Consider the following 57,530-nt stretch of genomic DNA (forward strand, 5'->3'; position numbering starts at 1 on the left):
CATGGACTTGATGATCGCGGCGGTGCGGTCGACCTCGCGCTCGTCGACGTTCTGGATCTGGTCCCTGACCTGGGCCATGCCGGGAAGCATGCCGAGCAGCTTGCTGATGCTGCCCATCTTCCTGACCTGCTCCATCTGGGCCAGGAAGTCGTCGAGCGTGAAGTCCTTCCCCTTGGCGCTGGCCAGCTTGGCGGCCATCTTCTCGGCCTCTTGCCGGCTGAACGTCTGCTCCGCCTTCTCGATCAGGGTGAGCACGTCACCCATGCCGAGGATGCGGGACGCCATGCGGTCCGGGTGGAAGGCGTCGAAGTCGTCCAGTTGCTCGCCGTTCGAGGCGAACATGATCTGACGGCCGGTGACGTGCGCCACCGACAGGGCCGCGCCGCCCCGGGCGTCACCGTCGAGCTTGGAGAGGACGACGCCGTCGAAGCCGACGCCGTCACGGAAGGCCTCGGCTGTGTTGACCGCGTCCTGGCCGATCATGGCGTCCACGACGAAGAGGATCTCGTCCGGGCTGACGGCGTCGCGGATGTCCGCGGCCTGCTGCATCAGCTCCTGGTCGATGCCGAGCCGGCCGGCGGTGTCGACGATGACGATGTCGTACTGCTTGGCGCGCGCGTGCTCGACAGAGTCCTTGGCGACCTTCACCGGGTCGCCCACGCCGTTGCCCGGCTCGGGGGCGTAGACGCCGACCTCGGCACGCTCGGCGACGACCGTGAGCTGGTTCACCGCGTTCGGGCGCTGGAGGTCGCAGGCCACCAGCAGCGGGGTGTGGCCCTGGCTCTTCAGCCAGCGGCCGAGCTTGCCCGCCAGGGTGGTCTTGCCGGAGCCCTGCAGACCCGCCAGCATGATCACGGTCGGCGGCTGCTTGGCGAACCGCAGGCGGCGGGTCTCGCCGCCGAGGATGCCGATCAGCTCCTCGTTGACGATCTTGATGACCTGCTGGGCGGGGTTGAGCGCCTGGGAGACCTCCGCCCCGCCGGCCCGCTCCTTGACCTGCTTGATGAAGGCCCGTACGACGGGCAGCGCCACGTCCGCCTCGAGCAGCGCTATACGGATCTCGCGCGCCGTGGCATCGATGTCCGCCTCGGAGAGCCGACCTTTGCCGCGGAGGGATTTGAAGGTCGCACTGAGGCGGTCGGAGAGGGTGTCGAACACGGCGGCGTCGGTCCTCGCAGTCGGGAGCAGTCTGGGTCGCCCTCCAGGGTATCCGGCCCACAAGCCGATCGTCCCCGCCGACGGTGCCGCGGGCGGCGGGGAACCCCGCACGAACGCGGGACGGTGTGCCGTCGGCGTCCGCCCCGCCCGTCCGCCCCGCCGGTCCGGCCAGGACCGCCTCCGTGCCGGGCGGGGCCGCCGCCCCGCGCCACCCGGCGCAGCGCGACACCGCCGGCACCGCGCGACACGGCGCGTGCCGCGTCCGCGGCTGCTTCACGGTCGACCGCGGCTCGACCGCCCCGTGCCGGTCACGCGCGCAGCGCCGCCTCCAGCGAGCGGGCCACCCCGTCGGCGCGCTCCACGGTGAGTGGTGCCCCTTCGGCGTCCGTCACGTAGAAGGCGTCGACCGCGTTGGAGCCGAGCGTGGACACGTGCGCGCTGCGCACCCTGACACCGGCGGCGTCCAGCGCCCGCCCGACGCGGTGCAGCAGGCCCGGTGCGTCCTGGGCGCGTACCTCGATGACGGTGGCACGCCGCGAGCCGGCCGGGGCGGGCGCCACGCGGGGCGGTGGCGGGGCGGTGCCGCGCCGGCGCGGATATGCCGCGTCACGCTCGGCGAGGCGGCCCGCGATGTCCAGGGAGCCGTCCAGCGCCCGCACCAGGTCGGCCCGGAGCCGGGTGGCCTGCGGCAGCGACCCGTACTCCGCCGCGACGCGCCAGTCGAGCAGCAGCACGGCGGCGGGCGACGGGCCCGCGGCACGGCCGCCGGCACGGGCCGCGCCGTCCGCTCCGTCCGTGCCGTCCGCGCCGTCCGCGCCGTGCCCACCTCTCGCACGCAGGTCCGGCCCGGCCGTACCCGTCTGCGCCGCTAGGCCGTCCGGCAGTTCCTTCACCCGCAGCTCCGCCGTGCGCACCGTCATCCGGTGCAGCGCGAGGACTCCGGCGACCGCGGGCAGCACCCCGGGCTGTTCCGGGACGGCGACCAGCAGTTCCACGCCGAGGGGCTCCGGCCCGCCGGGTGCGCCGGCCCCTGCCGCGAGTGCCGGGGGCCCGTTGCCGGACCCGGCCCCGGTGTCCGGGGGCGGTTCCGGTTCGGCGCGCAGCCGCAGCACGGGTCCGCCGGTGCGGAACGCCTCCATGGCGAGCCGTTCCTGCTCGGCGGTCGGCTCCGACGGCTCGGCCTGCCGGGGCGCGCGGCCGGTGAGGACCGCGGCGGCCCTGCGCACCAGGTCGGCGACGAGGTGGCCGCGCCAGGCCGACCAGGCGGCGGGCCCGGTGGCCAGCGCGTCCGCCTCGGTGAGGGCGTGCAGCAGTTCCAGGGTGCCGGCGGAGCCCACCGCGTCGGTGACTGCGGCGACCGTCGCCGGGTCGTCCAGATCACGCCTCGTCGCGGTCTCGACGAGCAGCAGGTGGTGGCGGACGAGCGTGGTGAGGACGGCGGTGTCGGCGGCGTCGAAGCCCAGGTCGGCGGCGATCCCGGCGGCACGGGCCGCGCCCGCCTCCGAGTGGTCGCCGGGCCGGCCCTTGCCGATGTCGTGCAGCAGGGCGGCGACGAGCAGCAGGTCGGGACGGCCCACCCGGCGGGTCAGCGCGGAGGCGCGCACGGCGGTCTCCACCAGGTGCCGGTCGACAGTCCAGGTGTGCACCGCGTTGCGCTGCGGGCGGCAGCGCACCCACTCCCAGTCCGGCAGCAGCCGGCTGATCATTCCCTCCGCGTCCAGCGCGTCCCACACGTCGACGGTGGGCCGCCCGGCGCCGAGCAGGGTCACCAGCCGGTCACGGGCCTCCGCGGGCCAGGGGGTGGGCAGGGGGCGGGTGGCGGCGGCGAGCCTGCGGACCGCGTGCGGGGACAGCGGGAGCCCCGCCTGGGCGGCGGCCGCGGCGGCCCGCAGCGGCAGGACCGGGTCCTGTTCGGGGCGCGCGGTGCGGGCGAGCACGGCCTCGCCCTCCTGCTCGACGACGCCTTCCGCCAGCGGGGTGCGCTCCGGCTGAGCGGCGCCGCCCCGGCCGAAGCCGCCGCGGCCCAGCACGCCGCGCAGTCTGGGCCGCCGGGAGCGGGCCCGCAGCACCCGGCCGACCTCGCGCCAGGTGACGTCGCCGGCGTAGGCGATGGTGCGTGCTGCCTCGTAGACCGTGCGCAGCAGGACGTCCGCGTCCCGGAGGCCGAGACGGGCGGCGACCTGGTCCTGTTCCTGGAGGCTGAGCCTGTCGGTGGCGCGTCCGGTGGCAAGGTGCAGTGCGTCGCGGGTGTCGAGCAGTACCCGGCGGGCCTCGGCGAGCCCTTCGCGCGGGGCGTCGGCGAGCCAGGAGGCGGCGACGGCGCGCAGCACGGTGGCGTCGCGCAGCCCGCCGCGGGCCTCCTTCAGGTCGGGTTCCAGGAGGTAGCGCAGCTCGCCCTGGCGGGCAGCGCGCTCGGCGCACAGCTCGCGCAGTTCGGGCAGCCGGCCCGGGGCCTGGTTGCGCCAGTCGGCGAGGACGGTGGTGCGCAGTTCCGCGCTGAGCGCGGGGTCGCCCGCGAGGTGGCGGGCGTCCAGCAGGCTGAGGTGCGCCTTGAGGTCGCCGCCCGCGGTTCTGCGGGCCTCCGCGGGGGTGCGCACGGAGTGGTCGAGTGCGAGGCCGAGGTCCCAGACGGGGTACCAGATGCGGTCGGCGAGGGCCGCCACGCCGCCGGGGTCGGCGCGGGCGTCGTAGAGCAGCAGCAGGTCGAGGTCGCTGCGCGGGGAGAGTTCGCCGCGTCCGTAGCCGCCGACGGCGACCAGGCTGACGCCGGGCAGGCGGGCCGCCGCGCCGGTGAAGAGGCTGCTGAGCCAGGCGTCGGTGAGCCCGGCGAGCGCGGCACGGCGGGCGGGACCGGACTGCCCGTCCTCCTGGAGGAGGCGCAGCCGGGCCGCCGGGTAGCCGTCGGACGCCGCGGCATCGGCGGTCCCGTGCCGGTGGGAGCCCTCGTCGGACTTCCCGCCCGGCTCCGCGTCGGGCTTCGCGTCCGGCTTCACACCGGGCCTTCCGCCGGACCTCTCATCCGGCTTCCGGTGTTCTTCGTGTTCTTCGTGGTCTTCGTGTTCTTCGTGTTCTTGATGCTGGTCGTGTTCTTGATGCTGGTCGTGTTCTTGATGCTGGTCGGGTTCATCGCGTTCATCGCGTTCGCCGGGTTCTTCCACACTCGTCACGCAGCGGCTCCTGCCGGTCAAAAGCCCCCGTCGTACGTGGCGCGCCCCTCGCGCGCGTGGTGCTGCGGACGCGCCGGGCCGGTGGCCGGCGGCGGGGGTGGTACTGCGACCGGCCGCCGGGCCACCGCAGCCGGCGGCCGGTCTCTTTCACAGGGCGTCGGGCCCGCGTTCACCCGTCCTGACCCGCACGGCCGCGTCGACGGGCACGGACCATACCTTGCCGTCCCCGATCTTGCCGGTCCTGGCGGCCTTGACGATGACGTCGGTGACGTGTTCGGCGTCGTCGTCCTCGACCAGCACCTCGATACGGATCTTGGGGACGAGGTCGACGGTGTACTCGGCGCCGCGGTAGACCTCGGTGTGGCCGCGCTGACGGCCGTAGCCGCTGGCCTCGGTGACGGTCAGGCCGTGCACCCCGGACGCCTGCAGGGCCTCCTTGATCTCGTCGAGCCGGTGCGGCTTCACGACGGCGGTGATCAGCTTCATGCGTCGACCTTCCTGGCCTGTGCGTGCTCCTCGACCGGCGCGACGAGCGCGACGTTGCGGGGGGTCGCGCCGCCGCCCGCGCCGCTGAAGTCGTACGCGGTCTCCGCGTGCTCGGTCCGGTCGATGCCGGAGACCTCGTCGTCCTCGGTGACCCGCATACCGATGGCCTTGTCGACGAGGAAGGCCAGGATCGCGGAGGCCACCAGGGAGTAGGCGAGGACGGCGAAGACTCCGGCGGCCTGCTTGCCGAGCTGGCCGAGGCCGCCGCCGTAGAAGAGGCCCTTGGCGTCGGACTGCACGCCGCCGGTGGCGAAGAAGCCGATGAGCAGGGAGCCCACCACACCGCCGACGAGGTGGACGCCGACCACGTCGAGGGAGTCGTCGTAGCCGAACCTGAACTTGAGGCCGACGGCCATGGCGCACAGCAGGCCGGCGATGGCGCCGACGGCTATCGCGCCGAGCGGGCTGACGCAGCCGCCGGACGGGGTGATGGCGACGAGGCCGGCGACCGCGCCGGAGGCGGCGCCGAGGGTGGTGAAGGTGCCGTGCCTGAGCTTTTCGTAGACGAGCCAGGCGAGCATGGCGGCGGCGGTGGCGACCTGGGTGTTGACGAACATCACGGCACCCACGCCGTCGTCGTTGCCGAGCCAGGAACCCGCGTTGAAACCGAACCAGCCGAACCACAGCAGGCCGGCGCCGAGCATGACCAGGGGCAGGCTGTGCGGGCGCATCGGGTCCTTCTTGAAGCCGACACGCCTGCCGATGACGAGGATGACCCCGAGCGCCGCCGCGCCGGCGTTGATGTGCACCGCGGTTCCGCCCGCGAAGTCGATCACGCCGAGGTCGAAGGCCCAGCCGCCGGTCCCCCAGACCCAGTGCGCCACCGGGAAGTAGACGACCGTCGCCCACAGGGTGATGAACAGCGCCCAGGCCGTGAACTTCACCCGGTCCGCGAGGGCGCCGCTGATCAGCGCGGGCGTGATGATGGCGAACATGAGCTGGAAGACGGCGAAGACGTAGATCGGGATGGTGTACCCGGGCCAGAGCTGGGTCAGCCCTATGCCGCTGAGCCCGAGGAAGTGGCCGTTCCACCCGACGAAGCCGCCGTGGTCGGTGCCGAAGGCGGCGGAAAAGCCGTACAGCACCCAGAGGATGGTGATGATTCCCAGGCTGATGAAACTCATCATCAGCATGTTGAGGGTGCTCTTGACGCGGACCATGCCTCCGTAGAAGAAGGCGAGTCCCGGTGTCATGAGCATCACCAGGGCAGAGCAGATAAGCATGAACCCGGTATTGGCGGCGGACAACTGCGGGGTGTCCGCGGCCAGCGTGATGCCTGGGGGCATCGGCGTCTCCTCGTCGTCGGTGCGGCCCTTGGTGCGGGCGAGGCCAGTGCGGTGGTGAGGGGTGGGCCGGTCGTTCGGCTGAGCGTGGCGCAGTGCCGTTTCGGTCGATGCCGCACCATGTTTCGCGAGGGTGACGAAGAGCCCCTGCGTGTTACGCACCGATGAACTGCGCGTGATGTGCGCCGCGCTTCGACATGGTGGCGAACCATGACGAAGCGGCGCCCGCGGGGAGGAGGCGGGCGCCGCTTGGCGCGTGGTCGTTCCGGTGGGGTCAGACGGTGGCGGCCGCTTCCGGGAGGTGGGCGGTCAGCTCCTCGGCGAGGTCGGCGACCTCGGGGAGGCCGGCGTAGTCGCGGGTCACGGTGTCGACGGTCTGGCGGATGCGGGTGTTGACCCGCTCGGAGCGGACCTTCCTCGCGACGCCGAAGGCCTCCCGGGTGAGGGCGGCGCTCTTCTCGGGCTCCTCCTTCAGCAGGTGCACGCTGGCGAGGCCGATCAGGTTGAGGGCGTAGGAGCGCTGGTGCTCGCGGTCGGGTGCGAACAGCTCGACTGAGCGGGCCATCACGGGCTCCGCCAGGGTGGCGTAGGTGGGACTGCGGCCTGCGACGCGGGCCAGGTCGCGGTAGGAGTGGCCGTTCTCGCCGTGCAGCTCCGCCTCGGTGAAGAAGCGGATCCAGTCGGGCTCGGGCTCGGTGCCGTCGAGGGCGTCGGCGAAGGTGTCCTCGGCCATCCGGACGGCTCGCTTGCACTTGCCGGGCTGGCCCATGTTGGCGTAGGCGCGGGCCTCCATCGCATACAGCATGGCCTGGGTGCGCGCCCCGGCGCAGTCGCGGCTGCCGTACTGGGCGAGGTGGATGAGTTCCAGGGCGTCGTCGGGCCGGCCGAGGTGGATCATCTGGCGGCTCATGCTGGAGAGGACGTACGACCCGAGGGACTTGTCGCCGGCTTCCTTCGCCGCGTGCAGGGCGAGCACGAAGTACTTCTGGGCGGTGGGCTGGAGGCCGATGTCGTAGCTCATCCAGCCGGCCAGCTCGGCGAGTTCGGCGGCGACCTTGAAGAGGCGCTTCCTGGTGGGCTCCGGGTGGGGCTCCTGGAGGAGGTCGGTGACCTCGTGCAACTGCCCCACGACAGCCTTGCGGCGTAACCCTCCGCCGCACTGTGCGTCCCAGGTGCGGAACATCACCGTGGTGGTCTCCAGCAGGTCGAGTTCCGGCTGGGAGAGGCGGCCGGGGCGGCGCGGGGTGGCGCCGGCGGCGGGCTCGGCCGCCGGGGTGGCGGGCGCGGGCACCAGCCAGCGCTGCAGGGGCTCGACGAGGGCGGGCCCGGCGGCGAGTGACAGGGAGCTGCCCAGGAAGCCGCGCCGGGCCAGCATGAGGTCGCTGCGGGAGAACTCGCTGATCATCGCGACGGTCTGCGGGCCCGTCCAGGGCAGGTCGACGCCGGATGCGGAGGGCGGCTTGTGGGGTGCGCGCAGACCGAGGTCCTCGACGGCGACCACACAGCCGAACCGCTCGGAGAACAGGTCGGAGAGGATCCGCGGGATGGGTTCGCGGGGGTTCTCGCCGTCGAGCCAGCGGCGGACTCTGGAGGTGTCGGTGGAGATGTGGTTGGCGCCGAGCTGGCGGGCTCTGCGGTTGACCTGGCGCGCCAGCTCGCCCTTGGACCAGCCGCTGCGTACGAACCAGGAGCCGAGCAGCTCATTGGGCCGCTTCTCGGCGTGCGCGCCACCATCGCCCCTGCCGACCACTGAACGCCCCCATTCTGAAGCCCACTTGTGTGTGCGGTGCGTGCCCAGCCGTACCAGAACGCCGCGCCCCACGGCGGGCCGTCCGGCATATGGAATCCGCGATACCGGTTACATCGCCTGGGAGACCGCGACCCTGTGCGCATACCGCCGGCATCCGCCCGGACCAGGGCCGGGGTGCCATGGACATACGCAGCAACGCATCGCATCCAGGATTGTGTACTGAAAGTAACCCCTCGGTCACCTTCTCGGCGAGGGGGATTGTCGAAGCGCCACCATTCGCCACCCCTTCGAATGAACTCCTCTGGCACTCCGCACGATTCACTTGACACCGCACGGCCGGCTGGTCGATCAGCCGGCAGTGGACGGAACGAAGCACGCCGGGGCGCGCGGATCCCCTGCGTACTACCCGTAGCGCCACAAGACGCCGCTATGGAGGGCCGGCTTCCGGGACAGAGGACCTTTGGTGGAAACAGAGCGTCACAAGCTGATTCCAGTACGTAACCACCGGCGTGCTGGACCCGTTGGAGGGGGCATGGGCTTCACTATCGGCGGCATCCGCGAGATGCGGTCCGGTGCACGCCGTCGCGGCCGCACCTCGGAGTGCACCCTGGTGGCCGAGTTCACCGGCCTGTGGGGGTGGGACGTGGTCCCCGGGGCCCGGGCCGCCGCGGGTGCCTGCTCCTGCGGTCGTGCCGACTGCCCGGCGCCCGGCGCCCACCCCTTCGACTTCGCTCCCGTCGTACCCGCCGGTGCCACGCTCGACGAGGCGAGCCGGACGTGGGCCCGCTTTCCGGGCGCCGCCGCGATGCTCCGGGTGGGCGGCGCCTTCGACGTGATCGAGGTCGGGGAGGCGGCCGGGCGGCACGCGCTGGTGCGCCTGGAGCGGATGGCCCTGCCGCTCGGCCCGGTGGCACTGACGCCCGAGGGCCGGGCGCAGTTCTTCGTCGCGCCGGGCGCCGCCGCGGCGCTGCCGCTGCTGCTCTACCGGATGGGCTGGGACGGCGCGGACCTCGACCTGTGCGGCCGCGGGCCCGGTGAGCACATCACCGCACCGCCGTTCGACCGGGGTGGCCTGGGGGCGGTGCGGTGGCTGCGCGCGCCGGATGTCGGCATGGCGGCCGCGGCCACAGATCCGCCGGAGGCGCGGTTGTTGCTGGGCACGCTCGCGTACATGGCGCACCGGGTACCGCTCTGCGGTTGAGGGCCGCCCGGCGGCGGGCCGGCCCCCTGCCGTCGCGGCCCGGCCGCCGGGCGGTGGCGGTTGCTCACGCAGTCCCCCGCTCGTCCCTTACCCGGCTTCCAGCCCAGACCTCCTGAACCGGCCGCTCGTGGCCAGTCCCCAGCCCAGACGAACCGGCCATCCCATGCCCACTGTCCGGACCTCGTGAACCGGCCCGCCGCTCGTCCCGGGCCTGCGTGAATCGGCCACCCGCCGGTCGGGCCCCCGGAGGGGACCCCCGGGGGCGCCTCGCGCGGTGCCCCGCGTTCCCTGTCAGGGCGCCGCGTTCCGTCTCAGGGCGTCCGGACCCTGGAAGTGGCGGGAGCCGGCCGGTAGGGGGTGACGCGCGGTTTCCCGGCGCCTCTGTCTCCCCTGTCCCCTCTCCCGTCTCCCCTGTCCCCCGTCGCGGCAGCGGTCACGGGCCGGCGTCAGGTGCCGATCAGGGCGTCCACGAAGGCTCCGGGTTCGAAGGGGGCCAGGTCGTCGGGGCCCTCGCCCAGGCCGACCAGCTTCACCGGGACGCCCAGCTCGCGCTGTACGGAGATGACGATGCCGCCCTTGGCGGTGCCGTCCAGCTTGGTGAGGACGATCCCGCTGACGTCCACGACCTCCGCGAAGACACGGGCCTGCACCAGGCCGTTCTGCCCGGTCGTGGCGTCCAGGACGAGCAGTACCTCGTCCACCGGGGCGTGCTTCTCGACGACACGCTTGACCTTGCCCAGCTCGTCCATCAGGCCGGTCTTGGTGTGCAGCCTTCCCGCGGTGTCGATCAGGACGACATCGGCGCCCGCCTCGGTGCCCTGCTTCACGGCGTCGAAGGCGACCGACGCCGGGTCGCCGGCCTCGGGGCCGCGCACCGTACGGGCGCCCACCCGCTCGCCCCAGGTCTGCAACTGGTCGGCGGCGGCGGCGCGGAAGGTGTCGGCGGCGCCCAGGATCACGGACTGCCCGTCGGCGACGAGGACGCGGGCCAGTTTGCCGGTGGTGGTGGTCTTGCCGGTGCCGTTGACGCCGACGACCAGCACGATGCCCGGGGTGTCGAGCCCGGACTCGGTGTGCACGGTGCGGTCGAGGTCGGTGCCGACCAGCGCGAGCAGCTCCTCGCGCAGCAGGGCGCGCAGCTCCTCGGGGGTGCGGGTGCCGAGCACCCTTACCCGCTCGCGCAGCCGGCCGACCAGTTCCTGGGTGGGCGCCACGCCGACGTCGGCGGTCAGCAGGATGTCCTCGACCTCCTCCCAGGTGTCGTCGTCCAGGTGCTCGCGCGAGAGCAGGGTGAGCAGGCCCTTGCCCAGCGCGTTCTGCGAACGGGACAGCCTGGCGCGCAGCCGCACCAGGCGGCCCGCGGCGGGTTCGGGTACCTCGATGGCCGGCGGCGCCTCGGGCTCGATGACCACGGGCGCGGGCGGTTCGGCCTCGGCCGTCGCGGGACCGGTGTCCTGCGGGGCCCGGCCGGGCTCACCGCCTGCCTCCGGGGCCTGCGGCTGCCCCGGAGGTGCGGTGATCTCGGGAGTTTCGGTGGGCGCCTCGGCCTGCGGGGGTGGCTGCCGCTTCTTCCTGCGGCTGCCGATCACGAGCCCGCCGAGCGCGCCGATCACGACCACGGCGATGACTACAGCAAGGATGACGATTTCCATAACGCCCCCAGTATCAGGTATCGCGGCGGGGCGGGGCCCGGCGCGCCACCGCGACACCCCGCACGGCCACCGCCGCACCCCCCGGGCACCACCGCACCGGCACGGCGCCCCGCGAACCGGTCACGGCACCGGCGGCCCCGCCCGGAGCAGGCCCGCCCCGGCCACGGCCACGGCCGTCACCGCGGCCGTGGCTACCTGCACCGGCACTGCCACCACCACATCGCACCGCACCGCACCTGACCTCGGTTTGCGACTTTCCTCACATATCGCCCGCACGACCTGCGTGATCGCCGGAGAAGTCTCACAGGGCGATGCAATGGAACGATGGAGAGCACGGACACCGGTGCCCGCAGCAGAGACCGCAGCGAGTGAAGAGCGAGTGAAGGAGATACGAGGAGTGAGGTTCCTTCTCGAAGTCGACGTCGACGATTCGCCGACCGGCACGGACCCGGCGCGGGAGCTGGGCCGCATCCTGCGCTACTGGGGCGGCAACCTCCACCACTTCGAGCTGCGCCCCGGCTCGGGCGCGGCCGTCCACGACTCGGCGTACCGGGAGGTGGGCCGCTGGAGCGTCACCGGCACACCGGAAACGACGGAGACCGCCGCACCCGGGGAAGCCGGGGCACCGGCACCAGGAGCACCCGCACCCGGAGCACCCGCGCAGGGCGCCTCCTAGGAGAGGGGTCCCGCCGTCCTCGGGGAGACGGGCCGCCCCGGACGCACCGCCGCCCCGGCCCGGACTCTGGCCGGGCAGGGGCGGCGGGTGGTTCGAGGAGACGGGCGGCGGGGACGGTCAGCCCATCTCCTCCAACGCCTTGCCCTTGGTCTCCTTCACGAACCTGACGACGAAGGGGATCGAAAGCACGGCGAAGGCCGTGTAGATGACGTACGTGGCGGAGAGGTTCCACTCGGACAGCGAGGGGAAGCTCGCGGTGATCGCCCAGTTCGCGATCCACTGGGCGGAGGCGGCCACACCGAGCGCGGCCGCGCGGATCCTGTTCGGGAAGATCTCGCCGAGCAGGACCCAGACGACCACGCCCCAGGAGAGCGCGAAGAACAGCACGAAGACATGGGCCGCGATGAGGGCCACCCAGCCCTGGGTGGCCGGCAGCTTCCCGTCGACCAGGTGGTACGAGAAGGCCCAGGCCAGCACGGCCAGGCCGATGGCCATGCCGGTGGAGCCGATCAGCGCCAGCGGCCTGCGGCCGATCCGGTCGACGAAGATCATCGCAATCACCGTGCCGATGATGTTGATGATCGACGTGGTGAAGGAGTAGAGGAACGACTCCGTCGGGTCCACGCCCACCGACTGCCAGAGCGTGGCCGAGTAGTAGAACGCCACGTTGATGCCGACGAGCTGCTGGAAGGCGGAGAGCCCGATGCCGATCCAGACGATCGGCTTGAAGTACATCCGGCCGCCGAGCAGGTCGCGGAAGGTGGACCTGTGCTCGCGGCGCATGGCGTGCTCGATCTCGGTGAGCCGTGCGTCGAGGTCGACGTGGCGCCCCTCGACCTCGGCCAGCACCTCGCGGGCCCTGGCCTCCTTGCCCGCACTGATCAGGTAGCGGGGCGACTCGGGGATGGCGAAGGACAGCAGCCCGTAGAGGACGGAGGGGACGACCATCACGCCCAGCATGACCTGCCATGCCTCGACACCGAGCAGGGTGCCGCGCTGGTTGCCGTGCGCCGCGTTCAGCAGGCCCCAGTTGACGAGCTGGGAGAGGGCGATGCCGACGACGATCGCGGCCTGCTGGAAGGCGGCCAGGCGGCCCCGGTAGGCGGGTGGGGCGACCTCGGCGATGTAGGCGGGGCCGATGACGGAGGCCATGCCGATGGCGAAGCCTCCGATGATCCGCCAGAAGGCGAGGTCCCAGAGCGCGAAGGGCAGCGCGGATCCGACGGCGCTGACGGTGAACAGCACCGCGGCGATCTGCATGCACCGGATGCGGCCGATGCGGTCGGCGATCCGGCCCGCGGTCGCGGCACCGATCGCGCAGCCGATCAGCGCGATGGCGATGACCTGGGCCAGGGCGGCCGAGCCGATGTCGTAGCGGGAGCGGATGGCCTCGACGGCGCCGTTGATGACGGAGCTGTCGTACCCGAAGAGGAAGCCGCCCATCGCGGCCGCCGCCGCGATGAAGATGACGTGTCCGAGGTGCTCGGGGTGCGCTTCCCTGGCGGATGGGCTTGCCGCTGTGCTGGTCACTGCGTACTCCTCGGGCCGTCGGCAACACTGCCGGGGCGGGGGCGAGCCCTGTTCAGTGGTGCACACCGGCACACCACCCACCACCTGAACGTACAAACAACGTTGCCGAGACTATTCATTCAAGGTTCTAAGTCAATAGGGGCAGAGTGTGAGTTTCCCCGCCACCAACGGTTCGTTGGGTTCAAGACATGAACACATGGCTGAGCTGATGTCGCACGGGGAGTCAGCTCAGCGCAGCCGCTGGCTGATCACCTTGGAGACGCCGTCCCCCTGCATCGAGACGCCGTAGAGGGCGTCGGCGACCTCCATCGTGCGCTTCTGGTGGGTGATCACGATGAGCTGCGAGGCCTCCTGGAGCTCCTGCATGATCCGGATCAGACGCTGGAGGTTGGTGTCGTCCAGCGCGGCCTCGACCTCGTCCATCACGTAGAACGGGCTGGGGCGTGCCTTGAAGATGGACACCAGCAGCGCGACGGCGGTCAGTGACCGCTCGCCACCGGACAGCAGGGACAGCCGCTTGACCTTCTTGCCGGGAGGTCTCGCCTCGACCTCCACACCGGTGGTCAGCATGTTGTCGGGGTCCGTGAGGATCAGCCGGCCCTCGCCACCGGGGAACAGGCGCGAGAAGACGCCCTCGAACTGGCGGGCGGTGTCCCGGTACGCCTCGGTGAAGACCTGCTCGACGCGCTCGTCGACCTCCTTGACCACCTGGAGCAGGTCGGCCCGGGTCTTCTTCAGGTCCTCCAGTTGCTCCGAGAGGAACTTGTGCCTCTCCTCCAACGCGGCGAACTCCTCCAGCGCCAGCGGGTTGACCTTGCCCAACTGCTGGTAGGCGCGCTCGGCGGCCTTCAGCCGCTTCTCCTGCCGAGCCCGCACGAACGGCTCGGGTCTGTTGCGCGGGTGCTCGGGGTCCTCGGGCAGCTCCTCGCCCTCCGCGGGCGGCGACGGCGGCACAAGCTGGTCCGGTCCGTACTCGGCGATCAGACCTGCGGGTTCCACGCCCAGTTCCTCCAGTGCCCTCGTCTCGAGCTGCTCGATCCGCAGCCGCTTCTCGGCACCGAGTACCTCACCGCGGTGAACTGAATCCGTCAGCTTGTCGAGTTCGGCCTTGAGGTCGCGGCCGCGCGCACGGGCCGCCGCCAGTTCCTGCTCACGGGCCGCCTTGGCCTGCTCGGCGACGGTGCGCTCCGCGTCCGCGCGCACCACCGAGACCTCGACGTGGGCCAGCAGTTGCCGGGTGCCTCGGGCCACCGCGTCGGCGACCAGGGCCTCGTGGCGCAACCGGGCCCGCCGCTGCTCGGCACGCGCACGTGCCTCGCGTTCGGCGCGGGCCGCGCGGTCGAGCGAGTCGGCGCGCCCGGCCAGTCCCTTGACGCGCTCCTCGTGGGTACGGACCTGGAGCCGGGCCTCCATCTCGGTCTGGCGGGCGTTGGCCCCGTCGGCGGAGAGCCGGTCGCGCAGCGAGGTGTCGGGCTCCTCGTCGCTCCCGGCGCCCTCCTCGGCGACGGCGAGCCGTTCGGCCAGTTCCTCCGCCTCCAGGGCGGCCCGGTCCAGGGCGTCCTGGGCCCGGGCGGCCGCCGCCGCGGCACGCTCCGCCTCGCCGGCGGCGCCCCTGGCCTGGCCGGCGAGGCGGCCAAGCTGCTGGGCCACGGACGACTTCTCCCGGTCCACGGTGCGCCGGCGCTCGGCCAGCTCCTCCACGCGGGCGGCACACTGCCTGCGCCGGTCGGTGGCCGCCTGCTGTGCCTCCGTCAGCTCCTCGCACCGCTCCCCCAGCTCCTCCAGCTCCGCCGCGGCCTCGTCCACGGCCGCCTGCACCTCCAGGAGGCTGGGGGCACCCGCGGAGCCGCCGAGCGCGAAGTGAGCGCCGAGCAGATCCCCTTCGGCGGTGACGGCGGTCAGCTCGGGGCGGGCGTAGACGAGGTCCTCGGCGTCCTCCAGGGTGCTCACGACCACGATCCCGTGCAGCAGGCGCCGCACGGCGGGCATCAGCTCCGCGGGGCCGCGCACCAGGTCGGCGGCCCGCGGCGGATCGCCCGCGGTCACGGGCGGGTGGTCGCGGGGGGCTTGCGGGGCGGGGGAGCCGGCGGCTCCCGGCTCCGGCGGCCGGGCGGACTGCTCACCGGCGAGCAGCAGGGCGGCGCGGCCCGCGTCCTGTTTGCGCAGCAGGCGGATGGCCTCCGCGGCGGACGCCGGTGTGGTGACCGCGATGGCGTCCGCGGCCGCGCCGAAGGCGGCGGCGATCTGGACCTCGTGGCCCGGGGTCACCGAGAGCAGTTGCGCTGCCGGCCCGAGCAGGCCGGTCAGCCGGTCCTGGGCGGCCAGCAGCGCGCCGCTGCCGTCCTTGCGGCGCAGTCCGAGGGCGAGGGCCTCACGGCGGGCGGCCACGGCGGCGCGTTTGCGCTCGGCGGAGGTGGCGGCCTCCCGGGCGGCGCTCACGGCGCTCTCCGCCTCGGCGAGCGCCCTCTTGGCCGCCTCGTGCCCCGAGGCCAGTTCCTCGTCTCCCGCGTCGAGGCCGTCGACCTCCGTCTTCAACTGCTCGTACTCCTCCTGGGCGCCGACGGCACGCTCGTGCGCCTCGTCGCGGGCCGCCGCGAGCCGGTCGATCTCGGCCTGGGCGGCGGCGGCGCGGGACCGGGCGGCACTCGCCTGTGCGGTGAGCCGCGCCAGTCCTTCTCTGCGGTCGGCGATGGCACGGGCCGCGTCCTTGAGGCGGCGGTCCTCCATGGCCAGTTCGCGCTCCAGGTCGGCGCGGTGTGTGACCGTGTCCTCCAGGGCGCGCTCGGCCGCCTCCAGCGCGGCCTCCAGCTCGGCCTCCTGCTCCCGGATCCGGGCGGCCTCGCGCTCCAGGTCCTCGGGGTCCCGGCCGCGCCGCTCCTCGGGCTGCTGGGAGGTGGCGCTCTTCACCCGGGCGTCGGCCAGCGAGATGGTGCCGCGCACCCGCTCGGCGAGCTGCGACAGCTCGTACCAGGTCTGCTGGGCGCGCTGGAGACGGGGGGTGAGGCGGCGCACCTCGTCCTCCAGGGCGGCCTCCGCGCCGAGCGCCGCCCTCAGCTCGGCCTCGGTGGCCTCCTTGCGCTGCTTGAGCGCGGCCTCGTCGGCGATCTCCGTCTGCAGCGCGGTCCGCAACTGCACGAGGTCGTCGGCGAGCAGGCGCAGCCGGGCGTCGCGCAGGTCGGCCTGGATGACGGCGGCGCGGCGGGCCACGGCGGCCTGGCGGCCCAGCGGCTTGAGCTGGCGGCGCAGTTCGTCGGTGAGGTCCTGGACGCGGGCCAGGTTGGCCTGCATCGCGTCCAGCTTCCTGAGCGCCTTCTCCTTGCGCTTGCGGTGCTTGAGCACGCCCGCGGCCTCTTCGATGAACGCCCGGCGTCCCATCGGGTCGGCGTGCAGCACCGAGTCGAGCTGGCCCTGTCCGACGATGACGTGCATCTCCCGGCCGATGCCGGAGTCGGAGAGCAGGTCCTGGATGTCGAGCAGACGGCAGGTGTCGCCGTTGATCTGGTACTCGCTGCCGCCGTTGCGGAACATGATCCGCGTGATGGTGACCTCGGCGTACTCGATGGGCAGCGCACCGTCCGTGTTGTCGATGGTCAGGGAGACCTCGGCGCGGCCGAGCGGTGGGCGCCCGGTGGTGCCGGCGAAGATGACGTCCTCCATCTTGCCGCCGCGCAGTGATTTGGCGCCCTGCTCGCCCATCACCCAGGACAGCGCGTCCACGACGTTGGACTTGCCGGACCCGTTGGGTCCGACGACGCAGGTGATGCCCGGTTCGAACCGCAGCGTCGTCGCCGACGCGAACGATTTGAAGCCACGCAGGGTCAGAGCCTTGAGGTGCACGCCGCCGCACTCTACCTTCCGACATCGGGCACACCGGGTGAACTCGCGGTTTCACCCAGGAACGTGCAGGGCACATCAGACGGTGAAGGATGGGGAACAGACGGACTCGGGCACCGGCGGGCGGCACGGAGCCCCCGGGCGGTGCGGACCACCGTGGGCGACCGCGCACGGGCCGATCAGGGCAGCGGGCGGGCGGAACACCCGAAGGCCCCGAGGGACTCGAAAGGCCCGGAAGACTCGAAAGAGGAGACAAGAAAGAAGGGACGCCGAGGCGTCCCTTGCAGTTCGGACCGCGGCTCACATGCAGCCCGACCAGGAGTGAGCGAAGCAGAGCGTGGTTCAGGTGAGCGCGGGCTCCGCCTGGGATACGTCGATGCTCTCCAGGAGCGAGTCGCCGTCGTGCGAAGCGGCAGCCGCAAGTGCGTCGTTCTCCGCCTGGATGCGTACGAGCTCGGATTCCAGGTCCTGGACGCGCTGCTGGAGCCGTCGCATCTCGGCGAGGAGTCGAGGGTCGGAGCCGCCGACGTAACCGAGAAGCGCCTTTGCCATGATGGATGGTCCTCCACAATGAGTGACCGACCGTAGCGGTATGGGTCATGATTGAGGGATTTTCGCACCCGCATTGTCCGGCTTCTTCTGATTGGTACTGCCGATCTCGACGCCAAACAGCTAAGGTGCGCGGGGCTTCCAGAGTCTCACCAAAAAGTTTGACGGTCAACACGATCAAGCCCCGGTGGACGGGCCGCCCGGCGCTGCGCGGCGGTCGTGAACACGGCGCGTCTCCTGCTTCGGGGCCCGGGGGCGTGGAGATCATCCTGGCCTGCCCGGCCGCCGCCCGCAAGCCCTTTCTCGGCACCGACCAGGCCCTTTTTGTTCTCTGCGATCTCCATGGCGCGCTCCTGCGGTGGCCGGTTCCATGGCGCGCCGGCGTGCGTCAGCGGACCTCGAACCCTGCGTAGCCGCCGCGCGGCGTGTCCCAGATCTCAGTGACTCCGTCGGCCCTGCCGGGCGTGTCGCCGCCGCTCAGCCACTCCAGCAGCCGTTCGCACCGCTCCCTGGGGCCCTCGGCGACGACCTGGACCCGTCCGTCGGCCAGATTGAGAGCAAAACCACTCAGCCCGCCGATCTCCTTCGCCTTGGCCCGCGTGTACCAGCGGAAACCCACTCCCTGTACATGACCGCGCACCCAGGCGGTGAGCCGTGCCTCGTCGTCCATGACTGCACGCTAACCGCCCGATCCGTCCGCGGGCACATCGGGCCCGGTTGGCATGGGGTAGCGTCCCGATCCACGGCGCCTCACTCGTTCGGGTGAAATTTCGCCACTGGGATCTTGGAGGCCGAGGACATGGGACGTCATCGACGCGCCACTGCCGGACGCGCCGCCACGGACCGGGCGGCAGCCGACCCGGTCGCCGAGCGTTCATCCGGCGGCACGCACCGCTACCGCAAGGGTGGCTCCGCCGCCGTGCGGACGGGACTGCTGGGCGTGTCGGCGGCCGTCGCCATGGGAGCCGTGGCGGTGGCGACCGGGGTCCTGCCGGGCGGCGGTTCGTACTCCGTCGGCGGCGACGACGGCTCCGACCAGGTGCGCTCCGCGGGCATCCCGAGCAGTCCGCGGACGCAGGGCGGCATCAGCGGCAGCCCCGACGGGACCGGCACGGCCCGTCCGGGGCGGAGCACGGGCCACAGCACGGCGCCCGCGGCCAGACCCTCGCCCTCCGCGTCGAAGGCCGCGCCCGGGTCCGCGCACGGGACCCGGCCCGGCACCCCGGCCGACAGGGCCACGCGGCCCCCCGCCACACACACTCCGGGCACCCCCGCGTCCACGGACACGCCCCACACCGATCCCGCGCCCGCCACCACCACGGCCAGGGCGTCGACCGAGTCAGCGGCCGAGGCCCAGGTGCTCGGCCTCGTCAACCAGGAACGCGCCAAGGCGGGCTGCCAGCCGCTGAAGGCGGACGCGTCGCTGGCCGGCCTCGCGGGCGACTTCAGCGCCAGGATGGCGGCAGAGGGCTTCTTCGACCACACCGACCCGCAGGGCCGCAGCCCCTGGGACCGGGCCGCCGCGGCCGGCATCACCAATCTGGGCGGCGAGAACATAGCCCGCGGCCAGACGGACGCGGCGGCGGTGATGGACGCCTGGATGCACAGCGCCGGCCACCGCGCCAACATCCTCAACTGCGACTACCGGACCATCGGCGTCGGCGTCCACTTCGGGTCCGGCGGACCGTGGTGGACCCAGGACTTCGGCTTCTGAACTTCGGCTTCTGAACTTCGGCCTCTGAACCCCGGCTTCCGCGCACGTACCGGTGAGCCGGCCCGGCATGAGCCGGCCCGGGGCCCGGAGGCCGCGGGCCGCTGCCGGGCGGCCGCAGGACGCCGGTGCGGCCCCGGGCGGCGCGGGGCGCGTGGCCGTCAGGGCAGCGCCGGGCGGGAAACCTCAGGGCGGGGCGCAGCGGTGCGCGGCGGGCGCTGGCAGCGCGGGCAGAAGTAGCTGGAGCGGTTCATCCAGGGCCGGCGGCGCAGCGGGGTGGCGCAGCGGCGGCACGGCTCGGACTCACGTCCGTAGGCGTCGAGCGAGCGGTCGAAGTAACCGGACTCGCCGTTCACATGGACGTAGAGGCTGTCGAAGCTGGTGCCGCCCACGGCGAGCGCGGCGTTCATGACCTCGCGCACATGCGTGAGCAGGTCGGCGGTGCGGGGCCGGGTGAAGGTCGCGGTCGGCCGGTCGTAGTGGACTCTGGCGCGCCACAGGGCCTCGTCCGCGTAGATGTTGCCGACCCCGCTGATCAGCGACTGGTCGAGCAGCGCTCGTTTGATGGTGCTCCGGCGCCTGCGCAGCGCGGCGTGGAACGCGTCGTCGTCGAACAGCGGGTCCAGCGGGTCACGGGCGATGTGCGCGATGACGTCGGGCAGGCCGTCCGGGGTCGTCTCGTGCAGCGAGAGTCCGCCGAAGGTGCGCTGGTCGACGAAGCGGAGCTCGGTACCGGCCGCCTCCGGGAAGCCGGGCGCGTCGACCGGGGTCATGGTGTCCGTGAAGCGGATCCGGATGCGCAGGTGCTTCTCGTCCGGGGCCTCGTGCGGCTTGACGAGGAGCTGGCCGCTCATGCCGAGGTGGGCGAGGACCGCGAAGGGGGTGTCCGCGAGCGGCAGCCAGAGGTACTTGCCGCGGCGGCTGGGGGTGCCGATGCGGTGGCCCACCAGGCGGTGCGCGAAGTCCTCGGCGCCCGGGGTGTGGCGGCGGACGGCCCGGGGGTGCAGGACCTCCGCGGCGGCGATGGTGCGGTGCGCCGTCCACCGGGCCAGACCACGGCGGACCACTTCCACCTCGGGGAGTTCGGGCATCTTCTCCTCCTCCGCCCGTAGCGGGCCGGGTTCTCCTCCGCCCGGTGCGGAGCGGGGACCGCCTGCCCGTACGGACCAGCGATGTGCCGCAGCACGGCGGGGAGCGCGGGGAACTTACGCGCGCCCCGCCCGGCCGGTGCCTTCACCGGCCGGTGGCCCGGCCGCTCCCCCGCAGTCCCTCGGGACCGGGGGCGGCCAGGCCGTGCCGTCGCGGTTGTCGCGACCCGCCCTGCGGTGCCCGCGTCGCTGCCGGGTGCCGAGCGGGTCGGCCGGCGAGTGGATCAGGCCGGCGTCGGGTCCGCGGGGGGTGCGTCGGAGGTCGCGTCGGGCACCGGGGCCCCCGACGCCACGCCGGCGTCCGCCGCCTCGCGGATGGCGCGCCAGGCGGTCTCGGCCGCCTGCTGCTCCGCTTCCTTCTTGCTGCGGCCGGTGCCGGTGCCGTACGAGACGCCTCCGACGCGGGCGGCAGCAGTGAAGGTCTTCTCGTGGTCCGGGCCGGTCTCCGTGACCAGGTACTCGGGCACGCCGAGTCCCTCGGTCGCGGTCAGCTCCTGGAGGCTGGTCTTCCAGTCCAGGCCCGCGCCCAGGTTCGAGGACTTCTCGATCAACGGGTCGAACAGCCGGTGCACCAGCTCCCCGGCGGCATCGAGTCCCTGGTCGAGGTAGACCGCGCCGATCACCGCTTCGAGGGTGTCGGCGAGGATCGACGCCTTGTCCCGCCCGCCTGTCCCCTCCTCGCCCCGGCCGAGCCGGATGAAGGCGCCCAGGTCGAGCCCCCGGCCCACCTGCGCCAGCGCACGCGAGTTCACCACCGCGGCCCGCAGCTTGGCGAGCTGGCCCTCGGGCAGGTCGGGGTGGATGCGGTACAGCGTGTCCGTGACCACGAGGCCGAGCACCGAGTCCCCCAGGAACTCCAGCCGCTCGTTGGTCGGCAGACCGCCGTTCTCGTATGCGTAGGAGCGGTGGGTCAGCGCACGCACCAGAAGGGCGGACTCCAGTTGGTACCCGAGCCGCCCTTCCAGGAGCGTGTGGGACGAGGCCGTCGGACCATCCCCGGCGGTGCGGGGCCTGTTCTTCCTGGCGTCTGGCATCGTGCCCCTCACCAGCCGCTCAGACCTCTAGGACCTGGCGCTTGTTGTAGGTGCCGCAAGCGGGGCAGGCGTTGTGCTGCAGCTTGGGCTCGTGGCAGCGCTCGCACGCCACCAGGGTGGGGACCGCAGCCTTCCACTGCGACCGGCGGTGGCGCGTGTTGCTGCGCGACATCTTCCGCTTCGGAACGGCCACGGCTACTTCTCCTGTGAGTCATCCCCGCCGCGGCGGGGCACGTCCTTCTCGCCGTCCTGAACGGTCTCGGCGAGTCCCTGCAGTGCCGCCCAACGGATGTCGACGGCGTCGTGGTGGTGGTCCGGGTCGTCCGCCAGGCGCACTCCGCACTCGGAGCACAGACCCGGGCAGTCCTCCCGGCACACCGGCTGCATCGGCAGTGCGAGCACCACCGCATCACGCAGCACTGGTTCGAGGTCGAACAGACCGTCCTCGACAAAGAGCCTGTCCTCTTCGCCCTCTTCGTCGGCGGTGTCGTCCTGGCGCGCGCTCGGGCGCCCCCGGTCGTCGACGTCGGGATACGAGAACATCTCCTGGAAGTCCGCGTCGAGCGTGAGATCGAGCGGCTCCAGACACCTTACGCACTCCCCCTCGGCCGTGGCGTGGGCGGTGCCCGTCACGAGCACGCCCTCCATGACCGATTCGAGTCGGAGGTCCAGCCGCACCTCGGCGCCCTCGGGCACGCCGATGACTCCGGCGATGCCGAAGATCCCGTCGCCGCCGGGTGCCTCGACGGTGCGCGACAGGCGCTGCATGGCACCGGGCCGCCGCCCCAGCTCGTGTGTGTCGAACACAAGAGGGTTGCGGTGGTCGAGGCGGGCGTTCAGGGTTCTTCCTGCTTTCGTTCTTCGGTGCTTCACGACCGCTGTGCACGGTCGCCGCTGGTCAGTCAGGTGAGGAGGTGGCCGCGCCGCCGTGGGATCAGGGCAGCGGACCCGGTGAGTGCGACTCAGCGAGCGGGCAGCCCGGACCGCGAGCGTAGGCGCGACCGAAGAGCCAGGATACTGGACCCCTCGCACTGGGCCCAAACCGGTTGCGGGCGGCCCCATCCGGACGCCGCCCGGGGGCCGCACCGCACGCCGCACGGCGGCACACCACGGCACGCGCGGCGGCGCGCAGCCGGCGAAGGCCCCGCCCCGACCAACCACCCGCCGCACGGGCCCGGCCCCCCGTACCGGCCGCACAGCACCCGCCGCACGGGCCCGGCCGCACAGCGCTCCCCGGCGCCCGGGCCGGGGCCCGCCGCGGTCCGGTGGCCGCTACTGCTCGTACCCGCGCGACTGCTCGTACTGCCTAAGCTGCTCCGTGCTGATCATGCTGGTGTCGAAGAGGCTGGTCTCGTCCAGCGCGGCGGCATCGCCCTGGTGCGGGTCGTAGGTGCCGGTGCCGGGCTGCTGGGCGTACGTCTCCGGCTGCTGGTACCCGTACGCGTCCTGGCCGTAGCCGTAGGGGTCCTGCTGGGTGTAGCCCTGCTGCTGGTAGGCGTAGGCGTCCTGCTGCTGGTAGGCGCCCTGCTGGGGGTAGCCGTCCTGCTGGGGGTAGGCGTACGGATCCTGGGCGTACGCCGCCTGGTCGGCGTCCTGGGCCTGGTACGGGGCGGCGGTCCGGGGGTCCGCCGGCTGCGCGGCCTGCTGGCCGGCGAGCGGGGCGGCCGTGGCCTGGTGGGGGATGCGGGGCTGCTCCGGAGGACGGGGGGCGGCCTGCTGGTCGGGCTCCGCGGCCGCGGGCCGGCCGGCGAGGTCCGCCAGGTAGTCCGCGTCGCTGGTGTGACGGTTGCTGTGGCCGTCGGTGTCCAGGTCGGCCAGGTCGTCGGTGGCGACCCTGCCGTGCAGCTTCTGGCGGCCGCGGCCGACCGCCTCCAGGGTCTTGGCGAGCACCGCCTCGAAGGCGCCGAGCTTGACGTCCACGTAGGTGTCGGCCCGTTCGCGCAGGGTGGCCGGGTCCTGGCTGCGTTCGGGGGCCTCGGCGTAGTCGGGGTCCTCGTAGCCGTCCTCGTCGAGCCCCGGGCCGGTGCCGAGCAGCTTCTCGCGGCCGCGGCCGACGGAGCCGAGGGTCTTGGTGAGCACGACCTCGAAGTTGGCGAGTTTCGAGTCGACGTAGTCGTCGGCCTCGGCCCTGATCTCCTCGGCCTCCTGGCGCGCCTCGGCGAGGATACGGTCCGCCTCGGCCTGCGAACGGCGGGCGACCTCGGTGTCGGAGAGCAGGGAACCGCGCTCGGCGTGCGCCGTCTCGATGATCCGCTCCGCCTCCTGGCGGGCCTGCTGGACCATCTGCTCGCGGTCGCCGATCAGCTCCTGTGCCTGCGCGAGGGATCCCGGCAGGGCCTGCCTGACCTCTTCGAGCAGGGACAGCAGCTCGGCGCGGTTGATCACGCACGAGGCCGACATGGGCATGGACCGGGCGCTGCCGACCGCCGCGACGATGTCATCGAGCTTCTTCTGCACGTCCACCGTGTGCTCGCCATCCTCTGTGCTGTGAAGGGGGCCCCTTCGCCTGGAAGGGTGCGTGGCCGGTGCCCGTGGACCCCGGGGCCGTTCCCGTACCTCCGGGTCCACGGTCACGGGCTGCGGACAGCCTACGAAACGACTGCACCGACTGTACGGCCGGTCGGTCCCCGTGCGGCAGCGGATGACGCGGTGTCAGGCGCCGGGCGGGATCACTTCTCCCGCAGCCGCTGCAACAGGGCCTCGGTGACCACGTCGGGCAGCAGGTGGGAGACGTCGCCGCCCCAGGTGGCCACCTCCTTCACCAGCGAGGAGGACAGGAAGCTGTACGTGGGGTTCGTGGGCACGAAGAGGGTCTCGACGCCCGAGAGGCCGTTGTTCATCTGGGCCATCTGCAACTCGTAGTCGAAGTCGCTGACCGCTCGCAGGCCCTTGACGATGGCGGGGATGTCGCGCTGCTTGCAGAAGTCGACGAGCAGGCCGTGGAATGCCTCCACCCGGACGTTGCCGAACTCGGCGGTGACCTGGCGGATCAGGTCGATCCGCTCGTCGATGGCGAAGAGGCCCTTCTTCGACTTGTTGATCATCACCGCGACGTACACCTCGTCGTACAGCTTGGAGGCGCGGGCGATGATGTCGAGATGGCCATTGGTGATGGGGTCGAACGACCCCGGACAGACGGCGCGGCGCAACTGAAGTCCCTCGCTCTCCGGTCCGGTCATGGTGCGTGGTTCCTCGTAGAGGCGGCGCGACCGTACCAAAACGTGCCTTCGCCGTATCGCCGGGACCTGAGGGGCTCGAAACCACCGGGCCACCCGAACTCCCCGCCTCTGGTGCTGCGCTCCACGGTGACGAGCGCTTCGGCGGCGAGCCAGCCCCGGGCGCCGAGTGTGATCAGGATCTCGCCAAGATCGCTGTCCGGGAGCGCGTAGGGCGGGTCCAGGAAGACGATGTCGTAAGGCTGGCCGGGCGGTTCTCCCGCGAGGGTCTGCCCGGCCTTCCCGGCTCGGACCTCGGCGCCCGGCAGGCCCAGGGCGCGGACGTTCTCCCGCAGGGTGCGCACGGCCCTGGGGTCGGCCTCCACGAGCAGCGCGTGGGCGGCGCCCCTGGACAGCGCCTCCAGGCCCACGGCGCCGGAGCCCGCGTACAGGTCGGCGACCCGGGCGCCGTCGAGGGTGCCGCGCAGGGACTGCCAGGTCGAGAACAGGCCCTCGCGCGCCCGGTCCGAGGTGGGCCGGGTGCCCTGGCCCGGCGGCACGGCCAGGCGGCGTCCGCCGGCCGCACCGGCGATCACGCGGGTCATGTCAATCCTTGTCGGTCCGGGTACCGGGAGCGCCTGGTGGCGGCCCCCTGTGGTGCTCTGCCGCCAGTGTCTCAGCTTCCCGCCGAGGGCCTCTGCCGTTCCCTTCCCGGCTCCCTCCCGGAGGGTGCCGCCGTGCCCGGCCGCGGCGCGGTCGCCCCGGCCCCGCGCGGGGAGCGGGCGACCGGGCCGCGGCCAGCCCGGGCCGCCGCCCCGGGATGCGGGGCGGCGGGCTTGGGCGTGCCGAGGGTGGGGCGGGCAGGTTCAGCCCTTGACGAGGTGGACCGCCACGGTCTGGCTGTCCGTCGCGCTCTGGCCGGCGTAGTCCGGGTCGCTCGCGCGCGCCTGGGCCGAGACCTCCACGTCGCCCCTGCGGAACGGAGTGGTGCCGCTCGGGTCGGCCTGGGCCGTCCAGGCGACCGGGTCACCGGGCGCGCAGTCCACCGAGGTGCTGTAGCTGCCCCGGACGATGACGCCCTTCTTCACCTGTGTGACGTTGCCCGTGACATCGATCCTGACCGGCTTGTTGCAACTGACCGTGCCGTGCACGGTGGCCTTGCCGTTCAGGGTGCTCGCCGTGCCGTCGGGCGCGACGGCTATGCCGAGGTCGAGCGTGGCGGGCGGGGCGGGGTTGGCGATGTGCACCTCGCCGCGCAGCGCCGCGGTGCCCCCCTCGCAGTGCTGCTCGTAGGTGGCGTCCAGGGCCTCGACGTAGCCGTTCGGGCCGAAGTCCGCCTTGGAGACCGTGAAGGAGCCCGTGAGGGTGTTGCAGCCGCGGCCGTTGCCGTCCAGGGAGAGCCCGGGCTCCGCGGGGCCGTTGAACGGGTAGCGGGTGGCACCCTCGTAGGTGCCCGGCTCCAGCGCCTGGCCCTGCGGGGCGGCGAGGTCCAGGTACCACCAGTCGCCGTGCGCGCCGGTGACCGCGACGCTGACGTGCTGGTGGTCGGAGTCGGCCGTGACGTCGAGCCTGTCCTGCGCGTCGGTCGAGTAGGAGTACGACTGGCCGCCGCTGATGTAGTCCCCCGCGTCGCCGCTGAACTCGAGCGTGCCGGAGGTGGCCTCCTGTGCCTGTGCGGCGGCCCCGCCGAGCAGCCCGGTGGCGCCGGCGGCGAACGCCAGGGCGAGGGCCAGGGCCCCTGCCGCCCGGGCGGATCTGTACCTGGTGAGTTTCATGAAGTACCCCCCAAAAGTGTGGTGTGTCGCCCGGCGGGGAGAAATCCCCGGCCGGGTCGGGACAAGTCTGCCGATCACTCCGGATTGCCACAACTGTTTGAGCCGGGGGGAGTTACCGGATCCGGATCGCCCCCGCCCGGCCCCGGGGCCGGGGCGCTCAGCCCTTCTCCAGGTACTGCTCCCGCTCGGTGTCGAGCAGGGCGTCGAGGGCGGTCCGCAGCCCGGGCAGACGGATGAGGTCCGGGTCGGCGGCGACGACGGCGGCCGCCTCCGTACGCGCCTCGGCGATGATCTCCTCGTCCTCGATGACGGCGAGCACCCGCAGCGAGGAGCGCACCCCGGACTGCGCCTGGCCGAGCACGTCGCCCTCCCGGCGCTGCTCCAGGTCGATGCGGGAGAGCTCGAAGCCGTCCAGCGTGGCGGCGACGGCGTTCAGCCGGGCACGGGCGTCGCTGGCCTCGGGCATCTCGGTGACCAGCAGGCAGAGGCCGGGCGCGGTGCCGCGGCCGACGCGGCCGCGCAACTGGTGCAGTTGGGAGATGCCGAAGCGGTCGGCGTCCATGATGACCATCGCAGTGGCGTTGGGGACGTTGACGCCGACCTCGATGACGGTGGTGGCGACCAGGACGTCGGTCTCGCCCGCGGCGAAGCGGCGCATCACGGCGTCCTTCTCGTCGGGCGGCATGCGGCCGTGCAGGGACTCGACGGTGAGCGCGCTCAGCGGGCCCTTGGCGAGTTGCTCCGCCACGTCCAGGACGGCGAGCGGGGGGCGCTTGTCCGGGTCGGCTCCGGAGTCCGGGGGCTCGTCCTGCGCGGGGGCGGCGGTCTTCGCTGAGCCGGGCTCGGCGGCAGTGGTCCTCGCGGAGGCGGTGGCACGGCCGCCCGCGCCCCCCTTGCCGGCCCCGCCGCGCTCCTTGCCGCCCGGGCCCGGCTGGTCCTCCTCGTCACCGATCCGCGGGCAGACCACGTACGCCTGGTGGCCGGCCTCGACCTCCTCGCGGACCCGCTCCCAGGCCCGCTGGAGGAAGTGCGGCTTGTCCTGGGCGGGGACGACATGGCTGGCGATGGGCGATCGGCCGGCCGGGAGCTGGTCGAGGACCGACGTCTCCAGATCGCCGAAGACGGTCATGGCGACGGTGCGCGGGATGGGGGTGGCCGTCATGACCAGCAGGTGCGGGGGCTGCCTGCCCTTGCCGCGCAGGGCGTCGCGCTGCTCCACGCCGAAGCGGTGCTGCTCGTCGACGACGACCAGGCCCAGGTCGTGGAACTGGACCTTGTCCTCGATGAGCGCATGGGTGCCGATGACGATGCCGGCCTCGCCGGTGACCAGGTCGAGCAGGGCCTGGCGGCGCGCGGCGGCCCCCATGGAGCCGGTCAGCAGCACCACCTTGGTGCCCTGCTCGGCGCCACCGAGCATTCCCGCCTCGGCCAGCTCGCCCATCATCTCCGTGACGGAGCGGTGGTGCTGCTGGGCGAGCACCTCGGTGGGCGCGAGCATCGCGGCCTGGCCTCCGGCGTCGACCACGGCGAGCATGGCCCGCAGCGCCACCATGGTCTTGCCGGAGCCCACCTCGCCCTGGAGCAGGCGGTGCATCGGGTGCTCCGTCGCGAGGTCGTCGAAGATCTCCCGGGAGACCTGCCGCTGGCCCTCGGTGAGCGTGAACGGCAGCCGGGCGTCGAAGGCGGCGAGCAGGCCGTCGGGCAGCGGCCTGCGGGGCACGGCCGGCAACTGGCCGTCCGCGTGCCGCCGGCGGGCCAGGGCCACCTGGAGGACGAAGGCCTCGTCCCACTTGAGGCGGGCGCGGGCGTCGGCGACGTCCGCCTTGGTGGCCGGTCGGTGGATCTTGAGCAGCGCCTCCGGGAGCGGGACAAGGCCGCGGCCCTCCATGAGACCGGGCGGCAGCGGGTCGACGGCGTCCGGGGCGGAGGGCAGCACCGCGTCGACCGCCTTGGCGATCTTCCAGGACTCCAGCTTCGCGGTGGCCGGGTAGATCGGGATCAGGGCGCCCGCCCAGGAGTCCACGGCCTCGGCGGCCTCCGCGGTGTCGCCGGCGTCCGCGCGCAGCAGTTGGTAGGCGGGGTGGGCGAGCTGGAGCCTGCGGTTGAAGACGGAGACCTTGCCGGCGAACATCGCACGGGTGCCGGGCAGCAGGTCCTTGTGCGGCTTGTGCACGCCGCGGCCGAAGAAGACGAGCTGGAGCTGGCCGCTGCCGTCGGTGATGGTGACCTCGAGCCGCTGGCCGCTGCCCGACCGGAAGGACAGCAGCCGGGCGCTGGCCACCTGCGCGACGACCGTGACGTGCTCGTCGAGCGGGAGGTCGGCGAGGCGGGTGAGCTCACCGCGCTCCGCGTAGCGGCGGGGGTAGTGGTGCAGCAGGTCTCCGACGGTGTGCAGGCCGAGGTGCTCGGCCATCACCTTCGCGGTGGCGGGGCCGATCACTTTCCTCAGGGGTTCTTCGAGCGCGGGCACGAGTCCATTGGACACCACGGCACCGACAATCCGCGGACCCGGCGGCGGGAGCCGCGCACGGGACCGCGCGCGTCCTACTCCACGCCGATGAGGAGCAGCGGGCTCAGGTGGCCGCCCTGGTAGAGGACCGTGTCCACGGCCAGGTGGGAGTCGCGCACGTGCGCTTCGAGGCGCCGTGCGACGGCGTCGGGGAACCCCTCGGACAGCACGAGCGTGACCATCTCGCCGCCCGAGGACAGCATCCGGTCGAGGACCGCGGTGCCGGCGCCCGTGGCGTCGGACCCGATCACGGCCACGTCCCCGTCGATCAGGCCCAGCACGTCGCCGGCCTGGCAGACCCCGGCGCTGGTCCACGACTGCCGTTCGGCGACGGTCAGCTCGGCGAAGCGCGTGGAGCCGGCGGCCGACGTCATGGCGACCACGTCCTCGTCGAAGCGCCGCTCGGGCTCGTGCACGGCGAGGGCGGCGACACCCTGGACCGCGGCGCGGGTGGGGATGACGGCGACGCGTATGCCCGCGGTCCTGGCCTGTTCCGCCGCGGCGGCCGCCGTGTGCCGCAGCGCGCCGTCGTTGGGCAGCAGGACCACCTCGTGGGCGTGCGCCCGCCGGATCGCGGCCACCAGCTCCCCGCTGGCGGGCGGCTCCCCGGGGCGGGCGAGCACCGTGGTGGCGCCGGCGGCCGCGCACAGCGCGCCGAGGCCCTCGCCCGGCACCACGGCCACCACCGCGCGCCGGGCCCGCTCGCGCCGCGGCGGCTCGGCGGGGGCGGTGCCGGCGTGCGCGTCGCCGGCACCGAAGTGGGTGATGCGGATCCGGTACGGCCGCCCGGCCTCCACACCGGCCTCGACGGCGGCGCCCGCGTCGTCCACGTGCACGTGGACGTTCCACAGGCCGTCGCCGCCGACCACCACCAGTGAGTCACCGAGCGCGTCGAGCCTGGCGCGCAGCCGGTGCACGGCCGCGTCCGCGGCCTCCAGGAGGTAGATCACCTCATAGGCCGGGCCGGCGCAGCCGCCCGAGGAGTCCGCGGTGTCCTCGCACGCGGTGCCGGTGTCCTCGCACGTGGTGCCGGTGTCCTCGGCCGCCGCGGTGTACTCGTCCGCGGGACCCTTCAGCGGGCCGCGGGCCCGGGGGCCCGCGGGTTTCGGTGCCGTGCCGGTGCAGACCTCGGCGAGTGCCGCCAGGACGACCACGAGCCCCTGCCCGCCCGCGTCCACGACGCCGGCGCGGCCGAGCGCCGCCAACTGCTCCGGAGTGGCGTCCAGTGCGGCGCACGCGCCGTCATGGGCCGCGCGCGCCACCGCGCCGCAACCGCCCCGGGCCCGCTCCGCCGCCTCGGCCGCGGCGGTGGCCACGGTCAGCACCGTGCCCTCCACGGGATGGGCGACGGCCGCGTAGGCGGACTGGACCGCTCGCCGCAGGGCACGCCGCAACGCATCGGCACCGTCCGTACGCCGCAACGCGTCGGCACCGGCTGTGCCGCGCGGCCCTTCGGCCGCGTACTCGCCGCGCGCCTCCTCGTCCGGGCCGCGCGCCCCGCCGGCGCCGTCCGTGCCTCCGTCGCGCTCGCGGCCGCCCACCTGACCCACCTGACCCACCTGGCCCGTCGGACCCGCATGGCCCGTCGGACCCGCATGGTCCCCGTGCTCCGCGGAGAGCACCTGGGCCATGCCGCGCAGCAACTGCGCGAGGATGGTGCCCGAATTGCCCCGGGCGCCGATCAGTGCGCCGTGCGCCATGGCGCGCACCGCCTCGGCCAGGGTCGGGCGCTGCGGGTCGAGCCCCGCGAAGGCGGCCTCCACGGCCCGCACCGCGCTTTCCACCGTCAGATAGAGGTTGGTCCCGGTGTCCCCGTCGGCCACCGGGTAGACGTTGATGGCGTCGATCTCCTCGCGGGAGCGGCCCAGCCCGTCCAGCGCGAGCGTGCACCACGCGCGTACCGCGTCGGCGTCGAGGGCTCGTCCCGCGTCGTTCGGGGGGTGCCCGGCCTTCGGAAGGTGCCCGGACTGCTCGGACCGCCCGGCGGGGCGGGTCGGCCCGGCCGGCTCTCCACGGGGCGGCTGCTGCGGCGCCTGCGTCTCACTCGCCTCCTCGCTCTGCTGGGCTGGCACGCAGCGTAGACCCCGTGGGGGGCGTGCAGGAGCAGGGACGTCGCGGGGGCCTGGCCGGCGGCGGGACCCGTGGGGGATCACCCGTGGTAGTTTCGTTGTACGGAACCAGCCGTTGTATGCTGCTCCGGTTGCCCGATACCCATCGGGCCTCTTCCCTGGCAGCGCCACCCGATCACTGATCCCGGCATGCCGGGATCCACCGTACGTGCATCTGAAGTCTTTGGAGTGTCCCGTGGCTGCCAACTGCGACGTCTGCGGCAAGGGGCCGGGCTTCGGCAACAGCATCTCCCACTCGCACCGCCGCACGCCCCGTCGCTGGAACCCGAACATCCAGCGCGTGCGTGCCGTGGTCGGTGGGACGCCGAAGCGGCTCAACGTCTGCACCTCGTGCATCAAGGCCGGCAAGGTCTCGCGCTGACGTAACTCTCCCCGCCCCCCTCGAAGGGGCCGGGGGAGGCTCATGGCGCGGCCACCTCACCGGTTGCTGCTGAGCCGGTCCGCCCTCGGGTGGACCGGCTTTCGTGTGCCCCGCGGACACCGCGCTCGCGATGCCCGGCCGCACTCGTGCGGGAGGCATCGCCGTCCGCACCGGACGTGGCCCCTCGTGACGCGCGGCCGCACCCACGGCGCGTGGCCGCATCCGTGGCACCCCGCCACCGCACCCGCGCCGTCCTGCGCCCCTCCCGAGCCCGCGCGCCGTCGTCCCTCCGCGGCACCGGGCCCCCGGGCCCTGGTCCCGTACCGCACGCACCCCCGTGCCCCGCGCCGGAGCACGGGCACGGGCCGTCTCCCGGCCGGTCCGCGCCCGAGCACGAGGGCGTCTGCTACGGTCGAACTCGCGCCGCTGGGCGACGGGTCCCGCATCCCCCACGCGATCCTCGGTGCGCTGGGTGCCAGGGAGGGGACCAGGGCCCAGGGCGGGGACGGCACGGAACGGCTTGCTCGCGGCGCTCGACGGGCGGTCCCTGCTGCTGGTGCTCGACAACTTCGAGCACCTGGTGGACGAGGCGGCCCGCGTCACCGCGCTGCTGCTGGCGGCCTGCCCCGGGCTGCGGGTGCTGGCCACCAGCCGGGAGGCCCTGGGCATCACCGGGGAGGCGCTGTGCCGTGCCACCGCTGAGCACCCCGCTCGCGGTCCGGCTGTTCCTCGACCGCGCCTGCGCCGTCCGCCCCGGCGGCGGCGAAAACGGCGGCGAAAACGGAGACGGAGACGGCGACCGACACGGCCAAGGGGACGGACACGCGCGCGTGGCCCCGATCTGCGAGGCGCTTGACGGGCTGCCGCTGGCCATCGAACTCGCCGCGGCCCGGCTGCGCACCCTCACCCTGGATGAACTCGCCACCCGCCTCTGCCAGGGCCTCCACGCCTCCCCGGACGAGCCGGACGCCCTTGAGGGCGATCGGGACCTCCCCCGGGGCGGACGGTCGGCGGCGCCCGCGCAAGGACCGCCTCCTGCGGGCACGCCCCGCGCCGGCGGCGACGACCGGTTCCGCCTGCTGCCCCGCGGCGACCGCACCAAGGCTCCCCGGCACCGCACCCTGCGTGCCGTCGTCGAATGGATGGCAGCTCCTCGACGAGGAGGAGCGGGAGCTGGCGCGGCGGCTGACGGCGTTCTCGGCGGCGCGGCCCTGGACGCCGTCGAGGCCGTCTGCGGCCCCCGCCACCCGGAGGACCTGCTGGCCTCGCTCGCCGAGAAGTCCTTCCTGGAGGCGGCCGGCGGCCGGTACCGGATGCTCCGGACGATCCGGGCCTCCTGCGCGGAGCAGTTGGACGGGCACGGTGAGGGCGACCGGCTGCGGGAGGCGCACGCCGCCTGCTTCCTGGCCGTCGCCGAGCGGGCGGAGCCCGGGTTGCGCGGCCGGGACCGGTTGCCGTGGCTGGCGGCGCTCACGGCGGAGCAGGGCAACCTCGACGCCGCCCTGCGGCATCTGCTGCGCACGGACGCGCGGCGCGCGCTGCGCATGATGGCGGCGCTGTCCTGGTTCTGGCGGCTGCGCGGACTGCACGGCGGGCAGGTCGGCACGGCCCGTGAGCTGCTCACGGCGGTGCTCGGGCAGCCGCCGGAGGGGCTGGCGGAGGAGTACGCGGTGTGCGTGTTCAACTTCCTCGCCGGAGACGGCCGCGACCCGCGGAACCGGCACGGGCCGCCCAGGCGGAGGCGGTGGTGGGCGCGCTCGGCCGGCGGCTGCGGCTGCCGTCCACCCTCGTGCTCTGGTCGGATACGACGGGACCGCTGCCACCGCCGCTCGACACGGACGTGAACACGCTGGTCGGCGGCGATCCCTGGGGCGCGCGCTGCTCGGCGTCGGGGTGGGGTTCCGGGAGCTGTTCGCGGGCCGGATCGCCGCGTCCGAGGCGGCGTTCACCCGCGGGCTGGCCGGGTTCCGGTCCACCGGGGCCGCTGGGGCATGGCCAACTGCCTCGATCCGCTCGGTATGTTCGCCGACTGGCGCGGCGAGCGGTGGCGCGCCCTGCGGCTCCTGGACGAGGGCCTCGGGTACGTGCGCGCGCTTCAGGCGCCGGAGGAGACGGCGGACCTGCTCCAGCGGCGGGCGGCGGTGCTGCTGCGGATGGGCGGGTACGGCCAGGCCAGGGAGCACTTCCTGGCGGCGGCCGAACCTCGCCGTGCCTACCGGCTGCTCGGCTCACCGCTGCTCGGCGGGTTCTTCAGGCGGCTCACGGAGAGGGCGGCGGCCGGCATCACGCTGAAGGACTACTCCCAGGACCTGTTCCGGACGGCGCCCTGAACCGCCAGCCGTGGTCGACGGGGCCGATGCCGCCGCCGAGCGGGAACCCGGCCGCGATCGCGCCGGTGACGTACTCCTTCGCCGCGGCCGCCGCTTCCGGCACCGAGCGGCCCTTGGCCAGCTCGGTGGCGAGCGCGGAGGCGAGGGTGCAGCCGGTGCCGTGCGTGTGCCGGTTGGGGTGGCGCGGTGCGCGCAGCCAGTACTCCTCGCGGCCGTCGGTGAGCAGGTCCACGGCCTCCGCGGCGCCGGGTCCCCCGTCCGCCGCGAGGTGGCCGCCCTTGACCAGGACCCAGCGCGGGCCGAACGCGAGCACGGCGGCGGCGCCGCGGCGCATGGCCTTGGGGCAGTCCACGTGCACGCCGGTGAGTTGGGCGACCTCGTCGAGGTTCGGGGTGGCGACCGTGGCGGTGGGCAGCAGCCTGCCGCGCACCGCGTCGAGCGCGGAAGCGGCCAGCAGCGGGTCGCCGTGCTTGGAGACGCCGACGGGGTCGACGACGACCGGTACGCCGGTTTCGGCGAGGAGTTCCGCGACCGCCTCCACCAGCGGCGCCGAGGCCAGCATGCCCGTCTTGACCGCCTGGACGCCGATGTCGTCGACCACGCTGCGGTACTGGGCGCGCACCGCCTCCACGGGCAGCTCCCAGGCGCCCTGGACGCCCAGCGAGTTCTGCGCGGTCACGGCGGCGACGACGCTCATGCCGTGGACGCCGAGCGCCAGCATCGTCTTCAGATCGGCCTGGATGCCCGCGCCGCCTCCGGAGTCGGAGCCGGCGACGGTCAGCACCCGTACGGGAGGGGCCATGGCGTTTCTCCGTCCTCGGTGCGGATGGGGCGGCCGGGTGCGGCGCCGGGCGGCGGGCCCGGGGCCTGCGCGGCTCAACCCTCGATGTCCGCGAAGTGGTCCCAGCCGCTCCTGCTCGTCCAGGGTGCACCGTCGACGGTCACCTGCGGCAGGGCCGAGGGGCTCAGGACCTCGCCGATCACCTTCCAGCGCGCGGGCAGCTTCACGTCCGCGGGGAAGGTGGCCACGATCGCGTGGTCCTCCCCTCCGGTGAGCACCCAGTGCAGCGGGTCCACGCCGACGGCCTGGCCGATGTCGTTCATCTGGGAGGGCACGTCCATGGCACCGGAGCGGATGTCGATCCTGACCTTGCTGGCCTCCGCGATGTGCCCGAGGTCGGCCACCAGGCCGTCGCTGACGTCGGTCATCGCGGTGGCGCCCAGCCCGGCCGCGGCGGGGCCCGCGTGGTACGGGGGCTCCGGCCTGCGGTGCGCCTCGACGAAGGCGCGGGGTGAACGGAAGCCGCGGGAGAGCACCGCGTACCCGGCCGCGGACCAGCCGAGCCAGCCGGTCACCGCGACGAGGTCGCCGGGCTGCGCCCCGGCCCTGGTGACCGGTTCGTGGTTGCGCAGGTCGCCGAGGGCGGTGATCGCGACGGTGATCGTGTCACCGCGCGCCACGTCGCCCCCGACCACGGCGGCACCGGCCACCTGGCACTCGTCGCGCAGGCCGTCCATCAGCTCGCTCGCCCAGGTGGCGGGGAGCTCCGCGGGCACGACGAGGCCGAGCAGCAGCGCGGTCGGCACGGCGCCCATCGCTGCGATGTCGGCGAGGTTCTGCGCCGCGGCCTTCCGTCCGACGTCGTAGGCCGTGGACCAGTCGCGCCGGAAGTGCCGGCCCTCCACGAGGACGTCGGTGCTCGCCACGACCCTGCGGTCGGGCGCGGCCACCACCGCGGCGTCGTCCCCCGGCCCGAGCCGGACCGCCGGGGTGGTGGTGAGCCGGGAGGTGAGCTCCCTGATGAGCCCGAACTCCCCCAGCTCGCCCACGCTTCCCTTCATCTGGAACTGCCCCTTCCGCGCCGGTGTCCTAGCGATTCTGCCTGCGGTTGCCGGGGGCGGGTGCGGCGGGTGGCCGGGCCCGGTGTCCGGTGCCCGCCGTGCCGCCGTCCGCGCTCCCGGTGATGTCTCACCCTGCCCGTCCGGAGTGGGCCCGATGTCCGCCACGGCACCCCCGGGTCTCCCCCCGGCGCGCGGCGACGCGATACCGTGGCGTCCCTTTCTTCCCCATGATCCCCGTGGCCGCCCTGGAGGTTCCGTGGTACAGGCGTACATCCTGATCCAGACGGAGGTCGGCAAGGCCTCGGCCGTTGCCGAGATAGTCGGCAAGGTCCCCGGCGTCGTCCAGGCCGAGGACGTGACGGGTCCCTATGACGTGATCGCCCGTGCGCAGGCCGACACCGTCGACGACCTGGGCCGTATCGTGGTCGCCAAGATCCAGCAGGTGGACGGCATCACCCGCACGCTGACCTGCCCGGTCGTCCATCTGTAGTCCCCGTCTACTCTTGGCCGGTGCGCTTCTTCCGTCACCGGCACGGCAACGCCGTCCGACCGCCCGTCCTCGTCCTGCTGCTCACCGCGTCGGCCGCCGCAGGATGCACCTCAACGGACGAGGCGGCGACGGTGGCGGTTCCCACCCCGGCGGCGAGCACGGCCTCGTACTGCGACCGGCTGCACCGGCAGCTCCCCCGGCACCTCGACGGCCTCGGCCGCAACGATCCGAAGCCGCGGTCCGCGCTGACCGCGGGGTGGGGCGACCCGGCGATCATACTGCGCTGCGGTGTCCCCCGGCCTGCGGCGATGGACGCGGCGCCGGGGGCCGGCGACGCGCCGGACGACGACGGTCCCGACGGCGTCGAGGTGAACGGCGTCGGCTGGCTCTCCCAGCCGCAGGACGACGGCTCGTACCGCTTCACCACCACCCTGCGGAAGGCGTACGTCGAGGTGATCCTGCCGAAGCAGCGCACCGGGGAGGGCCTCGCGCCGCTCACCGACCTCGCGGGGCCCGTGAAGCGGTCGATCCCGCAGGGCATCGCGGACTGACGGCACGGGTTCGGGCGCACCCGGGCCCGTGACACACCCACCCTCGGAACGCACCCGGTCCTGGGCGCGCACGGGTCCTGGGGCGCGCACGTGGTCGGCGTACGGGCGCGACGTCCTGGCCGGCCCGTACCCCGGCCCGCACCGCGGCGCACGGTGGTGCGGGCCGGCGGCCGACGGCTAGCGCAGGCCGGTCGAGCGCCGCAGCGCCGCCTGCACCAGGCAGTCCACCAGCTCGGGGTAGGACACACCGCTCTCCTGCCACATCCGCGGATACATGGAGATCGGGGTGAAACCGGGCATCGTATTGATCTCGTTGATCACGAACTCCCCGTCCTCGGTGAGGAAGAGGTCCGTACGCACCAGCCCCTCGCAGGAGGCGGCCTCGAAGGCGGCGACGGCGAGCCGCTGCGCCTCGGCGGTCTGCTCGGGGGTCAGCGGTGCGGGCACCAGGCCGGTCGCGGAGTCGATGTACTTCGCCTGGAAGTCGTAGAACTCATGGGTCTGCACCGGCGGGATCTCCGCGGGCACGCTGGCCCGCGGCCCGTCCTCGAACTCCAGTACCCCGCACTCGATTTCGCGGCCGCGCAGCAGCGACTCGACGAGGATCTTCGGGTCGTGCCGCCGCGCCTCGGCGATCGCCTCGTCGAGGCCCTCGAACGAGGCGACCTTGGTGATGCCCATGGAGGAGCCCGCCCGCGCGGGCTTCACGAACAGCGGCCAGCCGTGCTCGCCCGCGAAGTCCGCGATCCGCTTGCGGGCCGCGCTCTCGTCGTGCTCCCACTCCCGCGGGCGGATCACCAGGTAGGGGCCGACGGGCAGCCCGAAGGAGGTGAACACCCGCTTCATGTACTCCTTGTCCTGGCCCACCGCCGAGGCCAGCACGCCCGAGCCGACGTACGGCGTCCCGGAGAGCTCCAGCAGGCCCTGCAGCGTGCCGTCCTCGCCGTAGGGCCCGTGCAGCACGGGGAAGACGACGTCGACCTCACCGAGCGCCTTGGGCACGGCGCCCGGCTCGGTGTAGACGACCTCGCGGCTGCCCGGGTCCACGGGCAGCACCACACCGCCCTCGGTGGACTCGGCGAGCTCCTCGACGCTGGGCACACGGCGGCCGGTGATGGCCATCCGCTCGGGTTCGTCGGCGGTCAGCGCCCAGCGGCCGTCGGCCGTGATGCCGATGGGCAGGACGTCGTACTTCGTACGGTCGATGGCCCGCAGCACGGCACCCGCGGTGACGACCGAGATGCCGTGCTCCGAACTGCGGCCGCCGAACACGACGGCGACGCGCGGCTTGCGGCTCTCGTGGCTCTGGGGGGAGTTCTCGCTGCTCATATCGCGACGAGAGTACCTGCTGGTAGCTCCCCCGTCAGCGCACCACGAACCGATCGGGCGAAAAGCCAGGCCGGCGCGGGTGCCCGCGACCCGGGAACGCCCGCACGGGCAGACCCGTCCGCCCCCTGGGGCCGCGCCCCGCGGACAGGCCCGCCCGGCGCCGGCGGACGCGGGCGCGCAGAGCGACAGGGGGCAGGCGGTGCCCCGGGGCTCAGCGCCGCTCGGGCTTCGCGCTGCGCGACATCAGCTCCTTGAGCGCCACCACCGGAGGCTTCCCCTCGTGCACGATGCCGACGACCGTCTCCGTGATCGGCATCTCGACGCCGTACCTGCGGGACAGGTCGAGCACCGACTCGCAGGACTTGACCCCTTCCGCCGTCTGCCTGGTGACCGCGATGGTCTCCTGGAGCGTCATGCCCTTGCCCAGGTTGGTGCCGAAGGTGTGGTTGCGGGACAGCGGGGAGGAGCAGGTGGCGACCAGGTCGCCGAGCCCGGCCAGGCCCGAGAACGTCATCGGGTCGGCGCCCATGGCCAGGCCGAGCCGGGTGGTCTCGGCGAGGCCGCGGGTGATCAGCGAGCCCTTGGCGTTGTCGCCGAGGCCCATGCCGTCCGCGATGCCGACGGCGAGCCCGATCACGTTCTTGACCGCGCCGCCCAGCTCGCAGCCGGTGACGTCGGTGTTGGTGTACGGGCGGAAGTACGGCGTGTGGCAGGCGGCCTGGATACGCCTGGCCACCGCCTCGTCACGGCAGGCGACCACCGCGGCGGCGGGCATCCTGGCGGCCACCTCACGCGCCAGGTTGGGGCCGGTGACCACGGCGACGCGCTCCTCGCCGACCTTCGCCACGTCCTCGATGACCTCACTCATCCGCATTGCCGAGCCCAGCTCGACACCCTTCATCAGGGAGACGAGCACGGTGTCGGAGTCGAGCAGGGGCGCCCAGGAGGCGAGGTTCTCGCGGAGCGTCTGGGCGGGTACGCACAGCACCGCGAGATCGGCTCCGGCGAGCGCCTCGGCCGGGTCCCCGGTGGCTCGGACGGCGGCCGGGAGTTCGACGCCGGGCAGGTAGTCCGGGTTGGTGCGGGTGGAGTTGACGGCGGCCACGACGTCCGCGCGGCGGGCCCACAGGACGACCTCGCACCCGGCGTCGGCGAGCACGACGGCGAAGGCCGTGCCCCAGGAGCCGGTGCCGAGGACGGCCGCCCTGACCGGCCGCGCGGGACGGGCCGGTTCACCGGGTGCGGCGAGTGCGGCGGGTGCGGTACCGGGGGGCCGGGCGGGCCCGGGGACGGCAGGCTCTGCGGACGCGCTCACTTGCCCGCCCCCGCTTCCCGGTCGCCGGTGCCGTGCGTCCCGGCCGACCTGCGCCGCTGTTCCATGCGCACCTGCCGGGGGTCGTAGGGCTTCGCGGGCGCCTTCTCGCCGCGCAGCACCTCCAGATGGGCGGTGATGGCGGCCATGATGACCTCGGTGGCCTCCCTCAGGAGGTCGGGGGTCAGCTCCTTGCCGTAGAAGCGCGACAGGTCCACCGGCGGTCCTGCCAGCACATGGTGGGTCTTGCGCGGCAGCAGGTTCGGCTTCTTGGCGTACGGCGGCAGGAGGAGGTTGACGCCCCACTGCGCGACCGGGACGACCGGGCACCTGGTCTCCAGGGCGACGCGGGCCGCGCCCGTCTTGCCGGTCATCGGCCACAGGTCCGGGTCGCGGGTGAGGGTGCCCTCGGGGTAGAAGGCGACGCACTCCCCGCGCCGCACGGCCTCGATCGCGGCCCGGAAGGCGCTGAGCGCGTCGGTGCTCTCCCGGTAGACGGGAATCTGCCCGGTGCCGCGCATCACGGCACCCACGAATCCCTTCTTGAAAAGGCCGTGCTTGGCGAGGAAACGCGGAACGCGTCCGGTGTTGTACTGGAAGTGGGCGTAGGCGAACGGGTCCACGTGCGAATTGTGGTTCACCACGGTGATAAATCCGCCGTCAGCCGGAATGTTCTCCATTCCGCGCCAGTCACGCTTGATCAGCACCACCAGCGGCGGTTTGCAGATGACTGCCGCAAGGCGGTACCAGAAGCCGATTCTGCGGCGGGACACGCGTGCACCTTCCGTCAGGGGTCTGAGGTCGCACAAGTGTCGCCCCAGGCCGCCGGTCTGTCGAGGACACCGTACGCCCGGGTGTTTTCCGTCCCTCGGCACCCCGGCCCGATTCGCTTACCCGCCCGGGCGCGAGTCAGTCCTGCCCGGGGGTGACAATGGGCGCGACGCGAAGGGACGGAACTCGGTGCACTGGACCCTGGTCATTCCGCTGAAACCCCTGGTGCAGGCCAAGAGCAGGCTCTCCGACACCGCGGGAGACGGTGTGCGGCCCGGCCTCGCGCTGGCCTTCGCCCAGGACACGGTGGCGGCCGCGCTCGACTGTCCGCGCGTCGGCGGTGTGGTGGTCGTCACCGACGACGCCCGGGCGGGGCGCGAGCTGGCGGCGCTGGGCGCCCGGGTCGTGCCGGACCAGCCCGCCGCGGGCCTGAACGCGGCGCTGGCGCACGGCGCGGCCGCCGTGCGGGCCCGGCGGCCGGACGCCGCCGTGGCGGCCCTGAACGCGGACCTCCCCGCCCTGCGGTCCGCCGAACTGGCGCGGGTGCTCGCGGCGGCCGGCGAGTTCCCGCGGGCCTTCCTCGCGGACGCTGCGGGCGTCGGCACCACCCTGCTGGCCGCGGCGCCCGGCAGGGACCTGCGGCCCGCCTTCGGAGCGGCGTCCCGGGCGCGGCACACCGCCTCGGGGGCTGTGGAACTCGCGCTGACCGGCGTCGACTCGGTCCGTCAGGACGTGGACACCGGCGACGACCTACGAGTCGCCCTCGCCCTCGGCGTGGGCCCGCGCACCGGCACGGCCGCGGAACGCCTGCTCATCTCGGGCTGCGCCAGGGACGCCCCAACGGGTGGGACATGAGTATCGAGGGCTGAGCCGGCGCACCTCACCGGACCGCGCGCCCCGCGGGCCGGCTCCCCGTCCGGTGAACGCCTCGCCCGGCTTCCCGCCCGGCGCCCTCCGGTCGGGCCGCCCGCCGCCGCTCCCCTCCCGGCCGGGCGCGGATGTCGGCCACCGGTACGTCACCTACGCTGCCCCTATGCAGGCGACCGCGTACACGTACGACCCCGAGACCCGCAGCGGCAGCGTGCTGCTCGACGACGGCACCCCGGTCCCGTTCGGCACGGCCGCCTTCGACGCGGGCGGACTGCTGCTGCTGCGCCCGGGGCAGCGGGTGCGGATCGAGGTCGCCGCGGGCGGCGAGGCGGACGGCGGCACGGACACCGGGCGACCGGACGGTGAGACGCCGTCCCACGCCGCGTCCGGCGGCCGCGGCGCACGCGACGGCGCGCGCGCAGACCGGGCGCTGGACGGGACTCCCGACGCGGACGAGCCGTCGACAGCATCGGCGCCGTCGGGCACCGCTCTGCGGATCACGCTCGTCACGCTGGCGACGCTCTGAGGAGCAGCGCCCGATCCGCTGTGTGACCGAGCCCACGCGCTCGGTCATCCTCCGGTCCACCGCACCCGCCCGACCCGCCGGCCCCGCGCCGCCCCGGCCGCAGCCGCAGCGGCGGGCGGCGGACACACCGCGGGCCGGGCTCCCCCAGGGAGTCCGGCCCGGCGCGAGTGCCCGTACCGCCGCGTGCCCCTACCTCCTGCGGGCCGTGGCCTTCTTGGCGGTGCTGGTCGTGCGTCCCGCCGATTTCTTGGCGGGGGCCTTCTTGGCCGTCGCCTTCCTCGCCGGGGCCGACTTGCGCGCCGTGGCCTTCTTCGCCGTCGACTTCTTCGCCGGGGCGGCCTTCTTGGCGGTGGTCTTCGCCGGGGCCTTCTTCGCGGTCGTCTTCTTGGCCGTCGTCTTCTTCGCGGGCGCCGCCTTCTTCGCCGGGGTCCGCTTCGCGGCGGTCGTCTTCGCGGCCGCCTGCTTGGCCGTCGCCTTCTTCGCCGCGGCCTTGGCGGTGGTCCTGGTCCCGCCCGACAGACTGCCCTTGGGGGCCTTCTTGACGGCGACATCATGCTTCGGGAGCTTCTTGGAGCCGCTCACCAGGTCCTTGAAGCCCTGGCCCGCGCGGAACCGGGGCACCGAGGTCTTCTTGACCCTCACCCGCTCCCCGGTCTGCGGGTTGCGGGCGTAGCGGGCGGGCCGGTCGACCTTCTCGAACGACCCGAAGCCGGTGACCGAGATCCGCTCCCCCCCGACCACCGCGCGGACGATGGCGTCCAGGACGGCGTCGACGGCATCGGCCGCCTGCTGACGCCCGCCCATCTTGTCGGCAATCGCTTCTACGAGCTGCGCCTTGTTCACGTCTTCCCCTTCGGAGACATCGCCAGAACGAATCTGTTCAAGCTTTTTCGCACGTTAGGCAGATATATACCGCAAATCAAACACGAAACGGCCTAATCACCCTTGTGCCGCAATGAGTCCCGACCATCCGCGACTTCCCGGACGGCCCCCTCGGGGCCGACGCTCAGACGCCTCCGGGGAATCGGCCCTCGTCGAGGTCTGCGTTCAGTTGCTCCAGACGCCTTGCGGCTTCGGCGAGATCGTGCTTGGCCGCGGCCGTGATGACCAGCAGCTTCCGGGTCAGCGCCATCCGTACGCCCTCCGGGACTTGCAGTGCGCGCACCCTGTCGTGCGCGACCTTGAGCTGGTCCGCGAGAAGACCGTAGAGCCTGAGTTGGTCGTCGCGGTCCATGCACCGATTGTGCCATCTGGGGCGAGTTGTCGCCTGCCCGGGGCGCAACTGCACGGCTCCAGCCGTGTTCCGGCACCGCTCCCACCGGCCACCCGCGGAGGCCGTGAGGCCCGCCCGGAGAGGCCCTACTCCCCTGCTCCGCGGGTGAGTTGGCATACGGGGGCGGCTGCCGCGCGGGGGTGCCGCGGGGCCGGAAAACCGCACACACGGATGTACCCCCAACCGTGAACGGTAGGGGGTACATCGGTGCCTTGCGGGGCCGTACCCGGCGGTGCGTCCGCGGCCCGCGGCGCCGGGCGCGCGGTGCGGCCGTCCGGTGCCCCGGTGCCGTCAGGACTGCAGGGTGCGCGGCTTGAACGACGGCCGCCGGGACTCGTAGTCGGCGATCTCGGGCTCGTTGCGCAGCGTGATGCTGATGTCGTCGAGGCCGTTCAGCAGCCGCCAGCGGGCGTTCTCGTCGAGCTCGAAGTCCGCGGTGACGCCCTCGGCGCGCACCTGGCGGTCCTGGAGGTCCACGGTGACCTCGGCCGTCGGGTCGGCCTCGACCACGGCCCACAGCGCGTCCACGACCTTCTGGTCGAGGACCACGGTGAGCAGGCCGTTCTTGAGCGAGTTGCCGCGGAAGATATCGGCGAACCGCGACGAGACCACGGCCTTGAAGCCGTAGTTCTGCAGCGCCCACACGGCGTGTTCACGGGATGACCCGGTGCCGAAGTCGGGGCCCGCGACCAGCACCGTCGCACCCTGCCGCTCGGGTTTGTTCAGGATGAACTCGGGGTCCTTGCGCCAGGCCTCGAAGAGCCCGTCCTCGAAACCGTCCCGGGTGACCTTCTTGAGCCAGTGGGCGGGGATGATCTGGTCGGTGTCGACATTGCTGCGGCGCAGCGGGACGGCCCGGCCGGTGTGTGTGGTGAAGGCTTCCATGGTCTTCCTCTGAGGTAGCGGACGTCCGGCGGCCCGCCGGGTGCCCGGTGCCGCGCCGGCCGGTCTCCCGGCTCCGCGGCCCCGGTCCCCGCGGGTCCCGTAGCTGGTCAGACGGCCGCGGGCGCGGTGACGTCGGTGTCGGACAGGTCGGCGGGTGAGGCCAGGTGGCCCAGCACCGCGGTGGCCGCGGCGACCTGCGGCGAGACCAGGTGGGTACGGCCGCCCTTGCCCTGCCGGCCCTCGAAGTTGCGGTTCGAGGTGGACGCGGAGCGCTCACCGGGAGCGAGTTGGTCGGGGTTCATGCCCAGGCACATGGAACAGCCGGCGTGCCGCCACTCGGCGCCGGCCTCCTTGAACACCTGGTCCAGCCCCTCGTCGACGGCCTGCAGGCCGACCCGCGCCGAACCCGGCACGACCAGCATCCGTACCCCGTCGGCGACTTTGCGGCCCCGGACGACATCGGCGGCCGCCCGCAGGTCCTCGATCCGGCCATTGGTGCAGGAACCCACGAAGACGGTGTCGACCCTGATCTCCCGCAGCGGCTGCCCCGCCGACAAACCCATGTACTCCAGGGCCTTTTCCGCCGCGAAACGCTCCGAGGGGTCCTCGTACGAAGCGGGGTCGGGGACGCGCTCCGACAGCGGCAGGCCCTGGCCCGGGTTGGTGCCCCAGGTCACGTACGGGGTGAGGCTGCCGGCGTCGATGAGCACCTCGGCGTCGAAGACCGCGTCGTCGTCGGTGCGCAGCGTCTTCCAGTAGGCCACCGCGGCGTCCCAGTCCTCGCCCTCCGGGGCGTGCGGGCGGCCCTTGAGGTAGGCGAACGTGGTCTCGTCGGGCGCGATCATGCCCGCCCGCGCGCCGGCCTCGATGGACATGTTGCAGACGGTCATCCTGGCCTCCATCGACAGCTTCTCGATGGCCGGGCCGCGGTACTCCAGGATGTAGCCCTGGCCGCCGCCGGTGCCGATCCTGGCGATGATGGCGAGGATCAGGTCCTTGGCGGTGACGCCCTCCGCCAGCTCGCCCTCGACCGTGATGGCCATGGTCCTGGGCCGGGCCATGGGCAGCGTCTGGGTCGCCAGCACGTGCTCGACCTGCGAGGTGCCGATGCCGAAGGCCAGGGCGCCGAACGCGCCGTGGGTGGAGGTGTGGGAGTCGCCGCAGACCACGGTGGTGCCGGGCTGGGTCAGGCCGAGCTGCGGTCCGACCACGTGCACGACGCCCTGCTCGACGTCGCCCAGCGGGTGCAGCCGGACACCGAATTCCGCGCAGTTCTTGCGCAGCGTCTCCAGTTGGGTGCGGGAGACCGGGTCGGCGATCGGCTTGTCGATGTCGAGGGTGGGGGTGTTGTGGTCCTCGGTGGCGATGGTCAGGTCGCGGCGGCGCACCTGGCGGCCGTTCTTCCGCAGCCCGTCGAAGGCCTGGGGGCTGGTGACCTCGTGGATCAGATGCAGATCGATGAAGAGGAGGTCGGGCTCGCCCTCGGCGCGCCGGACGACATGGTCGTCCCAGACCTTCTCCGCGAGTGTCCTACCCATCGCTTTCCCTCCGGCCGGCATCGTTGACCGGCCCAACTAGAGACATGGATGCCGCCTCCCGTCCCCATGGGCGGGTGCCCTGGGACACCTCGGCCGACGGCGTCTGCCGGTGCGCGGACCGGTGCCCTACAGAGTGGCAAGTTCCTCGTCAAATTGAACTTGCGTTTCACAGAGTGAGACGCGAGTATCGTTGCATGGACAACTCTAGCGGCGTCGGCGTTCTGGACAAGGCGGCTCTTGTCCTGAGCGCCCTGGAGTCCGGTCCGGCCACCCTCGCGGGTCTGGTCACGGCCACCGGACTGGCACGACCCACGGCGCACCGCCTCGCCGTGGCCCTGGAACACCACCGGATGGTGGCGCGGGACATGCAGGGCCGTTTCATCCTGGGCCCGCGCCTCGCGGAGCTGGCCGCCGCGGCCGGCGAGGACCGCCTGCTGGCCACGGCGGGCCCGGTGCTCACGCATCTGCGGGACATCACGGGCGAGAGCGCGCAGCTCTACCGGCGCCAGGGCGACATGCGGATCTGCGTCGCGGCCGCCGAGCGCCTGTCGGGCCTGCGGGACACGGTGCCGGTGGGATCCACGCTCACCATGAAGGCCGGTTCGTCGGCGCAGATCCTGATGGCCTGGGAGGAGCCGGAGCGGCTGCACCGGGGCCTCCAGGGAGCGCGCTTCACCGCCACCGCGCTGTCCGGCGTGCGCCGGCGGGGCTGGGCCCAGTCGATCGGTGAGCGGGAGCCGGGGGTGGCGTCGGTGTCGGCGCCGGTACGGGGGCCCTCGAACCGCGTGGTGGCCGCGGTCTCGGTGTCCGGACCGATCGAGCGGCTCACCCGGCATCCGGGGCGGATGCACGCACAGGCGGTGATCGACGCGGCCGCACGGCTCACGGACGCGCTGCGCCGGGCCGGCTGATCCGCCCCGGGCGCCATCCGCGCACGCCCGCCGGCGCCCATGTGCGGCCACCCCTGCCCACGAGCGCGACCCCCGCCCCGCGGGCGTCCCGGGACCGGCCGGACAGGCCGGCAGCACCTTCGACCTCGTGCCCGATCTCCGACTCCGTGCCCGCCGAGCGGGCTGGGCGGCCCCAACGCCGCGGCGGCCCCTTCCCGCTCCACGAACCCGCACCGACCCGTGGCACCCGTGCCCCGGCCCGTGCCCGACCCGCACCTGACGGTCGAGCCACAGTCCGGAAACGGACGAAGGGCCCCCCGCGTCAGCGGAGAGCCCTCGAACGGATCTCTGGTACCCCCGACCGGATTCGAACCGGCGCTACCGCCTTGAGAGGGCGGCGTGCTAGGCCGCTACACAACGGGGGCCTTTGGCGATCCCACCCGGCGTCAACCGGGCCTTGTCACCGTGGAGCGGTGGGATGACCCGACCGGACCACGGGATGGATCCGTACCCCCGACCGGATTCGAACCGGCGCTACTGCCTTGAGAGGGCAGCGTGCTAGGCCGCTACACAACGGGGGCTTTGCAGATAAGCTCTGCGAGCTGGCCTACCAGGACTCGAACCTAGACTAACTGAACCAGAATCAGTCGTGCTGCCAATTACACCATAGGCCACCGGAACACAACCCCCAGGGGGTCTTTGTTCGGCTTGCGCCTGGGGTTCCGGGGCCCTGCCCGTTTCCCTCGGCGCAGGAAGAACATTACCCGAAGGTGGACGGGGCTCCAAAACGGGTATCGGCGTTCAGCACCGCCGGCAGCTCGGCGAGGCCCCTGATCCGGTGCACACCCTCCGGAACCGTCCCGTTGCCGCCCGTTCTGTCCAGCCAGATTCCCAGCAGTCCGGCGTCGCGGGCGCCGCGCGCGTCGATCTCGGGCTGGTCGCCGACGTAGGCGACCTCGGCCGGTTCCAGGCCCAGCGCCTCGCAGGCGGCCAGGAAGGCAGCCACGTCGGGCTTGGAGACACCCAGCTCCGCGGCGCACAGAAGCGCCTCGAAACGGTCCCGCACGCCGAGGGTGCGCAGCTTGTACTCCTGGAGCCGGGCGGCGGAGTTGGAGAGGACGGCATGCCGGTGGGTGCCGCTGAGCGCGTCCAGCGCGGGCACGGTGTCGGGGAAGAGCGACCAGGCGGCCTCGTAGTGCGCGAGGTAGCGGCCGAACCAGCCGTCGGCCGCGGCGTCGTCCAGCGCCGCCGCGGCCAGGAACTCGCGCACCAGGTCCCTGCGCTGCTCCTGGAATTCCACCTCGCCCGCCGCGAACCGCGCCCAGTGCCGGTCCGTGATCGCGCGCCACAGCTCCAGGGCCGCCTCGGCGCTCCCGTACCGCTCCAGCAGGTCCTCGGCCACCAGATGCGCCCGCATACCGGCGGTGTCGGCCCCCGCGTAGTCGAAGAGCGTGTCGTCCACGTCCCAGACGACGGCCTTGACGGTCCGGCGTGCGAAACCACGCCTCTTGCCTGTGGTGGGCACGGATCGCTCCATACGCGTCAGCTTAGCCGCGCGGTGACGGGAGCAGAGGGGCGTTCGCCGGGTCCGCACCGGGTCCGGACGGCGTCGGGCCGGGTCCGGACGGTGCTGGGCCGGGCCCCGGGTGCCGGCGGACGGCGCACGGCCGCCCCGGGCGGGCGCGAGCGGCCCGGCCGGGGCGGCCGTGGGAAGGATCAGGCGCCGAGCTTGGCGATCGCCGCGTCCACCCGGGAGAGGGTGCGTTCGCGCCCCAGGACCTCCAGGGACTCGAAGAGCGGCAGACCGACGGTGCGGCCGGTGACGGCGACGCGGACCGGGGCCTGCGCCTTGCCGAGCTTGAGGCCGTGCGCCTCGCCCGCGGCGAGGACGGCGGCCTTCAGCGCCTCGGCGTGCCAGTCGTCCCCGCCCAGGGCGGCGAGGTTCGCACGGGCCGTCCTCAGGAGGTCGGCCGCGCCCTCCTTCATCGCCTTGGCCCAGGACGCCTCGTCGTCCACCGGCTCGGGCAGGAAGAGGAAGTCCACGTTGGCGGTGATGTCCGACAGGACGGTGACCCGGGTCTGGGCCAGCGGTGCGATCGCCTCGAAGGCGGCGCGGTCGAAGTCCTGCGGGGCCCAGGGCGCGTACGGGGCCTTCAGCCAGGGCTCGCAGGACTCGATGAACGCCTTCACGTCCAGCATCCGGATGTGGTCGGCGTTGATCGCCTCGGCCTTCTTCAGATCGAAGCGTGCCGGGTTCGGGTTGACGTTCGCCAGGTCGAAGGCGGCGACCATCTCGTCGACCGTGAAGACGTCCCGGTCCGGCGCCAGCGACCAGCCCAGCAGCGAGAGGTAGTTGAGCAGGCCGGAGGGGAGGAACCCGCGCTCGCGGTAGAGGTTGAGGGACGACTGCGGGTCGCGCTTGGAGAGCTTCTTGTTCCCCTCGCCCATCACGTAGGGCAGATGGCCGAACGAGGGCACCCTCTTGGCGCGGCCCAGCTCGATCAGCGCGCGGTACAGCGCGATCTGCCGCGGGGTGGAGGAGAGCAGGTCCTCGCCGCGCAGCACGTGGGTGATGTCCATCAGCGCGTCGTCGACCGGATTGACGAGCGTATATAGAGGAGCGCCGTTGGCACGGACGATGCCGTAGTCGGAGACGTGCTCCGGGGCGAAGGACAGCTCGCCGCGCACCAGGTCGGTGAAGGTGATCGTCTCGTCCGGCATACGGAAGCGGATGATGGCCGTCCGGCCCTCGGCGCGGTAGTCCTCGGCCTGCTCGGGGGTGAGCGTCCTGCAGTGGCCGTCGTACCCGGAGGGCCGGCCCGCGGCGCGGGCCGCGGCGCGCCGGGTCTCCAGCTCCTCGGTGGTGCAGTAGCAGTGGTACGCGTGGCCGCTCTCGACGAGCTGCTGTGCGACGTCCCGGTACAGGTCCATCCGGCGCGACTGGCGGTACGGCGCGTACGGGCCGCCCACCTCGGGGCCCTCGTCCCAGCCGAAGCCCAGCCAGCGCATCGCGTCCAGCAACTGCTCGTAGGACTCCTCGGAGTCGCGGGCCGCGTCGGTGTCCTCGATGCGGAACACGAACGTGCCGCCGTGGTGGCGGGCGTAGGCCCAGTTGAACAGGGCGGTGCGGACCAGGCCCACGTGGGGGTTGCCGGTCGGCGAGGGACAGAACCTTACGCGCACGGCCGGGCCGGCCGGGTCGGGTGCGTTAGCCACGCTTGATCACCTTGTTGGTGAGAGTGCCGATGCCTTCGATGGTCACGGCGACCTCGTCGCCGTCGCTGAGGGGGCCGACCCCTGCCGGGGTGCCGGTGAGGACGACGTCGCCCGGAAGCAGGGTCATGGCCTGGGTGATGTTGACGATCAGGTCCTCGATCGAGTGGATCATCTCGCTGGTCCTGCCGAGCTGGCGCTGGGCGCCGTTGACCGTGCACTGCACGGTCAGGTCGCCGGCCGCGGCCAGGTCGATGCCGGTCTCCACCCAGGGGCCGAGAGGGCACGAGGAGTCGAACCCCTTCGCGCGTGCCCACTGCTTCTCGCGCTTTTGGACGTCACGCGCGGTGACGTCGTTGGCGCAGGTGTAACCGAAGACGACGTCGGCGACGCGTTCGCGCGGCACCTCCCGGCACATCCGCCCGATGACGACGGCCAGCTCCGCCTCGTGGTGCAGCTCCTCGGAGAAGGAGGGGTACACGATCTCGTCGCCGGTGCCGACCACGGAGGTGGACGGCTTGAAGAAGGCGAACGGGACGTCGGGCACCGCGTTGCCGAGCTCTGCGGCGTGTTCGGTGTAGTTGCGGCCGAAGGCGACGACCTTGCTGGGCAGCACGGGCGGCAGCAGCCGCACCTTGCTCAGCGGCACCTTCGTGCCGGACAGCTCGAAGTCGGTGAACGGGATGCCCTTGATGATGTCGAGGACGAGCCCTTCGGCCTGACCGGCCTGGGATCCGTCGCCCTCGACCGCGCCGAAGGCGACGTTTCCGTCGATGGAGAACCTGGCGATGCGCACGGCTGCCTTACGCCCCTCAGTGAGCCGGCTGGAGTCTGACGCTCAAGGCTAACGCCCGGGGCGGAGGGCACCGTGCGCACCGGCGGGCCGCGCCTCACGCGCGGCGGGTGCCTCGTCGTGCGTACGGGGGTACGGGGGACGCGGCGATCAGCCCTCGGCGCCCTCGTTGCCCGTGGCACCCTCGGCGCCCTCGGCGGACTGCGTGCTCGCGGGGGTTTCCTCGGCGGCCGCGCCGGGGGCGGTGAGCAGAACCGTACGGCGGGGGTTGGCGGTCTGCGACGGGAGGACGACGGCGTGCTCCTGCGGCTGCTCCTGGACCTTCGGCTGCTCGGCCTCGTCGAGATGGGCCAGAGTGGTGCGCCGAGGGTTGGCTATCGTGCGGAACATCATCGTCGTCTTCATGAGACCGCTGGGGACCTTTGCAGTAGATGGGATGTCTGTGAAGCGTCAGGCTAAACATCGTCTTCCGGCCGCATGGTGGGAAGCGGCCATGATCTCCATGTGAGTTTGCTCACGAATGAAGGTACAAAAGCGACGAACCAGACCGGCCAGAAGGGGGCAGGAAACGGACATCAGACCACTGAAGCCCTCATTCCGCTCCCGATCGCGGCGTCCGGGACGCCGGGCCCATACGGCCGAGGCCCAGCGAAAAGTCCGTTATAAGGCGGAACGCTTTCCACGTCACGTAACCCATTCCTCACACCGCGTCACCGTGGCCACAGGCTGGGACACGGGCCTTGTTGGAGATCCCGCACTGTGCTGGAATTCCCGGGACCGCCGCGGGGATGGAGTCCGGCGCACAGGGGCGCAGAGCAGCGCCGAACGGCGGCGGGAAGGGGGACCGGCGCCGGTTACTCAAGACCACGGGGTGCCGAGCGCCCCACCACGCCGACACCGTCCGTCCGTTCACACGGAAGGGCGCCTGGTCCAGAGGTTGCGACGCTAGTGCAGGGACGTTACAAGAGGGATGGCAGCGCTTCGGCCGAGTCGGAGCCGCACGGCGGGCCCGACCGCGGCCCCTCGGCCCCGCACGCCCAGAATCCCGGCTCCAGGCCGCCCGGCGAGAGTGGTGAGCGCACCCAGCGGCCGGCGCCCGCTCCGAGCGGTCAGGCCCCCAAGCCCGTCGCCAAGCCCCGGACCCAGACCGGCACCGGACCCCGAATAGCGCTGCGCAACTGGCGTATCTCCACCCGACTGGTCTCCCTGCTCGCCCTCCCCGTGGTGGCGGCGACGACCCTCGGCGCCGTCCGGATCAACCAGTCCCTGGACGAACTCCAGCAGCTCGACAACATGAAGCTGCTGACGGACATGACCAAGCAGGCGACCGAGCTGGCCGCCGCGCTGGAGGAGGAGCGCGACCAGTCGGCCGGTCCGCTCGCGCACGGTGACAAGGCCACCGACTTCGACGTCAAGGGCCCCCGCGACAAGACCGACCTGGCGCTCAACGCGTTCAAGAACGAGAGCCAGAAGATCGACGACACGGGCGGCGACAGCGGCCTGCTGGGCATACGCTCCAGCGTCGTCCAGATCACCAGCCAGTTGAACACCCTGCAGACGATCCGCAAGGACGCCTACAAGGACCCCAAGTCCTCCTCCCAGACGGTCGACGCCTACAGCCAGTTGGTCCAGCAACTGCTCGCGCTCTCCGAGGACATGGCGCAGGCCACCAGCAACCCGGACATGATCCAGCGCACCCGCGCCCTGGCGGCCTTCTCCTCCGCCAAGGAGTTCGCGTCCGTGCAGCGGGCCGTGATCGCCGCCGCCCTGCCGCCCAACAACCACGACCGGGGCGACCTCAGCGAGACCGACCGCCGCTACGCCCTCGCGGCGTACAACAAGGAGCGCGCCGAGCTCACCATCTTCAGCGGCATCTACTCGGGCAACGCCGACGAGCTCCTGCAGCCGATCGAGGACGGCAACCCCACCGTCCAGGAGGCGGACACCTACACGCAGCACGTCCTCAACCAAGAGGGCGGCATGAAGATCCAGGACAAGCGCTCGTACAAGGACTGGGTGGACGCGGACTCCACCAAGATCCAGGCGATGTCCAAGATCGAGCTGACGCTGCTGAACGAGATGGAGCAGAAGGCCCGCGAGCTGCGCAGCGAGTCCGAGCGCAACGCCGTCATCAGCGGTGCGCTGATCCTGCTGGTGCTCGGTGTCTCGCTGATCGGCGCCTTCATCGTCGCCCGGTCCATGATCCGCTCGCTGCGGCGGCTGCAGATGACCGCCACCAAGGTCGCCCAGGACCGCCTGCCCGAGCTGGTCAAGCAGCTCTCGGAGTCGGACCCGCAGGACGTCGACACCTCCGTGGAGTCGGTCGGCGTGCACTCCCGGGACGAGATCGGCAAGGTGGCCACGGCCTTCGACGACGTGCACCGCGAGGCGGTCCGCCTCGCCGCCGAGCAGGCCCTGCTGCGGGGCAACGTCAACGCGATGTTCACCAACCTCTCGCGCCGCAGCCAGGGCCTCATCCAGCGCCAGCTTTCGCTGATCTCCGAGCTGGAGTCCCGCGAGGCCGACCCGGACCAGCTCTCCTCGCTCTTCAAGCTCGACCACCTCGCCACCCGTATGCGCCGCAACGGCGAGAACCTCCTGGTGCTCGCCGGCGAGGAGCCGGGCCGCCGCTGGACCCGACCGGTGCCGCTGGTCGACGTGCTGCGCGCCGCCGCCTCCGAGGTGGAGCAGTACGAGCGCATCGAGCTGGCCGCCGTGCCCGCGACCGAGGTCGCCGGCCGCGTCGTCAACGACCTCGTGCACCTGCTCGCCGAGCTGCTGGAGAACGCGACCTCGTTCTCCTCGCCGCAGACGAAGGTCAAGGTCACCGGTCACGCCCTGCCGGACGGCCGGGTGCTGGTCGAGATCCACGACACCGGTATCGGCCTCTCCCCCGAGGACCTGGCGGCGATCAACGAGCGGCTCGCCGCGCCGCCCACCGTGGATGTCTCGGTCTCCCGCCGGATGGGCCTGTTCGTGGTCGGCCGCCTCTCGCAGCGGCACGGCATCCGCATCCAGTTGCGGCCCTCCGACTCCGGCGGCACCACCGCACTGGTCATGCTGCCCGTCGACGTGGCCCAGGGCGGCCGGCGGGGCCCGGGCAAGGCCGGGGCCCCCGCCGCCGGCGCACCGGCGGCCGCCCAGGCCGCCGCCGGTGCCGCCGCCGCCCGCCGTGGTGCGGGCGCCGCTGCCCCCGGAGCCTCCGGGAGCCGGGTCGGCGCCGGGCCGGAGCGCGGTCAGGTCGGTGCGGGCTCGGCCCCGCGGGCGGCACTGCCCTCCCGCGACACCGGGCCGCAGGCCCCGCAGCGTCCCGGCCCCGGCGGGGACTCCCGCACTTCCGGCCGCCCGCAGGGCCCGGTGGCCCCGCAGGGCCCCGTCTCCCCCCAGGGCCCCGGTGTGCCCCGGCAGGGCAACCCGGTCGGCGCGAGCGCCTTCGGACAGGACTCGGGGACGCCGGGTCTCGGCCCGGTCGGCCCGGTCGGCGCGGGCAGTTCAGGCCGGCGGGACGCCGGCTTCGGCGAAGGCCGCGCCCCCGTGCCGCCTCAGCGCACCGGCGAGGCCGACCGGGGCCTCAGGCCCCAGTTGCCGGCGCGCGGCGCTCCGCGTGCCGAGCTGCCCGGCGGCACCCCGCAGCCGCCCGGCGGCGCCCCACAGGAGCCCGCTGGTCAGCGGGTGCCGAGCTGGAGCAACGACACGGGGCCGCAGTCCCGTCCTGACGCGCCGCGCGGCCACGAGGAGCACGACTCCCCGTTCGCCCGGATGGACCGCCAGGGTCCGGGTTCCACCGGGCAGTTCCCCGCCCTGGGCGGCGGCGACCGGCAGGGCCCCGGCTCCACGGCGGAGATGCCCCGGATCGACGACCGCCAGGGCCCCGGGTCCACGGCGGAGTTCGCCCGGCCCGACTTCGGTGCTCCCCGCCCTGGCGGCCAGGACACCGGGCAGTACTCCCGCCCCGACGTCTTCGGCGGACAGGGCGCGCCCGACCCGTTCGGCGGGCAGGGCTACCAGGACCCCGCCTCGACCGGGCAGTTCCCGGCACCGGGCTGGGACAGCCGCCGCGAGGCACCCCGGGACACCTCGTCCACCGGGCAGCTCCCCGTGCCGGACTGGGACAGCCGCCGCGAGGCACCGCAGGGCCCCTCGTCCACCGGGCAGTTCCAGGCACCGGGCTACGACAACCGGGGGCCGCAGGACCCGGCCTCCACCGGGCAGTTCCCGGCACCCGGCTACGACAACCGCCGCGACGCGGCCCGCGACACCTCGTCCACCGGGCAGTTCGAGCGGCCCGCGTTCGGCGGCCCGCCGGCGGGCGGGCAGTCCGTGCCGCGTCCGCAGGGCGGCACCGGCAGCTTCACCGCGCCCGAGTTCGACCGCGGCGGACTGCCGATGCGGCCCGGGGAGCGCGCCGACGAGCCGGAGTCGCTGCCGCCCGCCGGCCCCGGCGACGGCCGCACACCGCTCTACGACACACTGGAGACCAACTGGTTCCGCGGCGGCGGCCGCGGCGGGCCGCAGGACCTCCAGTCCCAGGACGCGCCGTCCGGACCCGCGGCGGATGCGTCCGCGGGCTCCGGGGGCTTCGACGCCTTCCAGAGCACGGGCGGCCAGGCCGGTACGGGCGGCGAGGGGCCCGGCGGCCCGGTGGACGCCAACGGCCAGCTCCTCCCGGACGGCTCCACGTGGCGCAGCTCGCCCAACGACGAGCTGGTCCGCCAGGCGGAGCGGGTCCGCCAGCCCACGGCCGGCGGGGTCACCACGTCGGGTCTGCCGCGCCGGGTGCCGCGGGCCAATCTCGTTGCGGGTACGGCTCAGCAGCAGCCGCACCAGGCCGGACCGCAGGTGTCGCGCGCGCCCGACGACGTGCGCGGCAGGCTGACCAATCTCCGTCGGGGCATCCAGCAAGGGCGGCAGGCCGGCACCGGTTCGCCGACCGACAGCTTCCCCAGCCCCACTCACCAGCAGGAGCGTTAGTTGAGCCCGATGAGCCAGGCGGCACAGAACCTGAACTGGTTGATCACCAACTTCGTGGACAACACCCCAGGCGTGTCCCACACCGTGGTGGTCTCCGCCGACGGACTCCTTCTGGCGATGTCCGAAGGCTTCCCGCGCGACCGCGCCGACCAACTGGCGGCCGTGGCCTCCGGCCTGACCTCCCTCACGTCCGGGGCCTCCCGCATCTTCGAGGGCGGTCCCGTGAACCAGACGGTCGTGGAGATGGAGCGGGGGTTCCTCTTCATCATGTCGATATCGGACGGCTCCTCGCTGGCCGTCCTCGCCCACCCGGAGTGCGACATCGGTCTCGTGGGCTACGAGATGGCGCTGCTCGTGGACCGTGCGGGTGCGGTACTCACCCCGGACCTGCGGGCGGAGCTCCAGGGCAGCCTGCTTCACTAGCCCTTCTCAGACCACACCACCGTCCGAACGAACCCACCGCACCGTCCGGCCGCCACACACAGTCCCCCCACCGGCTCTGTCAGACGGCACCTAGACCCCTTGCTGTCCCGCCCGGAGGATTCATGACCCCGCCCACCGCCTCTCACGATCCGTACGGAGCGTCCCACCAGTCGTACGGTGCCGAGGGCGACCAGCCGCTGGTGCGTCCGTACGCCATGACGGGTGGCCGGACCAGGCCGCGCTACCAGCTCGCCATCGAGGCGCTGGTGAGCACGACCGCTGACCCGGCGCAGCTCATGGGGCTGCTTCCGGAGCACCAGCGGATCTGCCACCTGTGCCGGGAGGTGAAGTCGGTTGCGGAGGTCTCCGCTCTGCTGTCGATGCCGCTGGGCGTGGCCCGTATCCTCGTCGCCGACCTGGCGGAGGCCGGGCTCGTGGCGATCCACCAGCCCGGGGGCGATGAGAATGCCGGCGGTCAGCCGGATGTGACACTGCTGGAAAGGGTGCTCAGTGGACTTCGCAAGCTCTGACGGGGGTCGCTCGACGACCTCCGCGAAGATCGTGGTGGCCGGTGGTTTCGGCGTGGGCAAGACCACGTTCGTCGGCGCGGTCTCGGAGATCAACCCGCTGCGCACCGAGGCCGTCATGACATCGGCCTCCGCCGGCATCGACGACCTCACCCACACAGGCGACAAGACCACCACCACCGTCGCCATGGACTTCGGCCGCATCACACTCGACCAGGACCTCATCCTCTACCTGTTCGGAACCCCCGGCCAGGACCGCTTCTGGTTCATGTGGGACGACCTCGTCCGCGGCGCCATCGGCGCCGTCGTCCTCGTCGACACCCGCAGGCTCGCCGACTGCTTCCCCGCAGTCGACTACTTCGAAAACTCCGGCCTCCCCTTCGTCATCGCCCTCAACGGCTTCGACGGCCAACAGCCCTACAACCCCGACGAAGTCCGCGAAGCCCTCCAGATCGGCCCCGACACCCCCATCATCACCACCGACGCCCGCCACCGCGCCGACGCCAAGAGTGCCCTCATCACTCTCGTCGAACACGCGCTCATGGCCCGGCTCCGGTAGCGGTCGGAGGTACGGTGCGCCCCGTTGCCGGGACGTGCGGAGCGCGGTCCACGGGCCGTGCCGGGCGGTCGGCCGAGCGGCCCCCGCGCCGTACGGACGACGCTCGCGCCATGGCGGTCGGCGTCCTCGACCGGGGGCGGCCGTGTCGGTTGACACGGCCGCTTCGGGTGTTCATAACATTTCGACAGAGAATTGAGCGGACGCCGCAACACGTCGCGGTCGTCCGGTGCCACAGTGCTGACATGAGCCTCGCCTTTTGGCGGGGCTTATTATTTATGCCCCTTTTATCCGCGGCCCTCCGAGCGGCGTGCTTTCGCCCTCCGCTGTTTGGAGGAGTACTTGCTGACGTGCTGGAATGCCGAGAACTGCCCGGTTGTACAAGGACCGGGGAGAGACAGCGGCACGCGGTCGGTGCCGATGCCGAGAGGTTGTTGGTCGAGTGAGCCGAAGCATGAACGGTCCTGCGCCGTCGTCGCGGGGCAACTTCACCCCGCCGCCGCGCGCGGTGGCGCCATCCGCGAACGGTGCCGGGCCCGCCCCGCTGCCACCCGCGGGCAGCCGGTTCTCGCCGCGCAACTGGCGCGTGCCGACCAGGCTGTACGCGATCCTGCTGATACCCGTGGTGGTCGGCCTGGTGATGGGCGGCTTCCAGGTGAAGGGGTCGGTGGACACCTGGCGCGAGGCCGAGGACGCCGAGCACACCGCACGCCTGGTGCGGGCCGCCCTCACCTACGGTCAGCGGCTCATCGAGGAACGCGACGTCTCCGCGGCGCCCCTGCTGCGCGGCGACCGCAACGATCCGGCCGTTGCGAACGCCCGCGCCGCCACCGACCGGGCCGCCCGTGCCTTCGACGCCGCGGCGAAGGACATGCCGCACAAGGAGGGCCTGGAGCGCCGGCTCACCGACTTCCGCAGGACCGAGCCCGGCCTCACCAAGCTCCGCGCCGCCGCCTACACCAGCCGGCTCGGCGGCGTGCGGACCGAAGAGGGCTACGTCGCCATCGAGCACCCCCTGATGGAGTTCGCCAACGAACTCGGCCTCGGCACCGGCAACATCACCAGCTACGGCCGCACGGTCTACGCCATCTCCCTGGCCAAGGCGGCCGCCTCCCTGCAGCGCTCGATCGGCATGCACCTGCTGGTCGAGCCGGGTCCGCGGCCTGCGGACCTGAACAGGCAGCGGGTGGCGCTCAGCTCGTACGCGTACCTGGAGGGCATCGCCACCGAGGAGTACCGCTCCGGCGGCACCGAGGAGGACGTGGCCACGCT

Annotated in this window: 49 protein-coding genes, 3 tRNA genes and 1 pseudogene (2 of these 53 cut by a window edge); 16 read left to right on the forward strand and 37 right to left on the reverse strand. The window is 73.0% G+C overall.

What is annotated here, in order from left to right; translation table 11 throughout:
- From ffh to nsdA, 6 genes are all read right to left on the reverse strand, one after another.
- Positions 1-1,158, reverse strand: partial view of a signal recognition particle protein gene (ffh, locus tag IE313_RS28725; protein ID WP_189937313.1) — the 5' portion only. Its footprint begins 390 nt before the window's first position; the window shows 1,158 of its 1,548 coding nt (coding positions 1-1,158); it begins with the start codon at positions 1,156-1,158; its stop codon lies off the left edge, out of view.
- Between the two features lie 308 nt (positions 1,159-1,466).
- Positions 1,467-4,040, reverse strand: a complete 2,574-nt coding sequence (locus IE313_RS28730) for a [protein-PII] uridylyltransferase (protein WP_229925046.1) — start codon at positions 4,038-4,040, stop codon at positions 1,467-1,469.
- A gap of 107 nt (positions 4,041-4,147) precedes the next feature.
- Positions 4,148-4,318 (reverse strand): hypothetical protein, encoded by a 171-nt coding sequence (locus tag IE313_RS28735; protein ID WP_189937317.1) that lies wholly within the window; start codon positions 4,316-4,318, stop codon positions 4,148-4,150.
- A gap of 154 nt (positions 4,319-4,472) precedes the next feature.
- Entirely contained in the window at positions 4,473-4,811 is a 339-nt protein-coding gene (locus IE313_RS28740) for a P-II family nitrogen regulator (protein ID WP_189937318.1), read from the reverse strand.
- Entirely contained in the window at positions 4,808-6,157 is a 1,350-nt protein-coding gene (locus IE313_RS28745) for an ammonium transporter (protein WP_189937390.1), read from the reverse strand. The genes IE313_RS28740 and IE313_RS28745 overlap by 4 nt, the downstream gene beginning before the upstream one ends.
- A gap of 271 nt (positions 6,158-6,428) precedes the next feature.
- Positions 6,429-7,904: a transcriptional repressor NsdA gene (gene nsdA / locus IE313_RS28750; protein ID WP_189937320.1), complete on the reverse strand. Its 1,476-nt coding sequence runs from the start codon at positions 7,902-7,904 to the stop codon at positions 6,429-6,431.
- 532 nt (positions 7,905-8,436) lie between these two features.
- On the opposite strand from nsdA, the gene IE313_RS28755 reads away from it, so the two are divergent.
- Positions 8,437-9,105, forward strand: a complete 669-nt coding sequence (locus tag IE313_RS28755) for a bifunctional DNA primase/polymerase (RefSeq protein ID WP_189937322.1) — start codon at positions 8,437-8,439, stop codon at positions 9,103-9,105.
- A gap of 446 nt (positions 9,106-9,551) precedes the next feature.
- Here the strand turns inward: IE313_RS28755 and ftsY are convergent, their stop codons facing one another.
- On the reverse strand, positions 9,552-10,757 hold the full coding sequence (ftsY, locus tag IE313_RS28760) for a signal recognition particle-docking protein FtsY (RefSeq protein WP_189937324.1): 1,206 nt from the start codon (positions 10,755-10,757) through the stop codon (positions 9,552-9,554).
- A gap of 397 nt (positions 10,758-11,154) precedes the next feature.
- On the opposite strand from ftsY, the gene IE313_RS28765 reads away from it, so the two are divergent.
- Entirely contained in the window at positions 11,155-11,433 is a 279-nt protein-coding gene (locus tag IE313_RS28765; RefSeq protein WP_189937326.1) for a hypothetical protein, read from the forward strand.
- A gap of 117 nt (positions 11,434-11,550) precedes the next feature.
- On the opposite strand, the gene IE313_RS28770 is transcribed toward IE313_RS28765, so the two are convergent.
- From IE313_RS28770 to IE313_RS28785, 4 genes are all read right to left on the reverse strand, one after another.
- Positions 11,551-12,963, reverse strand: a complete 1,413-nt coding sequence (locus tag IE313_RS28770; RefSeq protein WP_189937328.1) for a sugar porter family MFS transporter — start codon at positions 12,961-12,963, stop codon at positions 11,551-11,553.
- Between the two features lie 228 nt (positions 12,964-13,191).
- A complete protein-coding gene (gene smc, locus IE313_RS28775; RefSeq protein ID WP_189937329.1) occupies positions 13,192-16,800 on the reverse strand; it encodes a chromosome segregation protein SMC in 3,609 nt (1,202 codons plus the stop codon).
- 339 nt (positions 16,801-17,139) lie between these two features.
- A complete protein-coding gene (locus IE313_RS28780) occupies positions 17,140-17,349 on the reverse strand; it encodes a hypothetical protein (protein ID WP_189937330.1) in 210 nt (69 codons plus the stop codon).
- Between the two features lie 385 nt (positions 17,350-17,734).
- Entirely contained in the window at positions 17,735-18,016 is a 282-nt protein-coding gene (locus IE313_RS28785; RefSeq protein ID WP_189937331.1) for an acylphosphatase, read from the reverse strand.
- Between the two features lie 129 nt (positions 18,017-18,145).
- Here IE313_RS28785 and IE313_RS28790 point away from each other — a divergent pair, with 129 nt between their 5' ends.
- Positions 18,146-19,060 carry a CAP domain-containing protein gene (locus IE313_RS28790; protein ID WP_189937332.1) on the forward strand — a complete coding sequence of 305 codons (915 nt, stop codon included), beginning with the start codon at positions 18,146-18,148 and terminating at the stop codon, positions 19,058-19,060.
- Between the two features lie 158 nt (positions 19,061-19,218).
- On the opposite strand, the gene mutM is transcribed toward IE313_RS28790, so the two are convergent.
- The 10 genes from mutM to IE313_RS28840 form a co-directional block, all read right to left on the reverse strand.
- Positions 19,219-20,148 (reverse strand): bifunctional DNA-formamidopyrimidine glycosylase/DNA-(apurinic or apyrimidinic site) lyase, encoded by a 930-nt coding sequence (mutM, locus tag IE313_RS28795; RefSeq protein ID WP_189937333.1) that lies wholly within the window; start codon positions 20,146-20,148, stop codon positions 19,219-19,221.
- A 281-nt stretch (positions 20,149-20,429) separates the two neighbouring features.
- Positions 20,430-21,239, reverse strand: coding sequence for a ribonuclease III (gene rnc / locus IE313_RS28800; RefSeq protein ID WP_189937334.1), 810 nt, complete (start codon positions 21,237-21,239; stop codon positions 20,430-20,432).
- 19 nt (positions 21,240-21,258) lie between these two features.
- A complete protein-coding gene (gene rpmF, locus IE313_RS28805; protein WP_189937336.1) occupies positions 21,259-21,432 on the reverse strand; it encodes a 50S ribosomal protein L32 in 174 nt (57 codons plus the stop codon).
- A 2-nt stretch (positions 21,433-21,434) separates the two neighbouring features.
- Positions 21,435-22,112 (reverse strand): YceD family protein, encoded by a 678-nt coding sequence (locus IE313_RS28810; RefSeq protein ID WP_373317084.1) that lies wholly within the window; start codon positions 22,110-22,112, stop codon positions 21,435-21,437.
- A gap of 399 nt (positions 22,113-22,511) precedes the next feature.
- Positions 22,512-23,702: a cell division initiation protein gene (locus IE313_RS28815; RefSeq protein WP_189937338.1), complete on the reverse strand. Its 1,191-nt coding sequence runs from the start codon at positions 23,700-23,702 to the stop codon at positions 22,512-22,514.
- Positions 23,703-23,908: 206 nt separating this feature from the next.
- Positions 23,909-24,388 (reverse strand): pantetheine-phosphate adenylyltransferase, encoded by a 480-nt coding sequence (gene coaD / locus IE313_RS28820; RefSeq protein ID WP_189937393.1) that lies wholly within the window; start codon positions 24,386-24,388, stop codon positions 23,909-23,911.
- 26 nt (positions 24,389-24,414) lie between these two features.
- On the reverse strand, positions 24,415-24,999 hold the full coding sequence (rsmD, locus tag IE313_RS28825; RefSeq protein ID WP_189937339.1) for a 16S rRNA (guanine(966)-N(2))-methyltransferase RsmD: 585 nt from the start codon (positions 24,997-24,999) through the stop codon (positions 24,415-24,417).
- 261 nt (positions 25,000-25,260) lie between these two features.
- Entirely contained in the window at positions 25,261-26,169 is a 909-nt protein-coding gene (locus tag IE313_RS28830) for a hypothetical protein (protein ID WP_189937341.1), read from the reverse strand.
- 157 nt (positions 26,170-26,326) lie between these two features.
- Entirely contained in the window at positions 26,327-28,654 is a 2,328-nt protein-coding gene (gene recG, locus IE313_RS28835) for an ATP-dependent DNA helicase RecG (RefSeq protein ID WP_189937395.1), read from the reverse strand.
- A gap of 59 nt (positions 28,655-28,713) precedes the next feature.
- On the reverse strand, positions 28,714-30,555 hold the full coding sequence (locus tag IE313_RS28840) for a DAK2 domain-containing protein (RefSeq protein ID WP_229925047.1): 1,842 nt from the start codon (positions 30,553-30,555) through the stop codon (positions 28,714-28,716).
- 427 nt (positions 30,556-30,982) lie between these two features.
- On the opposite strand from IE313_RS28840, the gene rpmB reads away from it, so the two are divergent.
- From rpmB to IE313_RS36515, 3 genes are all read left to right on the forward strand, one after another.
- Complete coding sequence (gene rpmB / locus IE313_RS28845) at positions 30,983-31,168, forward strand: 50S ribosomal protein L28 (protein ID WP_189937345.1); 186 nt, start codon at positions 30,983-30,985, stop codon at positions 31,166-31,168.
- Between the two features lie 830 nt (positions 31,169-31,998).
- Positions 31,999-33,012 (forward strand): hypothetical protein, encoded by a 1,014-nt coding sequence (locus tag IE313_RS36510; RefSeq protein ID WP_189937347.1) that lies wholly within the window; start codon positions 31,999-32,001, stop codon positions 33,010-33,012.
- 147 nt (positions 33,013-33,159) lie between these two features.
- Positions 33,160-33,498 carry a hypothetical protein gene (locus IE313_RS36515; RefSeq protein ID WP_189937400.1) on the forward strand — a complete coding sequence of 113 codons (339 nt, stop codon included), beginning with the start codon at positions 33,160-33,162 and terminating at the stop codon, positions 33,496-33,498.
- On the opposite strand, the gene thiD is transcribed toward IE313_RS36515, so the two are convergent.
- Positions 33,452-34,300 carry a bifunctional hydroxymethylpyrimidine kinase/phosphomethylpyrimidine kinase gene (gene thiD, locus IE313_RS28860; RefSeq protein WP_189937349.1) on the reverse strand — a complete coding sequence of 283 codons (849 nt, stop codon included), beginning with the start codon at positions 34,298-34,300 and terminating at the stop codon, positions 33,452-33,454. The two genes, IE313_RS36515 and thiD, sit on opposite strands and share 47 nt — an antisense overlap.
- Before the next feature lie 74 nt (positions 34,301-34,374).
- Positions 34,375-35,340, reverse strand: coding sequence for a thiamine-phosphate kinase (locus IE313_RS28865; protein WP_189937351.1), 966 nt, complete (start codon positions 35,338-35,340; stop codon positions 34,375-34,377).
- 256 nt (positions 35,341-35,596) lie between these two features.
- Here IE313_RS28865 and IE313_RS28870 point away from each other — a divergent pair, with 256 nt between their 5' ends.
- Both IE313_RS28870 and IE313_RS28875 read left to right on the forward strand, forming a co-directional pair.
- Positions 35,597-35,830 carry an Lrp/AsnC family transcriptional regulator gene (locus IE313_RS28870; protein WP_189937354.1) on the forward strand — a complete coding sequence of 78 codons (234 nt, stop codon included), beginning with the start codon at positions 35,597-35,599 and terminating at the stop codon, positions 35,828-35,830.
- A gap of 20 nt (positions 35,831-35,850) precedes the next feature.
- The gene (locus IE313_RS28875) at positions 35,851-36,381 is read left to right on the forward strand and encodes a DUF3515 domain-containing protein (protein WP_189937356.1); all 531 of its coding nucleotides are present in this window, start codon (positions 35,851-35,853) and stop codon (positions 36,379-36,381) included.
- A 177-nt stretch (positions 36,382-36,558) separates the two neighbouring features.
- On the opposite strand, the gene IE313_RS28880 is transcribed toward IE313_RS28875, so the two are convergent.
- The 3 genes from IE313_RS28880 to IE313_RS28890 all read right to left on the reverse strand — a co-directional run bounded on the left by IE313_RS28880 (position 36,559) and on the right by IE313_RS28890 (position 39,795).
- On the reverse strand, positions 36,559-37,710 hold the full coding sequence (locus IE313_RS28880; RefSeq protein WP_189937358.1) for a D-alanine--D-alanine ligase family protein: 1,152 nt from the start codon (positions 37,708-37,710) through the stop codon (positions 36,559-36,561).
- Between the two features lie 211 nt (positions 37,711-37,921).
- The gene (locus IE313_RS28885; RefSeq protein WP_189937360.1) at positions 37,922-39,025 is read right to left on the reverse strand and encodes an NAD(P)H-dependent glycerol-3-phosphate dehydrogenase; all 1,104 of its coding nucleotides are present in this window, start codon (positions 39,023-39,025) and stop codon (positions 37,922-37,924) included.
- A complete protein-coding gene (locus tag IE313_RS28890; protein ID WP_189937362.1) occupies positions 39,022-39,795 on the reverse strand; it encodes a lysophospholipid acyltransferase family protein in 774 nt (257 codons plus the stop codon). Before IE313_RS28890 ends, IE313_RS28885 begins: the two co-directional genes overlap by 4 nt.
- A 187-nt stretch (positions 39,796-39,982) precedes the next feature.
- Between IE313_RS28890 and cofC the strand changes: the two genes are divergently transcribed.
- Both cofC and IE313_RS28900 read left to right on the forward strand, forming a co-directional pair.
- Entirely contained in the window at positions 39,983-40,648 is a 666-nt protein-coding gene (gene cofC / locus IE313_RS28895) for a 2-phospho-L-lactate guanylyltransferase (RefSeq protein ID WP_189937364.1), read from the forward strand.
- A 178-nt stretch (positions 40,649-40,826) separates the two neighbouring features.
- Positions 40,827-41,189, forward strand: a complete 363-nt coding sequence (locus tag IE313_RS28900; RefSeq protein ID WP_189937401.1) for a hypothetical protein — start codon at positions 40,827-40,829, stop codon at positions 41,187-41,189.
- Positions 41,190-41,378: 189 nt separating this feature from the next.
- Here IE313_RS28900 and IE313_RS28905 read toward each other — a convergent pair whose 3' ends face one another.
- From IE313_RS28905 to leuC, 4 genes are all read right to left on the reverse strand, one after another.
- A complete protein-coding gene (locus tag IE313_RS28905; RefSeq protein WP_189937366.1) occupies positions 41,379-42,032 on the reverse strand; it encodes an HU family DNA-binding protein in 654 nt (217 codons plus the stop codon).
- A 163-nt stretch (positions 42,033-42,195) separates the two neighbouring features.
- Positions 42,196-42,423: an SCO5555 family protein gene (locus IE313_RS28910; RefSeq protein WP_189937368.1), complete on the reverse strand. Its 228-nt coding sequence runs from the start codon at positions 42,421-42,423 to the stop codon at positions 42,196-42,198.
- A 330-nt stretch (positions 42,424-42,753) separates the two neighbouring features.
- A complete protein-coding gene (gene leuD, locus IE313_RS28915) occupies positions 42,754-43,347 on the reverse strand; it encodes a 3-isopropylmalate dehydratase small subunit (RefSeq protein WP_189937369.1) in 594 nt (197 codons plus the stop codon).
- A gap of 107 nt (positions 43,348-43,454) precedes the next feature.
- Positions 43,455-44,885: a 3-isopropylmalate dehydratase large subunit gene (leuC, locus tag IE313_RS28920; RefSeq protein ID WP_189937371.1), complete on the reverse strand. Its 1,431-nt coding sequence runs from the start codon at positions 44,883-44,885 to the stop codon at positions 43,455-43,457.
- A 194-nt stretch (positions 44,886-45,079) separates the two neighbouring features.
- Between leuC and ndgR the strand changes: the two genes are divergently transcribed.
- Complete coding sequence (gene ndgR, locus IE313_RS28925) at positions 45,080-45,796, forward strand: IclR family transcriptional regulator NdgR (RefSeq protein ID WP_189937373.1); 717 nt, start codon at positions 45,080-45,082, stop codon at positions 45,794-45,796.
- 328 nt (positions 45,797-46,124) lie between these two features.
- Here ndgR and IE313_RS28930 read toward each other — a convergent pair.
- The 7 genes and pseudogenes from IE313_RS28930 to IE313_RS28960 form a co-directional block, all read right to left on the reverse strand.
- A tRNA-Glu gene (locus tag IE313_RS28930) sits at positions 46,125-46,200 on the reverse strand.
- 83 nt (positions 46,201-46,283) lie between these two features.
- Positions 46,284-46,356, reverse strand: a tRNA-Glu gene (locus IE313_RS28935).
- 21 nt (positions 46,357-46,377) lie between these two features.
- A tRNA-Gln gene (locus tag IE313_RS28940) sits at positions 46,378-46,449 on the reverse strand.
- An 86-nt stretch (positions 46,450-46,535) separates the two neighbouring features.
- The gene (locus IE313_RS28945; RefSeq protein WP_189937375.1) at positions 46,536-47,312 is read right to left on the reverse strand and encodes an HAD family hydrolase; all 777 of its coding nucleotides are present in this window, start codon (positions 47,310-47,312) and stop codon (positions 46,536-46,538) included.
- A gap of 179 nt (positions 47,313-47,491) precedes the next feature.
- Positions 47,492-48,991 carry a glutamate--tRNA ligase gene (gene gltX, locus IE313_RS28950; protein WP_189937376.1) on the reverse strand — a complete coding sequence of 500 codons (1,500 nt, stop codon included), beginning with the start codon at positions 48,989-48,991 and terminating at the stop codon, positions 47,492-47,494.
- Positions 48,984-49,784, reverse strand: a complete 801-nt coding sequence (locus tag IE313_RS28955; protein WP_189937378.1) for a fumarylacetoacetate hydrolase family protein — start codon at positions 49,782-49,784, stop codon at positions 48,984-48,986. The genes gltX and IE313_RS28955 overlap by 8 nt, the downstream gene beginning before the upstream one ends.
- Positions 49,785-50,003: 219 nt before the next feature.
- Positions 50,004-50,186, reverse strand: a pseudogene (locus IE313_RS28960) (hypothetical protein); the annotation flags it as partial.
- 543 nt (positions 50,187-50,729) lie between these two features.
- Here IE313_RS28960 and IE313_RS28965 point away from each other — a divergent pair.
- The 5 genes from IE313_RS28965 to IE313_RS28985 all read left to right on the forward strand — a co-directional run.
- Positions 50,730-54,752 (forward strand): sensor histidine kinase, encoded by a 4,023-nt coding sequence (locus IE313_RS28965; protein WP_189937380.1) that lies wholly within the window; start codon positions 50,730-50,732, stop codon positions 54,750-54,752.
- A gap of 9 nt (positions 54,753-54,761) precedes the next feature.
- Positions 54,762-55,175, forward strand: a complete 414-nt coding sequence (locus tag IE313_RS28970; protein ID WP_189937398.1) for a roadblock/LC7 domain-containing protein — start codon at positions 54,762-54,764, stop codon at positions 55,173-55,175.
- A 122-nt stretch (positions 55,176-55,297) separates the two neighbouring features.
- On the forward strand, positions 55,298-55,705 hold the full coding sequence (locus tag IE313_RS28975) for a DUF742 domain-containing protein (protein ID WP_189937382.1): 408 nt from the start codon (positions 55,298-55,300) through the stop codon (positions 55,703-55,705).
- Positions 55,686-56,261 (forward strand): GTP-binding protein, encoded by a 576-nt coding sequence (locus IE313_RS28980; protein WP_189937383.1) that lies wholly within the window; start codon positions 55,686-55,688, stop codon positions 56,259-56,261. The genes IE313_RS28975 and IE313_RS28980 overlap by 20 nt, the downstream gene beginning before the upstream one ends.
- A gap of 439 nt (positions 56,262-56,700) precedes the next feature.
- Positions 56,701-57,530 carry the start of a sensor histidine kinase gene (locus IE313_RS28985; RefSeq protein WP_189937384.1) on the forward strand. 2,506 nt of this gene lie beyond the right edge of the window, so the window shows 830 of its 3,336 coding nt (coding positions 1-830); the start codon lies at positions 56,701-56,703; its stop codon lies beyond the right edge, outside the window.

It is taken from the genome of Streptomyces sulfonofaciens, from assembly GCF_014656295.1.
Classification (GTDB): domain Bacteria; phylum Actinomycetota; class Actinomycetes; order Streptomycetales; family Streptomycetaceae; genus Streptomyces; species Streptomyces sulfonofaciens.

Excerpts from the sequence above, each read along its gene's own strand:
- thiD (WP_189937349.1), bottom strand. The coding sequence starts at position 34,300 with ATGGCCCCTCCCGTACGGGTGCTGACCGTCGCCGGCTCCGACTCCGGA.
- ftsY (WP_189937324.1), bottom strand. The coding sequence starts at position 10,757 with ATGGAAATCGTCATCCTTGCTGTAGTCATCGCCGTGGTCGTGATCGGC.
- IE313_RS36515 (WP_189937400.1), top strand. The coding sequence starts at position 33,160 with ATGGCCAACTGCCTCGATCCGCTCGGTATGTTCGCCGACTGGCGCGGC.
- IE313_RS28880 (WP_189937358.1), bottom strand. The coding sequence starts at position 37,710 with ATGAGCAGCGAGAACTCCCCCCAGAGCCACGAGAGCCGCAAGCCGCGC.
- IE313_RS28785 (WP_189937331.1), bottom strand. The coding sequence starts at position 18,016 with ATGGACGACGAGGCACGGCTCACCGCCTGGGTGCGCGGTCATGTACAG.
- IE313_RS28945 (WP_189937375.1), bottom strand. The coding sequence starts at position 47,312 with ATGGAGCGATCCGTGCCCACCACAGGCAAGAGGCGTGGTTTCGCACGC.
- IE313_RS28830 (WP_189937341.1), bottom strand. The coding sequence starts at position 26,169 with ATGAAACTCACCAGGTACAGATCCGCCCGGGCGGCAGGGGCCCTGGCC.
- IE313_RS28865 (WP_189937351.1), bottom strand. The coding sequence starts at position 35,340 with ATGAAGGGAAGCGTGGGCGAGCTGGGGGAGTTCGGGCTCATCAGGGAG.
- leuD (WP_189937369.1), bottom strand. The coding sequence starts at position 43,347 with ATGGAAGCCTTCACCACACACACCGGCCGGGCCGTCCCGCTGCGCCGC.
- IE313_RS28910 (WP_189937368.1), bottom strand. The coding sequence starts at position 42,423 with ATGGACCGCGACGACCAACTCAGGCTCTACGGTCTTCTCGCGGACCAG.
- IE313_RS28755 (WP_189937322.1), top strand. The coding sequence starts at position 8,437 with ATGGGCTTCACTATCGGCGGCATCCGCGAGATGCGGTCCGGTGCACGC.
- rsmD (WP_189937339.1), bottom strand. The coding sequence starts at position 24,999 with ATGACCCGCGTGATCGCCGGTGCGGCCGGCGGACGCCGCCTGGCCGTG.
- IE313_RS28970 (WP_189937398.1), top strand. The coding sequence starts at position 54,762 with ATGAGCCAGGCGGCACAGAACCTGAACTGGTTGATCACCAACTTCGTG.
- rnc (WP_189937334.1), bottom strand. The coding sequence starts at position 21,239 with ATGCCAGACGCCAGGAAGAACAGGCCCCGCACCGCCGGGGATGGTCCG.
- IE313_RS28780 (WP_189937330.1), bottom strand. The coding sequence starts at position 17,349 with ATGGCAAAGGCGCTTCTCGGTTACGTCGGCGGCTCCGACCCTCGACTC.
- ndgR (WP_189937373.1), top strand. The coding sequence starts at position 45,080 with ATGGACAACTCTAGCGGCGTCGGCGTTCTGGACAAGGCGGCTCTTGTC.
- IE313_RS28975 (WP_189937382.1), top strand. The coding sequence starts at position 55,298 with ATGACCCCGCCCACCGCCTCTCACGATCCGTACGGAGCGTCCCACCAG.
- IE313_RS28790 (WP_189937332.1), top strand. The coding sequence starts at position 18,146 with ATGGGACGTCATCGACGCGCCACTGCCGGACGCGCCGCCACGGACCGG.
- IE313_RS28745 (WP_189937390.1), bottom strand. The coding sequence starts at position 6,157 with ATGCCCCCAGGCATCACGCTGGCCGCGGACACCCCGCAGTTGTCCGCC.
- IE313_RS28740 (WP_189937318.1), bottom strand. The coding sequence starts at position 4,811 with ATGAAGCTGATCACCGCCGTCGTGAAGCCGCACCGGCTCGACGAGATC.
- mutM (WP_189937333.1), bottom strand. The coding sequence starts at position 20,148 with ATGCCCGAACTCCCCGAGGTGGAAGTGGTCCGCCGTGGTCTGGCCCGG.
- leuC (WP_189937371.1), bottom strand. The coding sequence starts at position 44,885 with ATGGGTAGGACACTCGCGGAGAAGGTCTGGGACGACCATGTCGTCCGG.
- IE313_RS28900 (WP_189937401.1), top strand. The coding sequence starts at position 40,827 with ATGCAGGCGACCGCGTACACGTACGACCCCGAGACCCGCAGCGGCAGC.